Source organism: Rhizobium hidalgonense, from assembly GCF_005862185.2.
GTDB classification, from domain to species: domain Bacteria; phylum Pseudomonadota; class Alphaproteobacteria; order Rhizobiales; family Rhizobiaceae; genus Rhizobium; species Rhizobium hidalgonense.
This window is the reverse complement of sequence record NZ_CP054029.1, coordinates 400,864-457,389: the sequence shown is the minus strand read 5'-3', so window position 1 is coordinate 457,389 and position 56,526 is coordinate 400,864. Positions and strand designations below refer to the sequence as shown.

The 56,526-nt window shown below is 62.7% G+C and carries 55 protein-coding genes and 1 pseudogene (2 of these 56 cut by a window edge); 30 read left to right on the top strand and 26 right to left on the bottom strand.

Features of this window, described 5'->3' with window-relative positions; translation table 11 throughout:
* From FFM81_RS30950 to FFM81_RS30940, 3 genes are all read left to right on the top strand, one after another.
* Positions 1–1,884 carry the 3' portion of a tetratricopeptide repeat protein gene (locus FFM81_RS30950; RefSeq protein WP_138385796.1) on the top strand. 393 nt of this gene lie to the left of the window's left edge, so the window shows 1,884 of its 2,277 coding nt (coding positions 394–2,277); its start codon lies off the left edge, out of view; its stop codon occupies positions 1,882–1,884.
* 91 nt (positions 1,885–1,975) lie between these two features.
* On the top strand, positions 1,976–2,761 hold the full coding sequence (locus FFM81_RS30945) for a DUF481 domain-containing protein (protein WP_128397632.1): 786 nt from the start codon (positions 1,976–1,978) through the stop codon (positions 2,759–2,761).
* A 203-nt stretch (positions 2,762–2,964) separates the two neighbouring features.
* Positions 2,965–3,507, top strand: a complete 543-nt coding sequence (locus tag FFM81_RS30940) for a hypothetical protein (protein WP_025418997.1) — start codon at positions 2,965–2,967, stop codon at positions 3,505–3,507.
* Positions 3,508–3,520: 13 nt separating this feature from the next.
* Here FFM81_RS30940 and FFM81_RS30935 read toward each other — a convergent pair whose 3' ends face one another.
* The 5 genes from FFM81_RS30935 to FFM81_RS30915 form a co-directional block, all read right to left on the bottom strand.
* Positions 3,521–5,014 (bottom strand): HAL/PAL/TAL family ammonia-lyase, encoded by a 1,494-nt coding sequence (locus tag FFM81_RS30935; protein WP_138385797.1) that lies wholly within the window; start codon positions 5,012–5,014, stop codon positions 3,521–3,523.
* Entirely contained in the window at positions 5,011–5,787 is a 777-nt protein-coding gene (locus tag FFM81_RS30930; RefSeq protein WP_003563377.1) for an ABC transporter ATP-binding protein, read from the bottom strand. Before FFM81_RS30930 ends, FFM81_RS30935 begins: the two co-directional genes overlap by 4 nt.
* Positions 5,788–5,814: 27 nt before the next feature.
* Positions 5,815–6,519, bottom strand: a complete 705-nt coding sequence (locus FFM81_RS30925) for an ABC transporter permease (RefSeq protein ID WP_003563379.1) — start codon at positions 6,517–6,519, stop codon at positions 5,815–5,817.
* Positions 6,520–6,529: 10 nt separating this feature from the next.
* A complete protein-coding gene (locus FFM81_RS30920) occupies positions 6,530–7,255 on the bottom strand; it encodes an ABC transporter permease (protein ID WP_003563381.1) in 726 nt (241 codons plus the stop codon).
* A 105-nt stretch (positions 7,256–7,360) separates the two neighbouring features.
* Complete coding sequence (locus FFM81_RS30915; protein ID WP_003563384.1) at positions 7,361–8,203, bottom strand: transporter substrate-binding domain-containing protein; 843 nt, start codon at positions 8,201–8,203, stop codon at positions 7,361–7,363.
* A gap of 194 nt (positions 8,204–8,397) precedes the next feature.
* Between FFM81_RS30915 and hutC (FFM81_RS30910) the strand changes: the two genes are divergently transcribed.
* Positions 8,398–9,153: a histidine utilization transcriptional repressor HutC gene (hutC, locus tag FFM81_RS30910; RefSeq protein ID WP_025419001.1), complete on the top strand. Its 756-nt coding sequence runs from the start codon at positions 8,398–8,400 to the stop codon at positions 9,151–9,153.
* Between the two features lie 34 nt (positions 9,154–9,187).
* Here hutC (FFM81_RS30910) and hutC (FFM81_RS30905) read toward each other — a convergent pair whose 3' ends face one another.
* On the bottom strand, positions 9,188–9,910 hold the full coding sequence (hutC, locus tag FFM81_RS30905) for a histidine utilization transcriptional repressor HutC (protein ID WP_003563389.1): 723 nt from the start codon (positions 9,908–9,910) through the stop codon (positions 9,188–9,190).
* A 61-nt stretch (positions 9,911–9,971) separates the two neighbouring features.
* The gene (locus FFM81_RS30900) at positions 9,972–11,318 is read right to left on the bottom strand and encodes a formimidoylglutamate deiminase (RefSeq protein WP_128397629.1); all 1,347 of its coding nucleotides are present in this window, start codon (positions 11,316–11,318) and stop codon (positions 9,972–9,974) included.
* Positions 11,319–11,439: 121 nt separating this feature from the next.
* Here FFM81_RS30900 and hutI point away from each other — a divergent pair, with 121 nt between their 5' ends.
* The 6 genes from hutI to FFM81_RS30870 all read left to right on the top strand — a co-directional run bounded on the left by hutI (position 11,440) and on the right by FFM81_RS30870 (position 18,176).
* Positions 11,440–12,702: an imidazolonepropionase gene (hutI, locus tag FFM81_RS30895; protein WP_138385798.1), complete on the top strand. Its 1,263-nt coding sequence runs from the start codon at positions 11,440–11,442 to the stop codon at positions 12,700–12,702.
* Positions 12,699–14,234: a histidine ammonia-lyase gene (gene hutH / locus FFM81_RS30890; protein WP_138385799.1), complete on the top strand. Its 1,536-nt coding sequence runs from the start codon at positions 12,699–12,701 to the stop codon at positions 14,232–14,234. The genes hutI and hutH overlap by 4 nt, the downstream gene beginning before the upstream one ends.
* Before the next feature lie 49 nt (positions 14,235–14,283).
* Complete coding sequence (gene hutG / locus FFM81_RS30885) at positions 14,284–15,087, top strand: N-formylglutamate deformylase (RefSeq protein WP_138385800.1); 804 nt, start codon at positions 14,284–14,286, stop codon at positions 15,085–15,087.
* A 30-nt stretch (positions 15,088–15,117) separates the two neighbouring features.
* Entirely contained in the window at positions 15,118–16,791 is a 1,674-nt protein-coding gene (gene hutU / locus FFM81_RS30880) for a urocanate hydratase (RefSeq protein WP_003563399.1), read from the top strand.
* A 5-nt stretch (positions 16,792–16,796) separates the two neighbouring features.
* Positions 16,797–17,372: a HutD/Ves family protein gene (locus FFM81_RS30875; RefSeq protein WP_003563400.1), complete on the top strand. Its 576-nt coding sequence runs from the start codon at positions 16,797–16,799 to the stop codon at positions 17,370–17,372.
* Positions 17,373–17,546: 174 nt separating this feature from the next.
* A complete protein-coding gene (locus tag FFM81_RS30870; protein ID WP_003563403.1) occupies positions 17,547–18,176 on the top strand; it encodes a J domain-containing protein in 630 nt (209 codons plus the stop codon).
* A gap of 16 nt (positions 18,177–18,192) precedes the next feature.
* Here the strand turns inward: FFM81_RS30870 and FFM81_RS30865 are convergent, their stop codons facing one another.
* Both FFM81_RS30865 and FFM81_RS30860 read right to left on the bottom strand, forming a co-directional pair.
* The gene (locus tag FFM81_RS30865) at positions 18,193–18,894 is read right to left on the bottom strand and encodes a DUF899 family protein (RefSeq protein ID WP_138385801.1); all 702 of its coding nucleotides are present in this window, start codon (positions 18,892–18,894) and stop codon (positions 18,193–18,195) included.
* A 520-nt stretch (positions 18,895–19,414) separates the two neighbouring features.
* Positions 19,415–19,597: a hypothetical protein gene (locus FFM81_RS30860; RefSeq protein WP_025419008.1), complete on the bottom strand. Its 183-nt coding sequence runs from the start codon at positions 19,595–19,597 to the stop codon at positions 19,415–19,417.
* A gap of 69 nt (positions 19,598–19,666) precedes the next feature.
* Here FFM81_RS30860 and FFM81_RS30855 point away from each other — a divergent pair, with 69 nt between their 5' ends.
* Positions 19,667–20,305, top strand: a complete 639-nt coding sequence (locus FFM81_RS30855) for an alpha/beta hydrolase family protein (protein ID WP_138385802.1) — start codon at positions 19,667–19,669, stop codon at positions 20,303–20,305.
* Positions 20,306–20,325: 20 nt separating this feature from the next.
* Here FFM81_RS30855 and FFM81_RS30850 read toward each other — a convergent pair whose 3' ends face one another.
* From FFM81_RS30850 to pcaQ, 3 genes are all read right to left on the bottom strand, one after another.
* A complete protein-coding gene (locus FFM81_RS30850) occupies positions 20,326–20,997 on the bottom strand; it encodes an RES family NAD+ phosphorylase (protein ID WP_138385803.1) in 672 nt (223 codons plus the stop codon).
* The gene (locus FFM81_RS30845; RefSeq protein WP_097534428.1) at positions 20,994–21,515 is read right to left on the bottom strand and encodes an MbcA/ParS/Xre antitoxin family protein; all 522 of its coding nucleotides are present in this window, start codon (positions 21,513–21,515) and stop codon (positions 20,994–20,996) included. Before FFM81_RS30845 ends, FFM81_RS30850 begins: the two co-directional genes overlap by 4 nt.
* Before the next feature lie 72 nt (positions 21,516–21,587).
* Positions 21,588–22,505: a pca operon transcription factor PcaQ gene (gene pcaQ, locus FFM81_RS30840; RefSeq protein ID WP_097534426.1), complete on the bottom strand. Its 918-nt coding sequence runs from the start codon at positions 22,503–22,505 to the stop codon at positions 21,588–21,590.
* 322 nt (positions 22,506–22,827) lie between these two features.
* On the opposite strand from pcaQ, the gene pcaD reads away from it, so the two are divergent.
* From pcaD to FFM81_RS30815, 5 genes are all read left to right on the top strand, one after another.
* Complete coding sequence (gene pcaD / locus FFM81_RS30835) at positions 22,828–23,649, top strand: 3-oxoadipate enol-lactonase (protein ID WP_138385804.1); 822 nt, start codon at positions 22,828–22,830, stop codon at positions 23,647–23,649.
* The gene (pcaC, locus tag FFM81_RS30830) at positions 23,646–24,050 is read left to right on the top strand and encodes a 4-carboxymuconolactone decarboxylase (protein ID WP_003563419.1); all 405 of its coding nucleotides are present in this window, start codon (positions 23,646–23,648) and stop codon (positions 24,048–24,050) included. Before pcaD ends, pcaC begins: the two co-directional genes overlap by 4 nt.
* 9 nt (positions 24,051–24,059) lie before the next feature.
* On the top strand, positions 24,060–24,809 hold the full coding sequence (gene pcaH, locus FFM81_RS30825; protein ID WP_138385805.1) for a protocatechuate 3,4-dioxygenase subunit beta: 750 nt from the start codon (positions 24,060–24,062) through the stop codon (positions 24,807–24,809).
* A gap of 2 nt (positions 24,810–24,811) precedes the next feature.
* Entirely contained in the window at positions 24,812–25,423 is a 612-nt protein-coding gene (gene pcaG / locus FFM81_RS30820; protein WP_025419014.1) for a protocatechuate 3,4-dioxygenase subunit alpha, read from the top strand.
* Positions 25,424–25,652: 229 nt separating this feature from the next.
* Positions 25,653–26,699, top strand: a complete 1,047-nt coding sequence (locus FFM81_RS30815; RefSeq protein ID WP_025419015.1) for a 3-carboxy-cis,cis-muconate cycloisomerase — start codon at positions 25,653–25,655, stop codon at positions 26,697–26,699.
* 22 nt (positions 26,700–26,721) lie between these two features.
* Here the strand turns inward: FFM81_RS30815 and FFM81_RS30810 are convergent, their stop codons facing one another.
* The 7 genes from FFM81_RS30810 to FFM81_RS30780 form a co-directional block, all read right to left on the bottom strand.
* On the bottom strand, positions 26,722–27,552 hold the full coding sequence (locus FFM81_RS30810) for a shikimate dehydrogenase family protein (RefSeq protein ID WP_003563427.1): 831 nt from the start codon (positions 27,550–27,552) through the stop codon (positions 26,722–26,724).
* 4 nt (positions 27,553–27,556) lie between these two features.
* Complete coding sequence (locus FFM81_RS30805) at positions 27,557–28,624, bottom strand: Gfo/Idh/MocA family protein (protein WP_003563429.1); 1,068 nt, start codon at positions 28,622–28,624, stop codon at positions 27,557–27,559.
* Between the two features lie 37 nt (positions 28,625–28,661).
* Positions 28,662–29,426 (bottom strand): amino acid ABC transporter ATP-binding protein, encoded by a 765-nt coding sequence (locus tag FFM81_RS30800; protein WP_003563431.1) that lies wholly within the window; start codon positions 29,424–29,426, stop codon positions 28,662–28,664.
* A gap of 55 nt (positions 29,427–29,481) precedes the next feature.
* Complete coding sequence (locus tag FFM81_RS30795; RefSeq protein ID WP_003563433.1) at positions 29,482–30,123, bottom strand: amino acid ABC transporter permease; 642 nt, start codon at positions 30,121–30,123, stop codon at positions 29,482–29,484.
* 10 nt (positions 30,124–30,133) lie between these two features.
* The gene (locus FFM81_RS30790) at positions 30,134–30,802 is read right to left on the bottom strand and encodes an amino acid ABC transporter permease (RefSeq protein ID WP_003563435.1); all 669 of its coding nucleotides are present in this window, start codon (positions 30,800–30,802) and stop codon (positions 30,134–30,136) included.
* Entirely contained in the window at positions 30,799–31,248 is a 450-nt protein-coding gene (locus tag FFM81_RS30785) for a type II 3-dehydroquinate dehydratase (RefSeq protein WP_037091244.1), read from the bottom strand. Before FFM81_RS30785 ends, FFM81_RS30790 begins: the two co-directional genes overlap by 4 nt.
* A 262-nt stretch (positions 31,249–31,510) precedes the next feature.
* Positions 31,511–32,341: a transporter substrate-binding domain-containing protein gene (locus tag FFM81_RS30780; protein WP_037091246.1), complete on the bottom strand. Its 831-nt coding sequence runs from the start codon at positions 32,339–32,341 to the stop codon at positions 31,511–31,513.
* A gap of 218 nt (positions 32,342–32,559) precedes the next feature.
* On the opposite strand from FFM81_RS30780, the gene FFM81_RS30775 reads away from it, so the two are divergent.
* Entirely contained in the window at positions 32,560–34,452 is a 1,893-nt protein-coding gene (locus tag FFM81_RS30775) for a bifunctional sugar phosphate isomerase/epimerase/4-hydroxyphenylpyruvate dioxygenase family protein (protein ID WP_003563440.1), read from the top strand.
* A 90-nt stretch (positions 34,453–34,542) separates the two neighbouring features.
* Here FFM81_RS30775 and FFM81_RS30770 read toward each other — a convergent pair whose 3' ends face one another.
* The gene (locus tag FFM81_RS30770) at positions 34,543–35,217 is read right to left on the bottom strand and encodes a GntR family transcriptional regulator (protein WP_138385806.1); all 675 of its coding nucleotides are present in this window, start codon (positions 35,215–35,217) and stop codon (positions 34,543–34,545) included.
* A gap of 38 nt (positions 35,218–35,255) precedes the next feature.
* Positions 35,256–35,924, bottom strand: coding sequence for a GntR family transcriptional regulator (locus FFM81_RS30765; RefSeq protein WP_097534414.1), 669 nt, complete (start codon positions 35,922–35,924; stop codon positions 35,256–35,258).
* A gap of 494 nt (positions 35,925–36,418) precedes the next feature.
* Between FFM81_RS30765 and FFM81_RS30760 the strand changes: the two genes are divergently transcribed.
* From FFM81_RS30760 to FFM81_RS30750, 3 genes are all read left to right on the top strand, one after another.
* Positions 36,419–37,249: an MBL fold metallo-hydrolase gene (locus FFM81_RS30760; RefSeq protein WP_003563445.1), complete on the top strand. Its 831-nt coding sequence runs from the start codon at positions 36,419–36,421 to the stop codon at positions 37,247–37,249.
* 115 nt (positions 37,250–37,364) lie between these two features.
* The gene (locus FFM81_RS30755; RefSeq protein WP_138385807.1) at positions 37,365–37,739 is read left to right on the top strand and encodes a GFA family protein; all 375 of its coding nucleotides are present in this window, start codon (positions 37,365–37,367) and stop codon (positions 37,737–37,739) included.
* A 17-nt stretch (positions 37,740–37,756) separates the two neighbouring features.
* Positions 37,757–38,626, top strand: a complete 870-nt coding sequence (locus FFM81_RS30750) for an alpha/beta fold hydrolase (RefSeq protein ID WP_173883897.1) — start codon at positions 37,757–37,759, stop codon at positions 38,624–38,626.
* Positions 38,627–38,637: 11 nt separating this feature from the next.
* Here the strand turns inward: FFM81_RS30750 and FFM81_RS30745 are convergent, their stop codons facing one another.
* Entirely contained in the window at positions 38,638–39,387 is a 750-nt protein-coding gene (locus tag FFM81_RS30745; protein WP_138385809.1) for a polysaccharide deacetylase family protein, read from the bottom strand.
* On the bottom strand, positions 39,384–40,478 hold the full coding sequence (locus tag FFM81_RS30740; RefSeq protein ID WP_138385810.1) for a glycosyltransferase family 4 protein: 1,095 nt from the start codon (positions 40,476–40,478) through the stop codon (positions 39,384–39,386). The genes FFM81_RS30745 and FFM81_RS30740 overlap by 4 nt, the downstream gene beginning before the upstream one ends.
* A gap of 180 nt (positions 40,479–40,658) precedes the next feature.
* Here FFM81_RS30740 and FFM81_RS30735 point away from each other — a divergent pair, with 180 nt between their 5' ends.
* Both FFM81_RS30735 and FFM81_RS30730 read left to right on the top strand, forming a co-directional pair.
* Positions 40,659–42,377: an adenylate/guanylate cyclase domain-containing protein gene (locus FFM81_RS30735; RefSeq protein ID WP_138385811.1), complete on the top strand. Its 1,719-nt coding sequence runs from the start codon at positions 40,659–40,661 to the stop codon at positions 42,375–42,377.
* Positions 42,377–43,255, top strand: coding sequence for an FkbM family methyltransferase (locus FFM81_RS30730; protein ID WP_138385812.1), 879 nt, complete (start codon positions 42,377–42,379; stop codon positions 43,253–43,255). Before FFM81_RS30735 ends, FFM81_RS30730 begins: the two co-directional genes overlap by 1 nt.
* A gap of 339 nt (positions 43,256–43,594) precedes the next feature.
* Here FFM81_RS30730 and FFM81_RS33395 read toward each other — a convergent pair.
* Together FFM81_RS33395 and FFM81_RS30725 are read right to left on the bottom strand one after the other, a co-directional pair.
* Positions 43,595–43,729: pseudogene (locus FFM81_RS33395) on the bottom strand (RDD family protein); the annotation flags it as partial.
* A gap of 92 nt (positions 43,730–43,821) precedes the next feature.
* The gene (locus tag FFM81_RS30725) at positions 43,822–44,301 is read right to left on the bottom strand and encodes a class I SAM-dependent methyltransferase (protein ID WP_138385813.1); all 480 of its coding nucleotides are present in this window, start codon (positions 44,299–44,301) and stop codon (positions 43,822–43,824) included.
* A 124-nt stretch (positions 44,302–44,425) separates the two neighbouring features.
* Between FFM81_RS30725 and FFM81_RS30720 the strand changes: the two genes are divergently transcribed.
* A complete protein-coding gene (locus tag FFM81_RS30720; protein WP_138385814.1) occupies positions 44,426–45,601 on the top strand; it encodes a DUF3095 domain-containing protein in 1,176 nt (391 codons plus the stop codon).
* Here the strand turns inward: FFM81_RS30720 and FFM81_RS30715 are convergent.
* Positions 45,591–46,928 carry a nucleotide sugar dehydrogenase gene (locus FFM81_RS30715; protein ID WP_003563472.1) on the bottom strand — a complete coding sequence of 446 codons (1,338 nt, stop codon included), beginning with the start codon at positions 46,926–46,928 and terminating at the stop codon, positions 45,591–45,593. The genes FFM81_RS30720 and FFM81_RS30715 overlap by 11 nt on opposite strands.
* A gap of 786 nt (positions 46,929–47,714) precedes the next feature.
* On the opposite strand from FFM81_RS30715, the gene FFM81_RS30710 reads away from it, so the two are divergent.
* The 7 genes from FFM81_RS30710 to FFM81_RS30680 form a co-directional block, all read left to right on the top strand.
* Positions 47,715–49,058 carry an adenylate/guanylate cyclase domain-containing protein gene (locus FFM81_RS30710; RefSeq protein ID WP_025419029.1) on the top strand — a complete coding sequence of 448 codons (1,344 nt, stop codon included), beginning with the start codon at positions 47,715–47,717 and terminating at the stop codon, positions 49,056–49,058.
* 154 nt (positions 49,059–49,212) lie between these two features.
* On the top strand, positions 49,213–51,102 hold the full coding sequence (locus tag FFM81_RS30705) for an ABC transporter ATP-binding protein (RefSeq protein WP_003563476.1): 1,890 nt from the start codon (positions 49,213–49,215) through the stop codon (positions 51,100–51,102).
* Positions 51,102–53,009, top strand: a complete 1,908-nt coding sequence (locus FFM81_RS30700) for an ABC transporter substrate-binding protein (RefSeq protein WP_025419030.1) — start codon at positions 51,102–51,104, stop codon at positions 53,007–53,009. Before FFM81_RS30705 ends, FFM81_RS30700 begins: the two co-directional genes overlap by 1 nt.
* Before the next feature lie 3 nt (positions 53,010–53,012).
* Entirely contained in the window at positions 53,013–54,011 is a 999-nt protein-coding gene (locus FFM81_RS30695; protein ID WP_003563480.1) for an ABC transporter permease, read from the top strand.
* Entirely contained in the window at positions 54,011–55,183 is a 1,173-nt protein-coding gene (locus FFM81_RS30690; RefSeq protein WP_003563482.1) for an ABC transporter permease, read from the top strand. Before FFM81_RS30695 ends, FFM81_RS30690 begins: the two co-directional genes overlap by 1 nt.
* 97 nt (positions 55,184–55,280) lie before the next feature.
* Positions 55,281–56,486, top strand: a complete 1,206-nt coding sequence (locus FFM81_RS30685; RefSeq protein ID WP_003563484.1) for a glycosyltransferase family protein — start codon at positions 55,281–55,283, stop codon at positions 56,484–56,486.
* A gap of 9 nt (positions 56,487–56,495) precedes the next feature.
* A protein-coding gene (locus FFM81_RS30680) for a glycosyltransferase family 4 protein (protein ID WP_138385815.1) crosses the window boundary here: on the top strand, positions 56,496–56,526 show its start. It continues 1,217 nt past the right edge of the window; the window shows 31 of its 1,248 coding nt (coding positions 1–31); its start codon is at positions 56,496–56,498; the stop codon falls past the right edge of the window.

The window sequence follows — 56,526 nt, the reverse complement described above, 5'->3', positions numbered from 1 at the left end:
TTGCAGCAGTATCTCGTCGACAGCGGAGGCGGACGGCTGCAGGCTCTCGACATCGCCTGGGATACGGCCAGACGACAGTGGTTCTGGCTCGGCGACAGCACCCCGGCAAAACCGGGTTCGACCTATCATTGGACAGGTCCCTTCTATCGCTGGAACCGCACCTGCATCGATTGTCATTCGACCGATCCCCAGGCGAATTTTCAACCGCAGACCAACGAATACAAGTCGACCTACGTCGCCACCGGCATCGGTTGTCAGTCCTGTCATGGCCCGGGCGCCAAGCACGTTGCTTCCGCGCAATCCGCCAACGCATCATCCTCGGTCAAGCCGGATACAGCTCTGCCGAAAGTCGATGCAGGCATTTGTTTTGCCTGCCATGCCAGGCGCACCAGGCTGCTGGACGGCTATCAGCCGGGAAAGCCGTTTCTCGACTATTTCTCCCCCGCCCTGCTCCGACAGGATCTTTATTTCCCGGACGGGCAGATACTCGACGAGGTCTTCGAATATGGTTCGTTTCAGCAAAGCAAGATGGCAAGGGCGGGCGTGACCTGTCTCGACTGTCATCGGCCGCACGATGCTGGCCTGAAGGCCGAGGGCAATGCACTATGCACGCAATGCCACACCGCAACGAAGCCGGAACGTTTCGTCAACCAGGACCCGAGCGGCCTGTTCGACACTCCCGCGCACACCCGCCATCAGGCTGGCTCGACCGGAGCGCAATGCGCCAACTGCCACATGCCGGAACGCGCCTACATGAAGGTCGATCCGCGCCGAGATCACTCCTTCGTCATCCCCCGGCCCGACCTGTCGGCAACCCTTGGAACGCCGAATGCGTGCACGACCTGCCATCTCGACAGAACGAATGATTGGGCAGCCGAGACGATGGACGGATGGTACGGAACGCAATGGCGCAAACGCCCGTCGATCGCTCATGCCTTCGCCGGAGCTGCGAATGGCGATCAGACCGCAGTTGAGGCTCTGCGTGCGATTGTCAGTGACCGTGGCCAGGCGGGAATTGTCAGGGGAAGCGCCATCGTCGCACTGAGTGGGACTGGCGGCACGGACGTCACCGCCGCCATCCGAACGGCCGCAGCCGATGTAGATCCGCTCGTCAGGCTCGGTGCTGCGGAAGCGGCAGGGAACATTGCGCCGGAGCAGAGGCTGGAGGCGATCGGCAATCTGGTGGGCGATGCAACGCGTGCGGTGCGGGTTGCGGCCGCCAATGCACTCGCCGGCACCCCTCCTGACCTCTTCGGCAATCGGCGAGCCCATTTCGAAGCCGCTGTCGCGGACCTTCGCGCCTATGTCGAAACGAATGGCGACGTCGCGGAGACACAAAGCAATTATGGCTTCTTCCTGTTCGCCCGACAGCATACGGCCGAGGCCGAAGCCACCTTCCGACGGGCGATTTCTCTCGACCCGACACTGGAGGCAATGCGCATCAATCTCGCCGAGTTCTACCGCGCCACCGGCCGAAACGACAGGTCAGAGCAGACTTATGCCGAAGCGATCGGTATGGCGCCCGAACGCGCGGATCTGCGTTACGGACATGCGCTGTCCCTGGTACGCAAGCAGGCATTGACCGAGGCGATCACGGAATTGGAAGAAGCGGTGCGGCTTGATCCGCAAAGCTCCCGCTACAAGACGACCTTTGCCGTCGCTCTCGATTCCGCTGGCCGGACGGAAGAGGCACTAGGCAGGCTCGATGTTTGGGCGGCGGGCGGGGACGCCGACATCGTGGGCCTGGCACTCCAATTCAGTCTCAAGCTTCGACGTTTGCCGGAGGCGTTGAAACACGCGGAAGATCTGGCGCGACTGAGGCCCCGGGATCAGCAGATTTCGGACCTCATTGGGCAGTTGAAGCAGGCGATCAACGGAAAATAGGTATTCAAGCTTGTCCTTATCTACTTCTCGCTGCACAGTGCCGACTCGGAACAGCAGTTGCCGAGGCGACAAACGAGATCGGGGGATTCTCATGAAAGCCATCTTGCGTGCCATTCTGTTGTTGGCGGGGATCTGCGCTGCGTCGGCCGGCAACGCCGCCGATATCACGCCGTTTACGCCGGAAGCAAAAACAGTCGAGAGCCAGAGCGGCTGGGAATTCACCTTCGCTCCCTATTTCTGGGCTGCCGGCATATCCGGCGATGTTGGGCAGTTTGGGCTTCCGGAAGTTCATATCGACCCGGATTTCGGCGATATCCTCAAAAACCTCGACTTCGCTTTCATGGCGGCAGGGGAAGCAAGATACGATCGCTTCAGCATCGTTGGTGACGTGATCTACACCAAGCTCGGTGCCGACGCCGACACACCGGCCGGCATTCTTGCCGACAACGTCGATGTGACATCGAAGACCTTCGCGGGATTTCTTGGCGTCGGTTACGCCGTGCTCGAAGACCAAAATGGCCATCTGGACGTGGTCGGCGGCATGAAGGTCTGGTCGGTCGAAACCGAGATCTCCTTCAATGGCGGCATCCTGGCCGGAGTGGATGTCGAAGACAGCGCGACATGGGTCGATGCCGTCGCTGGCGTCAGAGGAAACTACTTCTTCACGCCTGAAATCTATCTTACGGGATGGGGTCTGGTGGGTGCCGGCGGCGCCGATCTCGACTGGGACGTAGCGTTGGGCCTCGGCTACAAGTTCAACAACAGCATCTCGGCGGTCGCCGGGTATCGTGCACTGGGCGTCAATTACGACAATGACGGCTTCGTCTTCGACGTTGTCCAGCAAGGGCCGATCTTCGGAGTCGCCATCCGGTTCTGACGCCGGACTGACGAACTTCGTACTGCTAGCGATTATCCTTCAGTGTGCTTCTGGCGTTCTTCGGGAGCGGGAATGACGACGCCCAGGACGCACCAGTTGCGACTGCGTTGTTGTACGCGAAAAGTCGCGCGACGCTTTGGTAGCAAAAGCTCAACCTTCTTTTGCTATCGCTGGAGCCGATTGTCCTGGAGAAGATTTCCGCGATGAAAATTCTGACCGCGATGGTTCTGATGGCATCCGTCCTGCAGCCGGTCGCAGCCTTCGGCGAGACCGAATGGATGGGCGGTGCGCGGCAATGGTCGGTCGGCTTTGCGAACGAGAGCCCTGCCTATTGCCGGCTGCTGTGGGACAGCGAACTCGGCAAGACAATGGAATTCCGTCAGAGCGCCACCGAGACCTTCTGGCTGGTGACCAAGACCAGCTGGGACATTCCGGCCGGCACCACGACAGAGGTGACGCTGACCGATCGCAACGTGACGAAAGTGGTTGCCGCCGAATTCTTCGACAAGACGACGCTTCGCCTCTGGCCACCGGCGAGCAAAGGAAACGGCGGACTGAAGAAGATCATCAAGAATTCCTTTTCAGGAACCCCTGACGTGCAACTGACCTTTGCCGGCGACGAAGGCGACTGGACGCTGCCGCTCTCGCGGGTGGACCAGCTCTATCCAACCTATCGCCAGTGCCTCAAGCGGCTGGAAGCCGGCGGAAAGCCGAAGCAGGATTCCGACACCAGCAAGCCATTCTGACGGTCTGCACAATTCAATCCATCGGCGGCGGCGCTATCTCGCGGATGAGGCTGCGCACGGCCTCGATATCACCGTTGAGCGGCCGCTCGTCGCCATAATGGGAGATACGCTCCCGCACAGCCCGATAGACGAGATCCGTACCTGGCGCCCGCGGCGCCGTCGCCGCCAGGAAATCATGCGCCTGGGCGGCGGCCATCAGCTCGATCGCCAGGATATATTCGGCATTGTCGACGACCGCGAGCAGCTTGCCGACGGCAGCTGTCGGATGGGCGAGGAAATCCTCCTGCAGGCCCGAGGTCAGGCCGCCATCCATGGCCGCGGGTGCGGCAAGGCGGCGGTTTTCGTTGCTGAGCGCTGCTGCGGTATATTGGGCGATCATCAAGCCGGAATGTCTGCCGGCGTCGCTTGCCAGAAACGGCGGCAGGCCGCTCACCAGCGGATTGACCAGCCGGTCCATACGCCGTTCGCTGATCGCGCCGATTTGCGCCAGCGCAATCGCCAGGCCATCGGCCGCCTGCCCGAGCGCCGGGGCGACGGCATGTGCCTCCGAGGAGACGATCGGCCGCTCCGGCGTGCCTGAGACCGCAGGATTGTCCGTCACCGAGGCCAGTTCCTGATCGGCGATGCGGGCGGAATTGTCGAAGACGTCGCGGGCGGCGCCATGGGCATGCGGCACCGAACGGAGGCTGAGCGCATCCTGGGTGCGCCGGCTGAAGGCGGCGGCGACAAGGCCGCTGCCGCCAAGGCGGGCGCGCAGTGTCGCCCCGACCTTTTCGATCCCGGCGGACGGGCGCAGCTTCAGCACCGCCGCGTCGAAGGCGGCGATCTGGCAGCCCGCCGCTTCCAGCGTCAGCGCCGCGATCGCATCGGCCCAATCGAGCAGCCGTTCGGTGCGCAAAAGTGCGACGGCAGTTAAACCGGTGGCACAGGCCGTGCCGTTGACAAGGCTAAGCCCTTCCTTGGCGCCGAGCACCAGCGGTTCGAGGCCGATCGCCGCAAGTGCCGCGCGACCGCTCATGCGTTGGCCGCCGAGCGTGGCGCTGCCTTCGCCGATCAGAACGAGCGCAATATGGGCGTTGTGGATGAGATAACCGGCCGAGCCCTTGGACGGCACGTCGGGAATGCAATCATGCTCCAGCAGGGCCGCAAGATGCTTGACGATCTCGCGCCGCACGCCGGAATGTCCGTGGGCGAAATTGGCGATCTGAGCGGCGATGATGGCCCGCACCGCGCGGGCATCGAGCAATGGGCCGACGCCGCAGGCATGGCTCAGCACGATGCTGCGCGACAACAGGCTCTGCGAGGCCCGGTCGACCACCGTATCGGCGAGCGCCCCGACACCGGTATTGACGCCATAGGCGCGCACGCCTGATTCAACGATGCTGGCGACGATGCGGCTTGCCTGCTCGACGCGCGCCCAGGCGGCCGGCGACAGCGCAAGCGCTTCCCCTGCCCCGACGCGCGCGACGTCGCGCCAGGTCAACACTTGATCGATCGTGATGGTCATTGGCCGCTTCCGAAATGGCCGATGAACTGGCGGAAGGCGGGCGTGGCGCCGCCGGTGAACATCTCATCGGGCTTGCCGCTGCTTTCGATCAGTCCCTGACGCATGAAGACGACGCGGTTCGAGACGTTGCGGGCAAAGCTCATCTCATGGGTGACGACGAGCATGGTCATGCCCTCCTCGGCAAGCGCGCGCATGACGCGCAGCACTTCGCCGACAAGTTCCGGATCGAGCGCCGAGGTCGGCTCGTCGAAGAGCATGACCTTCGGCTTCATCGCCAAAGCGCGGGCGATTGCGGCGCGTTGCTGCTGGCCACCGGAGAGATGGGCGGGATAGGCATGACGCTTATCTGCGATGCCGACCTTTTCGAGCAGTGCCTCAGCCTCGGCGATGCAGTCGGCGCGCGGCCGCTTCAGCACATGAACGGGACCTTCGATGACGTTCTGCAGGATGGTCATATGGGACCAGAGATTGAAGGACTGGAACACCATGCCGAGTTCGGAGCGGATATGATCCACCTGCTTCTGGCTGGCCGGCTTCGACTTGCCGTTCTTGTGAACCATTTCAATATGCTCGCCGTCGACCCAGATCTCGCCGTCGCTGGCTGTTTCGAGCATGTTGATGCAGCGCAGGAACGTCGATTTTCCGGAGCCGGAAGCGCCGAGCAGCGAAATTACGTCGCCGTCCTCGGCATCGAGGGAAATGCCGCGCAAGACCTCGTGCGTGCCGAAGCTCTTGCGGATATTGCGGACCGAAAGTCTGGTAACGCCTGGCATGATTGCTCCAATCAGGTCAAAAACTGCCTATGCCTTCAGCGGCTGCGGGGCCGCGCGGCGGTGTCGGGACAGCGAATATTCGAGCAGGGCCATGCCCTGCAGGATGATGAAGTTCAGCACGAGATAGATGATCGCCGCACAGAGGAAGACTTCCATCGTGCGGTAGGTCTGCGAGATCAGCCGCTGGGCGACACCGGTGACCTCCCAGACGGTGACGAGGCTTGCGAGCGCCGTCGATTTCATCATCAGCACGATCTCGGTGGAATAGGCCGGCAGCGCATGGCGGAAGGCGATCGGCGCCAGGATGCGGCGCACCAGCAGGAAACCGGACATGCCGATCGAGCGCGCCGCCTCGATCTCCTTCGGCGAGACGGCGCGGATGCCGCCGCGAAAGATCTCCGCCGTGTAGCCGGCGGTGCAGAGCGCCAGCGACAGCACGGCGCAGACCATCGGCTCGCGCAGGAACGGCCAGAGGAAGGAATAGCGGATGACGCCGAACTGGCCGAGGCCGTAGAACACCAGGAACATCTGGATCAGCAGCGGCGAGCCGCGGAAGACGAAGATGTAGCCCTTGGCGAACCCTGAAAGCACGGGGTTGCCGCTGACCCGCATCGAGACGATGACGAGGGCGAGCACGCCGCCGAAGAAGATCGATAGCGAAAACAGGATCAGCGTCGTCGGCACCGCCTTGAGCAGGGTTACCATGGTCGAAGCAAGAAAGGTGAAATCCATCGTCGCCTCCTTACGCCTGGCCCATGGCCGATGCCGGCATGCTGCGATTGGCCCGGCGTTCGGCGCGGTTGAAGATGCGGTCGGAAAGGCTGGTCAGGATCAGGTAGAGGCAGCCGCCGGCAATGAAGAACAGGAAATATTGCCGGGTCGAGCCCGCCGCCACCTGGCTGGTGCGCATCAGTTCGGCAAGGCCGGTCACGGAGATCAGCGCCGAATCCTTGAGGCTGAGCTGCCAGACATTGCCGAGGCCCGGAATGGCCAGCCGCAGCACCTGCGGCATGATGATGCGGCGAAAGCGCAGGCCGCGATGCATGCCGATCGCCGAGGCCGCTTCCAGCTCGCCCTTGGAAATGGCGAGGAAGGCGCCGCGGAACACCTCCGCCTGATAGGAGCCGGAAATGATGCCGACGGCAAGCGCCCCGGCGGCAAAGGAAGGCAGGCCGAGGAATCCTTCGTAGCCCATCGCCTTGCCGATCGAGGTGATGGCCGAGGAGCCGCCGAAATAGATGAGATAGATGATCAGCAGTTCCGGCACGCCGCGAAACACGGTCGTATAGACATTGCCGAATGCCACGAAGACAGGGTTGCCCGAGAGTTTTGCCGCCGCGACGATCGCGCCGAGCACCGCGCCGATCGCAAGCGCCGTCGCCGTGACGGCCAGCGTCATCAAGGTGGCGAGAATAAGCAGCGCGCCCCATCCGGTCGAGCCGAAGCCAAGCAGTTCCAAACTTGCCATGTCGTCCGTTCCCCGTCCGCGGCAGCGTTTTGTGGATTGACAATAACATGCTGTCTCCGGCGATAAAGCCGGAGACAGGTGTTTGCGGCCGGAAGGCCGAAACGCTTATTGCTGCGGGCTGACGTCGACCTTGAACCACTTCATCGAGAGGTTCTTGACGGTGCCGTCGGCAAGCGTCGACTTGATCGCCTCATTGAACTTGTCGCGCAAATCCGTATCGGCCTGGCGGATGCCGAGACCTTCGCCCTCGCCCCAGATCGAGCCGACGATCTCCGGACCGGTGAAATCAAGCGTGTCGTTGGCGGACTTGAACGCATTGGCGAAATACACGGCATCGTCGAAGCCGAGGTCGATGCGGCCGTTCTGCAGGTCGAGGTCGCGGTCGGCGCCGGTCTTGTATTCGCGGATCTCGGCAATGTCGCCGAAATTGTCATAGACGAACTTGGCGTAGACGGTCGCTGCCTGGATGCCGATCGTCTTGCCCTTGAAGGCGGCCTTCAGCGCATCGATTTCCTTCACGCCGGTCTGGCCGGGCGTCATCTTGATCGTGGCGCCGGTGCCGGCGGCCTTAGCGAGCGGGCTGTCCTTGGCGGTGGCGAAGGCAGCAGGGGTGGCGGCATAAGGAATGGTGAAGCCGATAACCTGCTTACGCTCTTCGGTGATCGACAGTGCATCCATGATGACGTCGAACTTGCCGGCGTTGAGCGCCGGGATCATGCCGTCCCAGTCGGAAGCGACCAGCGTGCATTCGATCTTGGCGCGTTCGCAGAGCACCTTGGCAAGCTCCGGCTCGAAGCCGCCGAGCGTGCCGTCGGCATTGGTGAGGTTCCACGGCGCATAGGCGCCTTCGAGCGTAATGGTCGCCTTCGTCCAGTCCTTGGCAAAGGCGGGCGCTGCGAAAGCGGAAAGAGCGGCGACGCCGCAAAACAGGATTGTGCTGAATTTCATTGATGAATTCTCCTCTGGAGTTGAAACAGACCTTGCGGCACCACGCCGATCTTCGCCGGCTTGCCCTTTCCGTCCTATTTCTGTGTCCAGGACCGATTGGGAGGTTGTATATGGTACCATATGAGATATTTTGTGATATGCAAGAGGAAAGTCGGTTTATGCGGCGAATTGCATTCGTGCAAAAGGAATAGGCAATGAAGCGTCCCGGGGAAATGAAGCGTGAGCTGGCGGAAAATGATAGCACGCCGCTTTATGCCGGCGTCAAGCAGGTGATCCTCGACCGCATCCATAGCGGCGAATGGCCGCCGAAATACCGCGTACCGTCGGAAAACGAGCTGGTCGTCGAGCTCGGCGTCAGCAAGATGACCGCAAACCGGGCGCTGCGCGAACTCGCCAATGAAGGCGAACTTGTCCGCATCCAGGGCGTCGGCTCGTTCGTGGCGGAGCGCAAGGGCTATTCGGCGCTGTTCGAAGTGCGCAACATCGCCGAGGAAATCGCCGAACGTGGCCACGTCCATGAGGCTTCCGTCGTCGTTCTGGCCCAGGAAACCGCCTCCCCCGAGATCGCCGACGCGCTCGAACTTGAAATCGGCGCGGCGGTCTTCCACTCGCTGATCGTGCACAGCGAAAATGGCGTTCCGGTGCAGATCGAGGACCGTTTCGTCCATCCGGAGGCCGCGCCCGAATATCTCCACCAGGATTTCACCACCCTGACGCCGAATGCCTATCTGACGGCGGCCGCCCCGCTCAGCGGCTCCGAACACGTCGTCGAGGCGGCAATGCCGCAGGCTTGGGAATGCAAGCTGCTGACCATCCTGAAGACCGAGCCGTGCCTGACGATCCGCCGGCGTACATGGTCGGCAAAACAGGTGGTGTCGACCGCCCGCCTCGTCTATCCCGGCTATCGCTACCGGCTTGAAGCCCGCAGCGGTAAGATGTTCGAGGAATGAAAACAGTCGCCATGTTGTATATGGAACATGGCGACTATTGCGAAGCCGGCGTGAAACGCGCCACCAGTGCGTGGCGGTCGCCGGGATAGGTGAAGCGTACATGGGTCACCGGGCCAGCGCCGCTCCAGGTGCGGCGTTCGACCACCAAGCAGGCCGTATTGCGCGCGATATCGAGGGCCGCGGCCAGTTCGGCATTGGCAGAAACGGCGTGGATCCGGTGTTCAGCCGTGCTCCATGGCACCTGATTGAGCAGCCACGGTCCCGGCGCCACCGTTAGAAAATCGGCATCGGCGGCCTCAGGTACGGTCTCAAGGCTGATCAGCCGCTCCTCCAGGCAGAAGGGCCGCGCCCCGGCATTGTGGATGCAGACGACCTCGACGACCGAGGACGCCGCCGGCAATTCCAGCCGGCTTCTGTCTTCCGCCTTGGCCTTGCGGCTCGCCTTCTTGGAAACGGCATAGGAATAGGGCAGGTTCAGCGACTGCACCTCGGCCTTGATGTCGTGGATTTCGAGAACCGCCGATTGCGCCTGCGGCTGGGTGACGAAGCTGCCGGATTTCTTGCGCCGTTCGATGAGCCCGGCCTTGGCGAGTTGGGTCAGCACCTTGTTCACTGTCATGCGCGAGCAGTCATACTGCGTGGCGAGATCGACCTCGAAGGGAATACGATGCCCCGGCGGCCAATCGCCCGAGACGATACGGCCCTCGATCTCGCCGAGGATGCGCTGATGCAAGGTCAGATCCCTGCTTTGGTTCATCGCCACGTTCCGATTGGTCTCCCCGCTCTAGATCGAATGCCCTGAAAGGAAAAGTGCTTTATCAGGCCGCCAGCAATTCGCCCATCGCAGCGAGGAACCGCCGGTCGATGGCGTCGCGCCCGATATGGCGGCCGCCTTCCACCTGCTTGCGGCCGCGTGCCCAGACGCAATCGACGGAAATGCCGCCGGCAAACAGCCAGTGATCGAGGATCTGGTCGCCCGAGAGATAGGGAATGGCTGACGTATCGAGCGAAACGAGATCGGCATGAAGGCCTTCTACGAGACCGGCCGGCGCTTTCAGCGCGGCACCGCCGCCGGCAAGGGCGTGGGTGAAGAGCGAAAGCGCCGTCGAGCCGCCGGGTGCGGCCACGACATTGCGGGCGCGAAGCGCCAGGCGCTGCGAATATTCGAGCTGGCGCAATTCCTCCGGTACCGAGATCAGCACGTTGGAATCCGAACCGATGCCGTAACGCCCGCCCTCTTCGAGGAAGAGCGGCGCGGCAAAGGCGCCATCGCCGAGATTGGCTTCGGTGATAGGGCAAAGGCCGGCAATCGCGCCGCTCTTCGCCATCCGCCGCGTCTCGTCCTCGGTCATGTGCGTCGCATGGATCAGGCACCAGCGCTCATCGACCGGCATTTGCTCGAGCAGCCATTCCACCGGCCGGGCGCCCGACCAGGCGATGCAGTCTTCGACTTCCTTCACCTGTTCGGCGACGTGGATATGGATCGGGCCGTCGCCCGCCATCGGCACCAGCCTTGCCAGTTCCTCAGGCGTTGCGGCGCGCAGGCTGTGTGGCGCCAGCCCGAGTTCGGCGCCGTCGAGCCGGCCGGTCAGCGCCCGGCATCCCTCCATCAGCCTTTCGAAGCTGTCGAGCGAATTGATGAAGCGTCGCTGGCCGTCGATCGGCGCGGCGCCGCCGAAGCCGGAATGGGCATAAAAGACCGGCAGCAGCGTCAAGCCGATGCCGGACTCTTGGCTCGCCGCCCCGATGCGTTCGGCAAGCTCGGCGATATTGGCATAAGCGCCGCCATCCCGGTCATGATGGAGATAGTGGAATTCGCCGACGCGGGAAAACCCCGCCTCCAGCATTTCCGCGTAGAGCTTGGCAGCGACCGCCTCGACATGATCGGGCGTCATCGCCAGGGCAAACTTGTACATGACGGTGCGCCAGCTCCAGAAGCTGTCATTTGCAGGCCCGCGCACTTCGGCAAGACCGGCCATGGCTCGCTGGAAGGCATGGCTGTGCAGGTTGCCCATGGCGGGAACGATCAGGGCATGGCGCTCATCACCGGGTGCTGCGGAAACGCCTGATACGACCCGGGCGATGCGCCCGGCCTCAACCGTCAGCCGCACATTCTTCTGCCAGCCTTGCGGGGTGAGCGCTGTCTCTGCGTGAAGTGTGGTCATGGCCGTCTTCTCCTCCTGCCGCGCCGCCGATCTTTCTTTTCCAGAAAAGCGCGCAAAATTTCTCTTGTCACCTGTTGATTATGTATATACATGTTTTGGCATAAGGAAAGGCGCAAAGCTGATGACCGGGAACAATTTTTCAGAAGGAAGCCCATCCGCCAACATCCGGCCGGCGCTGTGGCGCAATGCGCGGCTGGCCACGCTTGCTCCTGACAAAGCGGGGCTCGGCATCGTCGAAAAGGGCGCAGTGCTGGTCGAAAACGGCCGCATCGCCTTTGCCGGCGCTGAAAGCGACCTGCCGGCGGCCGCCATCGAACGGTCCGAGATCGTCGATCTCGAAGGCCGCTGGGTCACCCCCGGTCTCGTCGACTGCCACACCCATATCGTTCACGGCGGCAATCGCGCCCGCGAATTCGAGATGCGCCTTGCCGGCGCGACCTATGAAGAAATTGCGCGAGCCGGGGGCGGCATCGTTTCCTCGGTGAAGGCGACCAATGCGCTGTCGGTCGAAGATCTGGTCGCCGAGGCGCTGCCGCGGCTCGACACGTTGCTTGCCGAAGGTGTCACGACGATCGAAGTGAAGTCCGGCTATGGGCTGAACCGGGCCGGCGAAATAAAGATGCTGCAGAGTGCGCGCCTGCTCGGCCATATCAGGCCGGTGCGCGTCGCCACCAGCTATCTCGGCGCGCATGCGACCCCGGTGGAATACAAGGGCCGCAACGGCGACTATCTCGATGATGTCGTTCTGCCCGGCCTCGACGATGTGCATAATCTCGGCCTTGCCGATGCCGTCGACGGCTTCTGCGAAGGTATCGCCTTTTCGACGGCCGAGATCGGCCGTGTCTTCGACAAGGCCAAGGCGCTCGGCCTGCCGGTCAAGCTGCATGCCGAGCAGCTCTCCAATCTCGGCGGCGCCAAACTCGCCGCATCCTACGGCGCGCATTCGGCCGATCACCTGGAATATCTCGACGAAGACGGCGTTGCCGCGATGGCCGCAGCCGGCACTGTCGCCGTGCTCCTGCCCGGCGCCTTCTACGCCATCCACGAGAAACAGAAGCCGCCGGTGGAAGCACTGCGCCAGGCGGGCGTGCCGATCGCGATCGCCACCGACTGCAATCCCGGCACCTCGCCGCTGACCTCGATGCTGCTGACCATGAACATGTCGGCGACGCTGTTCGGCCTCACCGTCGAGGAATGCATCGCCGGCGCCACCCGTGAGGGCGCCCGGGCACTCGGTCTGCTCGACAAGACCGGAACGCTCGAACCCGGCAAGTCCGCCGACCTCGCCGTCTGGAATGTCGAAAGCCTCGCCGAGCTCGTCTATCGCATCGGCTTCAACCCACTTCACACACGTCTCTTCAAGGGCGAAAGGAACGGCCGATGACCATCACCCTCCACCCGGGCTCCGTCTCGCTCAAGGATCTGGAAATCATCTATTGGACGGGTGCGCCGGCAAGACTCGATCCCGCCTTCGATGCCGGCATAAACAAGGCTGCCGCCCGCATCGCCGAGATCGCCGCCGGCAATGCTCCGGTCTATGGCATCAATACCGGTTTCGGCAAACTCGCCTCGATCAAGATCGACAGCGCCGATGTCGCCACCCTGCAGCGCAATCTCATCCTGTCGCATTGCTGCGGCGTCGGCGCACCCTTACCCGACAATATCGTGCGGCTGATCATGGCGTTGAAGCTGGTCTCGCTCGGGCGCGGCGCCTCCGGCGTGCGGCTGGAGCTGGTGCGGCTGATCGAAGGCATGCTTGATAAAGGCGTCATCCCGCTGATCCCGGAAAAAGGCTCGGTCGGCGCCTCCGGCGATCTTGCGCCGCTCGCCCATATGGCGGCGGTAATGATGGGCGAGGCCGAAGCCTTCTTCGCCGGCGAACGTCTTTCCGGTGCTGAAGCTCTGGAAAGAGCGGGGCTGAAACCGGTCGTGCTCGCCGCGAAGGAAGGCCTGGCGCTGATCAACGGCACCCAGACCTCGACAGCCCTGGCGCTTGCCGGCCTCTTCCGTGCCCATCGCGCCGCCCAGGCCGCCCTGATCACCGGCGCCATGTCCACCGATGCCGCCATGGGCTCTTCGGCGCCCTTCCATCCTGACATTCATACGCTGCGCGGCCATAAGGGCCAGATCGACACGGCAGCAGCCCTTCGCGCCCTGCTCGAACAATCGGTCATCCGCCAGAGCCATATCGAGGGCGACGAGCGGGTGCAGGATCCCTATTGCATCCGCTGCCAGCCGCAGGTCGACGGCGCCTGCCTCGATCTCTTGCGTTCGGTCGCCCGCACGCTGGAGATCGAAGCCAATGCGGTTACCGATAATCCGCTGGTGCTCTCGGACAACTCCGTCGTCTCAGGCGGCAATTTCCACGCCGAGCCCGTCGCCTTCGCCGCCGACCAGATCGCGCTCGCCATCTGCGAAATCGGGGCGATTTCACAGCGCCGCATCGCGCTGCTGGTCGATCCAACCCTCTCCTACGGCCTGCCGGCCTTCCTCGCCAAGAAGCCGGGTCTGAACTCCGGCCTGATGATCGCCGAGGTTACCTCGGCGGCGCTGATGTCGGAGAACAAGCAGATGTCGCACCCGGCCTCGGTCGACTCGACGCCGACCTCGGCCAATCAGGAAGACCATGTCTCCATGGCCTGCCACGGCGCCCGCCGCCTGCTCGGCATGACCGAAAACTTGTTCGCCATCATCGGCATCGAGGCGCTGACCGCCGCCCAGGGCGTCGAACTGCGCGCGCCGCTGTCGACGAGCCCGGAGCTTTTGAAGGCGATCACCACGATCCGCGCTAGAGTTCCTGCCCTTGAGACCGACCGCTACATGGCAAATGACCTCGCCGCCGCCGCCGAACTGGTGGCGACGGGCGCGCTGAACGCCTCGGTTTCGACGGGCATCTTGCCGGTTCTGGAGGGTTGATCGTGATGGTTCTGCACTTGGCACCCCGCAACGCCGGAGCGTTTCACCCGTGACCACACCATACGAAACCCGCCAGGGCACCTCGCCCATCATCCTCGGCTTCCCGCACACCGGCACCGATGTGCCGACTGATATCGCCGAGCGGCTCAACGACAATGGCCGGATCCTCGCCGATACCGACTGGCACATCCACCGGCTCTATGACGGCCTGCTCGATGACGTCACGACGGTGCGCGCCACCTTCCACCGCTATGTGATCGACGCCAACCGCGATCCCGAGGGCGGGAGCCTCTATCCCGGCCAGAATACCACCGGCCTCGTCCCGGAAACGGACTTCGACGGCAAGCCGATCTGGAAGGATGGGCAAGCGCCTGATCAGTCCGATATCGCGGCGCGGCTGCGGGACTTTCATGCGCCCTATCATGCGGCCCTTGCTGCCGAGATCGAGCGCGTCAGGGCCATCCATGGCGTGGCGATCCTTTACGATTGCCACTCGATCCGCTCACATATTCCCTTCCTGTTCGAAGGCAAGCTGCCGGAGTTCAATATCGGCACCGATATGGGCAAGACCTGCGACAGCGCCATCGAGCAGGCGACGCTGACCGTCACGCAAGCGGCGCAAGGTTACGACAGCGTGCTCAACGGCCGTTTTAAGGGCGGCTGGACGACACGCCACTACGGCCGGCCGGAGACCGGTGTGCATGCGATCCAGATGGAGCTCGCGCAATCGACCCATCTGCAGACCGAGGCACCGCCCTTCGCCTATGACGCCGCCAAGGCCGACAGGCTTCGCATCCATCTCAAAGACATTCTGGTGCGCATCGAACAGATCGCAACGGGCCTGAAACGCTGAAGATTGAAACCTGAGAACAGGGGAACCGCCATGAACAATCCACGCCACAATATCCGCGAAATCCGCGCGCCCCGCGGCAACGAACTCAATGCCAAGAGCTGGATGACCGAAGCGCCGTTGCGCATGCTGATGAACAATCTCGATCCCGACGTCGCCGAAAATCCGAACGAGCTCGTCGTTTACGGCGGCATCGGCCGGGCGACGCGCACCTGGGAAGATTTCGACCGCATCGTCGCCACGCTGAAGACGCTGACGGAAGAGGAAACCCTGCTCGTGCAATCCGGCAAGCCGGTCGGTGTCTTCCGCACCCACAAGGATGCGCCGCGCGTGCTCATCGCCAATTCCAACCTCGTGCCGCATTGGGCGACCTGGGACCATTTCAACGAGCTGGATAAGAAGGGCCTTGCCATGTACGGCCAGATGACGGCCGGTTCGTGGATTTATATCGGCACGCAGGGCATCGTCCAGGGAACCTACGAGACCTTCGTCGAGGCCGGCCGCCAGCACTATGGCGGCAATCTCAAGGGCAAATGGATCCTGACCGGCGGCCTCGGCGGGATGGGCGGCGCCCAGCCGCTCGCCGCCGTCATGGCCGGCGCCTGCTGCCTCGCCGTCGAATGCAATCCCGACTCGATCGATTTCCGCCTGCGCACCCGCTATCTCGACGCCAAGGCCGAAACGCTCGACGAAGCGCTCGAGATGATCGACCGCTGGACCAAATCAGGCGAAGCCAAATCCGTCGGCCTGCTCGGCAATGCCGCCGAAATCCTGCCCGAGATGGTTCGTCGCGGCATCCGCCCCGATATGGTCACCGACCAGACCTCGGCGCACGACCCGATCAACGGCTACCTGCCGAAGGGCTGGACGATGGCCGAGTGGAAGGCCAAGCGCGAAAGCGATCCGAAGGCGGTGGAAAAGGCTGCCCGTGCCTCGATGCGCGAACATGTCGAGGCGATGATCGCTTTCTGGAACGCCGGGATTCCGACGCTCGACTACGGCAACAACATTCGCCAAGTCGCCAAGGAGGAGGGCCTCGAAAACGCCTTCGCCTTCCCCGGCTTCGTGCCGGCCTATATAAGACCGCTGTTCTGCCGCGGCATCGGCCCCTTCCGCTGGGCCGCCCTGTCCGGTGACCCGGAGGATATCTACAAGACCGATGCCAAGGTGCGGGAACTGACCCCCGGCAATACCCACCTGCACAATTGGCTCGACATGGCCAGGGAGCGCATCGCCTTCCAGGGCCTGCCGGCGCGCATCTGCTGGGTCGGCCTCGGCGACCGTCACCGCCTGGCTCTGGCCTTCAATGAAATGGTCAGGACTGGCGAGCTTTCCGCGCCTGTTGTCATCGGCCGCGACCACCTCGACTCCGGCTCCGTCGCCTCGCCGAACCGCGAAACCGAAGCGATGAAGGACGGCTCGGACGCCGTCTCCGACTGGCCGTTGCTGAACGCCCTGCTCAACACCGCCTCGGGCGCCACCTGGGTATCGCTGCACCATGGCGGCGGCGTCGGCATGGGCTTCTCCCAGCACTCCGGCGTCGTCATCTGCGCCGATGGCACCGACGATGCGGCAAAGCGTCTCGAGCGTGTGCTCTGGAACGATCCGGCGACCGGCGTCATGCGCCACGCCGATGCCGGCTACGACATCGCCCTCGACTGCGCCCGGGACAAGGGCTTGCGCCTGCCCGGCATTCTCGGGAACTGAGCCTCGTGAGGATCCTGCGCGCCGGCGATTACAAGCGGATGCCTTGGAAAAACGGCGGCGGCGAAACGGTGGAGATCGCCGTTTCGCCCGATGATGCCGGCCTCGCCGGCTTCGACTGGCGCGTCAGCATGGCGACCGTCGCAACGGACGGCCCGTTTTCGATCTTCCCCGGCATCGACCGGACGCTTGTGATTCTCGACGGTAACGGCATGGTGCTCGACATCGAAGGCAGCGCACCGGCGCTGCTGACGACCGCGAGCGACCCCCTGCCCTTCCCGGCGGATATCCCGGTCGCGGCGACACTTCAGGACGGCGCGATCACCGATCTCAACGTCATGACCCGCCGCGACGGTCTCGCCCACACGCTGATTCGCATCGACATCCACGGCGGCAAGTCCGTGCCGCTGACCTCGTCGACATGCCTGCTGCTCTGCCATCGCGGCGCGCTGTCATTCCGGCACGGCTATGAGACCGGCGCGCTTGGGGCCGGCGATGCGCTGCTGATTGCGGATGCTGCTGGAACCGCACTGGAACTCGACGGCGAAGCCAGATGTTATCTTGTCTCGATCAGCACGCCCTGATCTTCGCACAACGGCTTGAAAAAATGGGACAATCGAAAAGTGGCTTAGGCTTTCGCGGCGACGATTGCGATTTCCGGCCATGGACGTCATTCCTGCTTTTGGTCTAAACTTCGCCTTGCTGATGCAGAAGAAGACCTAGACTGTCCGGGCGTGCCGGGTAGCAATGGAGCAGGCGTGACGGATCCCTACGATATTCTCGGCGTTGAACGCGATGCGGACGAGGCCCAGCTGAAGGCCGCCTATCGGCGCCTGGCGAAAGTTGCCCACCCGGATTCGGGGGGCGATTCGCAGGCCTTTGACAATCTGCAGAAAGCCTATGCGCTGCTTCTCGATCCGGTCCGGCGCAAGGTGTTCGATGATACCGGCTATGATGTCGAATTGGCCGATGCCGCCGAGCTGCAGGCGCTTGTGATCATCGAGAAGCTCGTCACCGACGCGGTGCTCGACGAGCGCGCGCCGGGAAGTTTCGATCCCGTCGCCGTCATGCAGGAAAGCCTTTCGGAGGAACTGCGCAAGGCGCGCTTCAGCAAGAGCGAGCTGGAGCGCCACGCCTCGCGCGTCGGCCTGCATCTGGAACGGCTCGAAAAACAGTCCGGCCGCGATGTGCTCGCCCACATGTTCCGCGCCCGCATCGAAGCGATCGCCAAGGCGGTTGCGGAAACCGAGGCGAAGATCAAGGCGACCGAACGCGCCGCCGACATGTTGAGCGGCTATGTATACGACATCGATCCATCGCTGCTGCCGGAGGCCTCGGTCGCCAACCTCGAATGGATCGAGACCTCCAGAAACCGCTCCACCGGCTGACGCGGCCGGCCTAATCTTAATAGGACAGCTTCGGATACCAGTCCGGCGCCCGGCCTTCGGGTGTGCAATCGAGCACGGTCCAGAGCGGCATCAGATCGGGCGCGCCGCGCGGATCCTCGCCCGGATCGGCCGTCACCTGGCCCATCTCCCCGCTCCAGAAATGCCGGATGGTGCCGTCGCGCCGCGTGAAGACGTTGAAAGCCGCGTCATCGCCGCCACCCCTGCCGATAGCGTGATAGTCGCGGCTGTAATCGCCCGTCGGATCGGCATAGAGCGGCAGATAGTGCCAGCCGCGCTCCTTCTTGAAGGCGAGCAGCCTGCCGATCGGCGAAAGCGCGACGACGGCAAGGGCGACGCGCTGCTGCATGTCAGGCACCTCGCCGTCCCAGGCCGATAGCAGCGAGGTGCACATCGGGCACGGACGCTCGCGCTCCGGGCCGAACATATAGCTGTAGACGACCAGCGTGTCCTTGTCGGCGAAGAGCTCGCTGAAGCTAATCGGCCCGTCAACGCCTTCGAAGCGGTAGTCCTTCTTCACCTCGCCGCCCGGCGGCAGCGCCCGCCGCTGTACCGCCACTCGCTCGATATGGCGGCGCAATTCGATCTCTTCGGCGAGCAGCGCGTCGCGGGCGATGCGGTATTCCTCGCTCTCATTGGGAAAACGGACACCATTCTTGGCCGCGAGCACGGCGGCGGGTACCAGCTGCTGATGATCCATCACATATCCTCCTTCTGTTGTCGCGCGTCTCGGGCGCTCAAAGGATGTGCCGCGACCGCAACGGATTTCCAGCACATCATTAGAATGACGATCCGCAGATACGAAAATCGACAGGACCGCGGGAAAAACCGGCTGACGGCACAGCAAAATTCTCACTTCGGAATCCCGAAGGACTACCGCTTCGGGATTCCGAAATACGCCGGTGTTTTTGAGGAGTCACCCGCGAAAAACATGCAATGATTTCAACGCCGCAACCAATTTCGGGATTCCGAAGTGCTATATAGATTATGGTGGGAGATACTCGCTATCGCCACCAGCACGAACCCAAGACCGTCATTCCAGCCGACGTCCGAAAAGCAAAAAGGGCGCTCGACCCTTGCGGGGAGCGCCCTTATCCTGTCGGACAGCGAACAGTTCGACGACGTCGATACCGTGCGCATCCATTTTTCAGGCAGGACCGCTATATGGACCCTCTCCGCCGCGGTTTCAAGGGCCGATCCGCATCATAGTTTTGCGACGCCTAAATGGCGACGCCGGTGACTGGGTTGACCACGGGCCGTTCGCTTTTGTCGCCTGCTCCGGCCGGCTGTACCGTCGGCGGCGCCATCGATTCTGCGTCGGCCGGCTCCGGTTTTTCGGGAACGGTTCCGACATCTTTGGGGCGGCGCTGCTCGGGCTTTACGTTTGCATCATTCGTCGACATTGTCCGTCTCCTTTCGAAGAAAAGTCACCGGAGCCGACATGGTTCCGATGACCGAATGGAGGATTGCCGATGTCTGAGAGGTTTCTGCTTCAGGGGCCACAGGATGCCCGTTTCACGATCCTGCTTGCGCATGGCGCCGGCGCGCCGATGGATTCGGGGTCGATGACAGCAGCGGCAGAAGCGCTTGCCGGCGTCGGCTTCAGGGTTGCCCGCTTCGAATTCGCCTATATGGCCGCCCGCCGCACCGGAGGCCGCAAGCCGCCACCGCGGGCCGAAACGCTCAATCCCGAATATGAGGCGGCGATTGCCGCGCTCGGCGCCGATGGCCCGGTGATCATCGGCGGCAAGTCGATGGGTGGACGCGTCGCCAGCATGGTCGCCGACGATCTCCATGGCAGGGGGAAGATCGCCGGCCTGCTCTGCCTCGGCTATCCCTTCCATCCGCCCGGCCAGCCGACGAAACTGCGCACCGGTCATCTCAAGGGGCTGACAACACCCGCGCTGATCTGCCAGGGAACACGCGACGAATTCGGGACGCGGGACGAGGTGCCGGGCTATGATCTCTCCGACCGGATCGAGATCCTCTGGCTCGAGGACGGCGACCACGACCTCAAGCCGCGCAAGACAATCTCAGGCTTTTCCGCTGCCGACCACCTCGCCACGATGGCAAAGGCGGCCAAGGCCTGGGCCGAGCGGTTGCCGGTTTAAGCCGCCTGCGACTGCCGTCGTCAGGGGGCAAGCTTCCTGACATCGATGCGGCGGTCAGTGGCGAAAACGGTGATTTCGAAGTGATCGGCCTGCGCCACGTCGCGGATATTCCTCGGCCGATGCGCGGCGATGTTGACCCCGCCCCTCAGCCGGACACTGTCATAGAGGATGCCGGCGCCGCCGCTCGAACGCACCTCTTCGCCCAGCACCTGCGACGCCGCATAGCTGGTACCGTCATAGACGTCGCGCCGCAGCGCCTGTTCGCCGCGAATGTCGAGATAGTCGCCGATCAGGATGGCCGAATAGCTTCGATAGGTCCGCACCATCGTCGCCACACCGCGCGCGACGGTTTCGCGCCTGAGGTGATGGCCGACCTCGGCGGCGGCTGTCTTGAAGTGGTCGGCGGCATACCAGGCGCCGAGATCGGCGCCGTTGAAGCGCATGCCACCGGGGGCGACATGCAGGAAAGCCGCCATGACGATACTGGCGTTCGGCACGCCGTAAACCCATTCATCCTCGGGAAGCCGCTGGATGCGGTCGGCAACGAGACGGTCGTTGGTCCATCCCACAAGCTCCATCACCGCTTCGAGATCGGCCGCCCTCGCCACCGTCTCGAAAAGCCCGATCGGCGGAAATTGCGACGGGATCAGCCGGTAGGATGTACGCGGTGCCTCGGCAAAACGGTCGCTCACCGGAAGACGATGTCCGCATCTTCATAGGGCGTGAAAGCGTCGTCGAGCCTGTTCGGCTGCATATAGACACCACCGCGGGCGCCATCGAGGAAGCGGCGCACGGTTATCAAGCCGTCCTGGGTTCCGTTCGTCACCACGTCGAGCGGCGGATGCCCGCCAAAAACCGACGCCTGATGCGGTGTGCGCAGCCAGGCGACGCCGCCGCGTTCATCGGCAAACAGCACACCGAGCGCCTGATGAATGCCGAGCAGGGCGGATATCCGGGTCAGCGTATCGACATCGAGGGTGAAAGCCCCATGCTCGCGCGCCTGCTTGGCCCAGCTGTGGTAGGTCGAGCGGGAGGGATAGCCGAGCACCAGCAGCCGCTGCTCTTCGCTCAGGCCCCAGAGATCGGCGATTGCCAGGAAGGTTCGCAAGGCCGGTGCGCTGAGCTTCCGACGGTTTGCCGGCGCAAAGCGCTTCATGTCCAGCCGCTGTGGCGCCTGGCTTTCCCGCTGCGTACGTCGCGCGTGCTGCATGAAAGTCTCCTGTCTTGAATTAGACATAGTCCAAATCTGGGCGATCTTCAAGCGAATTTAAAGAGCCTGGCTTCAGGAAAGCTGCCCGGCCGCTTCGCGGATCGTCTGCATCAGGATCGATTGCGGCACGGACGGCACGGCATCGGCACGCATCGTCAGCCCCACCGGCCCCTTGGTCTCGCCGGTATCGACCGGCAGCAGCGCCAGCCGGCCGTCGGCCACATCGTCGGCCACCACGCCGTTGGAAATGATCCAGATTGCGTCGCCTCCCCTGAGGAACGCGCGGCCGAAGGAATCCGACACCGTCTCGATCTGGTTCGGCAGGCTGGAGACGCCGTTGGCGATGAGGAAATTTTCGACCACCGGCCGGATGATCGAACCCCGCGTCGGCATCAGCACCGTATAGTCGCCGAAACCAGCAAAGGGCGATTGCCGGCCGTCGAGCAGCGGATGGCCGGGGCGAACGGCAAAGACCACCTGCTCGGAATAGAGATGCTCGAAGGAAAAACCCGCCATCTTCTCCGCCCCGGCCAGGCGGCCGACGACGACGTCGAGATCGCCGACGCGAAGCTGCTCCAGCAATACGGCATTCTCGCCGGTGACGATCTTCACCCGGCTCCAGGTCCGCTCCTTGAGGAAGAGTTCCATCGCCCGCGGCATGATGCGCGACGACACCGTCGGCAGCGCGCCGATGCGGATCGGCGGCGCATCGGCGAACTGCTCCTGCGAGACGGAATCGAGACCCTGGCGTAGCGCCGTCAGCGCCGCCCCGGCATGACGCAGGAAGACCTCGCCGTAACGGGTGATCTTGATGCCGCGGCCGTCACGCTCGAAGACGGCGACACCCAGCGCCTGCTCCAGCTCGCGGATCGTCTTCGTCACCGCCGGCTGGCTGACATGCAGCAATTCGGCCGCCTTCATGACGCTCTTCTGCCGCGCCACCTCGACAAAGGTCTGCAGATGACGAAACTTGACGCGGCTGTCGATCATCTCCCATAACTCCTGGGTTATCGAAATGCCTGAAAATATCATTTTACTTAACCGGATCAACCATTCAGTTTTGCTATCCGGAGGCGGTGACAAGTTTGGCGGGAAGCCAACCCCACTCTCCGTCATCCTCGGGCTTGACCCGAGGATCCATGCCACAGCTACCGGTGGGTGCCGTGGGATGCTCTGCTCAAGGCCGAGCATGAGAGAGGATGGAGGGACGGACGGAGCCATTCGCAGCGCAGGCGCCCTTGTCCGGACCTCGCTAGCGGAACCAAACCAATGCCAGCCTCTCGGTTGGACTGACTGGATGGAGGAGAGCGACGTGCAATTTGCCCGCATAAACGACGTGACGATCCATTATCAGGTCATCGGTGCGCCTGCCGACCGGCCGGTGATCGTCTTTACCAATTCGCTCGGGACGGATTTCCGCATCTGGCGCGACGTCGTGGTGCGGCTTGCCGGGGACTACGCCATCGTGCTTTACGACAAGCGCGGCCACGGCCTTTCCGATGTCGGTCAGCTCCCTTCGTCGATCGAGGATCATGCCACCGATCTCGCCGGCCTGCTCGATCTGCTGTCGGTGAAAAATGCCGTCATCTCAGGGCTCTCGGTCGGCGGCCTGATCGCCCAGTCGCTCTATCAGCGGCGGCCGGATCTGGTTGGCGCGCTGGTCCTTTGCGACACCGCCCACAAGATCGGCACGGCCGAGAGCTGGAACGCCCGCATCGCCGCGGTCGCGAAAAGCGGCATCGCCAGCATCGTCGACGCCATCATGGAGCGCTGGTTCACGCCGGCCTTCCGCCGACCCGAGAACACCGCTTATTCAGGCTATTGCAACATGCTGACGCGCCAGCCGGTCGAGGGTTATATCGCCGCCTGCGAGGCGATCCGCGATGCCGATTTCACCGAAGCGGCCAAGAGGATCGCCGTGCCGACGATCTGCATCGTCGGTGACCAGGACGGCTCGACGCCGCCCGATCTCGTGCTCTCCACAGCGCGGCTGATCCCGGACGCCCGCTACGAGGTCATCGCCGACTGCGCCCACATTCCCTGCGTCGAGCAGCCGGAAGCGCTGACGGCGATCATCCGCGCCTTCCTGACATCGCTTCCAACTGGGCTTCCGACTGGAGAAACCAACCGATGAACGAGACCGCCTCCTCCTCCGAGCGTTACCGGCAGGGCATGGCGACCCGCCGCGCCGTGCTCGGCGACGCCCATGTCGACCGCGCCGCGGCCGCTACGACCGAATTCGACCGCCCCTTCCAGGAATTGATCACCGAAGCCGCCTGGGGCCATGTCTGGTCGCGCCCGGCGCTCAGCAAACGCGAGCGCTCGATCGTCACTATCGCGCTGCTCGCCGCTCTCGGCCAGGATGACGAGGTCGCCATGCATGTGCGCGCCACCGCCCAAACGGGTGCGACCCGCGAGGATATTTGCGAGGCGCTCTTACATGTGGCGATCTATGCCGGCGTTCCCGCTGCCAACCACGCGATCAAGATTGCCAAGCAGGCCTTTGCACAGATGGACGCCGAGAAGGCGGCCTGAGGGAGAGATATGTCCGAACGACCCAACCAAAAGCCCGAGACCGGCGCCTTCTTTGCCCGCGACCGAGCCTGGCATGCGCCGGCGCTAACCCCCGGCTACAAGACCTCGGTGCTGCGGGCGCCGCAACGCGCGCTGCTGTCGCTCGACGGCACGATCTCCGAAAACACGGGCCCGGTCTTCGGCCATTCGATGATCGGCGACCTCGACAACGACCTGATCCTGAATTACGCGCGGCCCGGCGAAAGCGCCATCGGCGAACGCATCATCGTCCAGGGGCGGGTGCTCGACGAGCGCGCAAAACCGGTTGCCGGCGCGCTGGTCGAGTTCTGGCAGGCCAATGCCGGCGGTCGCTACCGCCACAAGAAGGAAAGCTATCTGGCGGCGATCGACCCGAATTTCGGTGGCTGCGGCCGCGCCATCACCGATGAGGAGGGGCGCTACCATTTCCGCACAGTGCGGCCCGGCGCCTATCCCTGGCCGAACGGCGTCAACGACTGGCGCCCCGCCCATATCCATTTCTCGATTTTCGGCCACGGCTTTGCCCAGCGGCTGATCACCCAGATGTATTTCGAGGGCGATCCGATGATTTGGAAATGTCCGATCGTCGGCACCATCCCCGACAAGGCGGCGATCGAGCAGCTGATCGCGCCGCTCGACTGGGGCAACACGATCCCGATGGATTCACGAGCCTATAAATTCGATATCGTCCTGCGCGGCCGCCGCTCGACGATGTTCGAAAACAGGCTGGAGGGCAATTGACCATGCAGCAGCTCGGCTATCTCAAGGAAACCCCGTCGCAGACGGCAGGGCCTTATGTCCATATCGGCCTGACGCCGAATTTCTGCGACATAACGGGCGTCTACGACAGCGATCTCGGCACGCAGATGGTCAACGACAAGACGCTCGGCGAGCGCATCACCGTCACCGGCCGTATCTTCGACGGCGCCGGCGCGCTGGTGCGCGATGCCGTCGTCGAGATCTGGCAGGCCGACAGCGCCGGCCTCTATAACAGCCCCTCGGAAATGCGCGGCGCCGCCGATCCGAATTTCACCGGTTGGGGCCGCTGCCCGACCCGCAGTGAAGACGGCGTCTACAGCTTCGAGACCATCAAGCCCGGCCGCGTCCCCTTCAAGGATGGCCGCAAACAGGCCCCGCACATCACCGTCTGGATCGTCGCCCGCGGCATCAATATCGGTCTGCAGACGCGCATGTACTTCCCGGAGGAGACAGAGGCCAACGCTAGCGACCCGCTGCTTCTGCGCATCGAACACCGCGAGCGCGTCGCAACCATGATTGCCAGTCGTGACGGCGCGACTTGCCATTTCGACATTCGTCTGCAGGGTGCTGACGAAACGGTGTTTCTGGATATTTGAGAGTATGCGGGCGGCTTGTTCGAGAGCTCCGCGCAAGTGGCCCCCTCACCCTGCCCTCTCCTCGACGGGGAGAGGGGAACAGTGCCATACGAGATCGCCTGCTCATAGGCACCGACATTGCCCAAGTCCTTTCGCCCCTCGGGGGCCCGAAGGACGGGTCGAGACCAGTGGCTCGACCCCGGGGGTGGCGGCGCCGGATGAGGGGGCCACCATCACGAACGAGAAGACCATGACCGCATCGCCCTTCGACCACCCCTTCCTCTCCGGCCTGCTCGGCGACGACGAAATCGCGCCCTACTTCTCCGCCGAGGCCGATATCCGCGCCATGCTCTCCTTCGAAGCGGCGCTGGCCAAGGCCGAAGCCGGCCATGGTTTCATCCCTGCCGAAGCCGCAAGGCGGATCGCCGAAATCTGCGCCGGCTTCTCTCCCGATCTCGCCAGCCTGCAATCGGCAACGGCACGGGACGGGGTCGTCGTCCCCGATCTCGTCAAACAGCTGCGCGCCGCGGTCGGCGAGGAAGCGGCCAACAGCCTGCATCTCGGCGCCACCAGCCAGGATGTGATCGACACCAGCCTGATGATCCGCCTGAAGGCGATCACCTTTCTGTTTGCCGGCCGGCTTTCTACTATTGCCGCAGGGCTCGATGGGCTCGATCGCCAGTTCGGCGGCAACCGGCTGATGGGCCATACCCGCATGCAGGCGGCGATCCCGATCACGGTCTCCGACCGGCTCGATGCCTGGCGCGCACCGCTGATCACCTATCGCGACCGCCTGACCGAGCAAAATTTTCCCGTCCAGTTCGGTGGCGCCGCCGGCACGCTGGACAAGCTCGGGGCGCAAGGCCCGGCAATCCGCGCCTCGCTCGCCCAGGAACTCGGCCTGACCGATATAACGCAATGGCAGAGCGGGCGGCTTCCGATCGCCGATATTGCCGGCCTGTTCTCGTCGATTTCGGGCAGCCTCGGCAAGATCGGCCAGGATATCGCCCTGCTTGCTCAGATGGGCCACGAGATCGAAATCGCAGGCGGCGGCACCTCGTCGGCGATGGCCCACAAGCAGAACCCGGTTGCCGCCGAAGTCCTGGTCTCGCTCGCCCGCTTCACCGCCACTGTTCTTTCAGGCATCCACCAGTCCCTTGTTCATGAACAGGAACGCTCCGGTGCCGCCTGGACGCTCGAATGGCTGCTGCTGCCGCAGATGACGATGGCAACCGCCGCCTCGCTACGGTTGGCGGGGGAATTGGTGGGGAATATCAGACGGCTTGGAACGGCTTAAAGCGCGTCTACCCGCTCAGCCATCACCCAAGCTTCGCTATTGCCCGCAGATTATCGGCCGTCGTTGTCGGGAATTCGAAGAATTCGAGATAGGCCGGGATCTGTTCGAACAGCATATCCGTCCCGACTTGAAAGGCGCAGCCTCGAGCTCGGGCCGCCTCGAGAAAAGGGGTGATCTCCCGGCTCATCACGACTTCGCCGACGAAGGTCGAGGGCGAGATGCGGTCGACATCGATCGGCAGAGGATCGCCCCCTCGCATTCCAAGCGGGGTCGCATTGACGACGATGTCGAATCCGGCCGGATCGAGAGAGCCGATCGTGACCTGCAGCTGCGGATAATATGTCTTCAGCCGATCGAGCAACGCGGTCGCGGTCGTTGCATTGGCATCGAAGATTGCCAGATGGGCGACGCCTGCCTGCGCCAGCGACGCGGCGATCGCCGAGCCGACGCCGCCGGCGCCGACGACGAGCGCATGAGCGCCCTCGAGTTTTTTGCCCTTGCGCAGAACGCCGCGGACGAAGCCCTCGCCATCGAACATGTCGCCGATCAGCCTGCCGTCGGAGCTGAGACGCACGGCGTTGCACGAGCCGGCGACTTTAGCGCTGGTAGACGTTTCGTCGAGCAGCGCCATCGTCGCAATCTTGTGCGGCATGGTGATGAGTGCGCCGTGGATATTGGAGAGCCGGAAAACCAACTTCAAGAAGGCCGGATAATCCTCCGGCCTGCAGCCCATCGGCACGACGACCGCGTCGATCCCGGTCTCTTCGAAATAGGGATTGTAGATTAGAGGCGCCTTGAAGGACTCGGTGGGATAACCGAGATGGGCGATGAGTTTGGTCGTCCCGGTGATCATGTGGCTAAACTTTCTGGGGATCGGAAGAGGCGCCGTCATCAGAGAGGTGGATCATCTGCCCCGAGCCTGCCGACCTCTTGATCGCTTCGATGACCCTGAGGGTCGCGAGCCCCTCTCGGCCGCTGATGAGGGGCGCGGCGTCGCCACGAATGACATCGCAAAAATGCCTGAGCTGAACGCAGAGTGGATCAACTGCCGGGAAAGGCACGCGCTCCTCGGCAAGCGGCTTTAGCCAATCGGGCTTCGACGGGCTTGTCCAAATCGTCAGGTCGGGAATTCCGAGCGACCCTTTCGTGCCGCCGACCTGGTAGCAGAATTGATCGTAACGGGGATAAGCCGGATTTTCACCGGTGGTCGCCTCCCAGCTCCAGGGCGCGGCGACGGCATCGCTGCCGTTGAGCGTGGCGAGAACACCGTTTGCGAACCGTAACAAGACGACAGCGCTATCCTCGACAGCGTGGCCCCGCACGGCGTGCGATTCCATTGCCTGGACGGCATCGACGTCACCGAAGAGAAAGCGGAAGAGGTCGACATCGTGGATCAGATTGACGAAGACTGGTCCGGCGCCCGCTTCACGCCGCCAGCCGATGTCGAAATAATCCTCGGGCTTGGCGACCCAGAACGTGCCGTGGACGGTGACGATCCGGCCAAGCCTGCCGCCGTCGACGATCTGTTTGGCCGCCTGGATCATCGGATTGTGGCGCCGGTGATGGCCGATGAGGAGCGGCACCCCCGCCGTCTCGCCGGCGGCAACGAGTCTTGCTGCAGCATCGACATCGTCGGCGATCGGCTTCTCCAAGAGAACAGGAATGCCGGCAGCGATAACCTCCATTCCGTTTTCGACGTGAAGCTGGTTCGGCGTTGCCACAATGACGCCGTCAGGCCTGTCCTCGGCACCGATGTCCTGGAAGTTGGCGTACCAGCGGATTCCGGCATTTCGGGCAAAGTCACGACCGGCAGCGGAAGGATCGATCACCGCGGAAAGTACGGTTCCGGGTTCGGACATCACGCGCTCGGCATGGCGTCTGCCGATCAGGCCGGCTCCCATCACTGCAATCTCTAACGGCTTCATGATCGGCTCCTGAATTTCGACGACGTATCGGCTTGCCCTACTTGTGCAGGATTTCTCCGAGAAATTTTCGGGTCCGCTCGTGCTGTGGGTTGGTGAAGAACTCGGCGGGCGGAGCCTCTTCGACGATTGCGCCGCTCGCCATGAAGATCACCCGATCGGCGACCTGGCGGGCAAAGCCCATTTCGTGGGTGACGCAGATCATCGTCATGCCCTCGTCGGCGAGTGCGATCATCGTATCCAGCACCTCCTTGACCATCTCCGGGTCGAGCGCCGACGTCGGTTCGTCGAACAACATCACTTTCGGCCGCATGCAGAGTGCGCGGGCAATGGCGACGCGCTGCTGCTGGCCGCCCGAAAGCTGGACCGGGTATTTGTCGGCCTGCTCCAGGATCTTGACCCGCTCGAGCAGCCCGCGGGCGCGTTCCTCGGCTTCCGCCCTGCCGACGCCGATCGCCTTCATCGGCGCCAGCATGCAGTTCTGCAGCACCGTCAGATGCGGAAACAGATTGAACTGCTGGAAGACCATGCCGACCTCGCGGCGGATCGCATCGATGGTTTTGGCCTGGTCGCTGAGCACGATGCCGCCGACCCGGATTTCACCTTTCTGGTAGGTCTCGAGATGGTTGATGCAGCGAATGAGCGTCGACTTTCCGCTGCCGGAAGGGCCGCACAGCACAATCCTCTCGCCGCTGCGAACGGTCATGTTGATATCGTGAAGGGCTTGAAACGAGCCGTACCACTTTTCCACCTGCGCCATGGTGATCATGGTTTCTGCGCGTTGGGGGGGAACGGGTCTGGTCATCGGTAGAACTCCAGGATTGGCGGCCAAGACCGCATCGAAGAAAAGAGGATGCGGGTCAGCGCGCAGAAGCGGCAAACTTTCGCTCGAGGCGCGCGCCGAGAATGGTCAGCGGGCAGCACATCAGGAAGTACAGGATGCCGACGACGCCGAAGACCGTCAGCGGCTGGAAGATCTGATTGGAGATGATGTTGCCGGCCCGCGTCAGCTCGGTGAAGCCGACGATCGAGGCCAGCGAGGTGCCTTTGATCAGCTGCACGAGAAAGCCGATCGTGGCCGGCAGCGAAATGCGTAGCGCCTGCGGCAGGATGACGTCCCTCATGCGGGAGATGTATCTGAGGCTGAGCGCCTTTGCCGCTTCCGTCTGGCCGCGCGGCACCGCTTCGATCGATCCACGCCAGATCTCACCGAGATAGGCGCTGGCATGCAGCGTCAGACCGATGGCGACGGCCACCCAGGCATCGAGCATCAGCCCGAGCAGAGCCAGGCCGTAATAGACGACGAAAAGCTGCATCAGCAGCGGCGTTCCCTGGAAGACGGCGATATAGCCTGATGTCACGCGTTCCAGGAGCGGGTTGCCCGAGGCGCGGGCGAGAGCAACGCCAAGACCGGCAATGCCGCCGCAGACGAAGCCGACGGCCGACAGGACCACCGTCCATTTCAGGCCGATCAGGAGGAAGACGAACTCGTCGTGACCCATGGAATTCCTCCTACTTGACCGGATATTTGAAGTAGCGGGCCGAAAACTGCGCAAACAGGCGCATCATCACCCAGGAGATCACGAAATAGAAAAGCGTGACCGTGAAGTAGACCTCGAAGCTGCGGAAGCTCTCCGATTCAATGCGCTGGGAAACGGAGGTCAGCTCATAGGCCGAGATCGCCGATGCAATGCTGGTTGTCAGCGTCAACAGCACGAACTGGCTGGTCAGAGACGGATAGATCGCCCGCAATGCCGGCTTGAGAATGATCAGCCGGAAAACTTGCGCCTTATGCAGGCCAAGCGCCAGTCCGGCTTCCATCTGCCCCTTGGGTATCGACTGGACGCCGCCGCGAATGATCTCGATGGCATAGGCGCCGCCGTTGATGCCGAGCGCGATGATCGCCGTCGGCGTCGGATCGAGCCGGATGCCGGTGAGCGGCAGCGCGAAATAGATAAAGAAGATCTGCACCAGGAACGGCGTGTTGCGGATCAGTTCGACAAAGGCGATGACCAGCCAGCGCGCCGGTTTGAAAGCCGCGTCGCGCAAGGCAACGCCGCCAATTCCGATGATGATCGCCAGCAGCATTCCGCAAATGGCAAGCAGGAATGTACCGAGGCAGCCGAGCAGCAGGCTCGGCAGACCATCGATGACGGGCGTGAAATCCAACGTGTAATTCATGCCTTCGCTGCTCCCGCCATGCCGGCCATGGCCTCTATGGCGAGCTCATAACCGCGGGCGCCGAAGCCGATCATGATGGCGGTGGCGACGCGCGAGATCAGGGATTTGTGATAGATCTCCTCGCGGGCATGCACGTTGGAAATATGCAGCTCGATCTTCGGCGGATCGAACATCTTCAGCGCATCGAGAAGCGCGATCGACGTGAAGGTGTAGCCGGCCGGGTTGATGATGATGCCGCAGGCCTGTTTGCGGGCCTGATGCACGCTTTCCACCAACTCGCCTTCGAAATTGGTCTGGCGGAAGTCGACGACAAAGCCGAGGCTTTCGGCCTTTGCCAGGCAGTTGTCCCTGATGTCGGCCAGCGTCGTCGAGCCGTAAATGGCCGGCTCGCGCTCACCGAGCAGGTTCAGGTTCGGTCCGTTGAGCACAAAGATGGTTCTGGTCATGTCGCGCACCTCAGGGCCTTGGGCATGGCGGTTGCGTTTGACGGGCATGGCCTGCTCGCCTTCATTGGTAAGGGTGGAGGTCGCCTGCCCCTCATCCGGCTGCCGCCACCTTCTCCCCGCGCGCGGGGAGAAGGGACCAAGCCGCACCTTCTATGTTCCCCACCAACCTCTCGCAGGGCACGTCCCCTCTCCCCGTACTTACGGGGAGAGGGCTAGGGTGAGGGGCAGCCTGCGTTGCCAATCGGTCCGCAGCGGGACGAGTTCACTTCGCCGCGAACGGGATGCCCTCCAGGGTTTCCGGGAATTCCGGAACCGGCACCTTCATCCACTTGTCGTAGACGGCCTTGAGATCGCCGTTTGCCTTGATCTTGTCGATGAAGGTGTTGAGCGCCGCATTGATTTCCTTCTCGCCGAGACGCGTGCAGGCACCGTTGTAAAGCTTCTGGAATTCAAGCTTGTTTTCGAATTCGCCCGGGCGCGCCTTGTTCACGCGGTCCATGTAGAAGATGTTGCCGCCCAGCGTCTCGACCTGGCCGGACACCAGGGCCTGAACGCTGGCGGCGTCGCCGTCATAGCGGCGGATCGTCGTGCCCTCAGGCGCGTTCTTGGTCACCTGTGTGTCCTGCGCAGCACCCTTGGCGACGCCGATCGTGAACTTCGCCATATCGGCATTCGTCTTGATTTCCGCCGATTTGGGCCCGATCAAAACGATGGCATTGGCAACATAGGGCTTGCTGAACTGCACGGCCTTGGCGCGATCCGGCAGCATCGCCATCGTCGCAAACAGAACGTCGACGCGGCCGGCGGTCAATGCCGGAATGCGGTTGTTGACTTCAAGCGGCACGAACTCGACGGAAACGCCCAGTTCCTTGGCAAACAGCGTCGCGATATCGGCGTCAAGGCCGTCCTGCTTGCCGCCGCTGGTCACAAAACCCCAAGGCGGGTTGTCGCCCTGAATGCCGACGATGATTTTGCCGCGAGCCTTGATTTCCTCGGGCGTGATAGCGGCGGCCGGTTGCGCCAAGGTAACGGCAGCCACCAGGGCCGCGGCACCGAGCATCGCGTTTCGACGCGTCAGCATAGATTTGAACATCATGTTTCCTCCTCTTTGGCGGCCTTTCGACCGGACAGCCACCTCACCTTTTGACTGTGGAGGAATGATTGCCAGAGACGGACCGCTAAATCAACAGAGTTTTTCAAAATCGTATGAGAATTTATGATACATCAAGCTATTTGAATTACTCAAGAGATTTGCAATAATAGGTGAGAGCGATTTTTCGCCGCTCGTGGTGGATGCCGAAAGGGTTTGATATGAAGACCTCGATTGCGACTGTGACGATCAGCGGCGAACTGCCGGAAAAGCTCGAGGCGATCGCCCGAGCAGGCTTCGACGGCGTCGAGATCTTCGAAAATGATTTCCTGGCCTTCGACGGAAGCCCCGCCGACGTCGGAAAACTCGTCCGCGACCATGGTCTTGTTATCACCCTGTTTCAGCCGTTCCGGGATTTCGAAGGCATGCCAGAGCCGCTGCGAAGCCGCACCTTCGATCGCGCCGAACGAAAGTTCGACGTGATGCAGCAGCTTGGAACGGACCTGGTGCTGGTCTGCTCGAACGTCTCGCCGGCAGCCTTGGGCGGCATCGATCGGGCGGCTGAGGATTTCCGCGAACTCGGTGAACGTGCTGCCCGGCGCGGACTGCGCGTGGGCTACGAGGCGCTCGCCTGGGGTCGCCATATCAGTGACCACCGCGACGCCTGGGAGATCGTGCGGCGCGCCGATCATCCGAATGTCGGCCTCATCCTCGACAGCTTCCATACGCTGTCGCGCAAGATCGACGTCAATTCCATCCGCTCGATTCCCAAGGAGAAGATCTTCATCGTCCAGCTTGCCGACGCGCCTGATATCGACATGGACCTGCTCTATTGGAGCCGCCACTTCCGCAATATGCCTGGCGAAGGCGACCTTCCCGTTACGGCCTTCACCGAAGCCGTCGCTGCTACAGGTTATGACGGCTATTTCTCGCTCGAGATTTTCAATGATCAGTTTCGAGGCGGCCTGTCGCGTGCGATTGCCGCCGATGGCCACCGCTCGCTGATCTATCTCGGCGATCAGGTCCGACGCCATCTCGGCACCGGCAGCATGGCCGGTGCGGCGATGCCGCAAAGGGCCGCTGTTGAAGGTGTCGGCTTCGTCGAATTTGCCACCGACGAACAGGATGAAGTCGAGCTGGTGGCCTTGCTGCGCACCCTCGGATTCAAACAGACCGCCGTCCACCGCACGAAGAAAGTATCCCTGTTCGAACAGGGCGGGATCCGGATCCTCGTCAACGTCGATCAGGCAGGATTTGCCAATGCCGCCTACGTCGTTCATGGTACCTTTGCCTATGCCATGGCACTGGTCGTCGACGATGCGGCAAAGGCCTATGAACGTGCGCTTGCGCTCGATGCCGAACCCTTCATCCAGCCCGTCGCCGACGGCGAGCTCGAGCTGCCGGCCATTCGGGGCGTCGGCGGTGGCATCGTCTATCTCATCGACGACAAGAGCGCCTTGGGCCGCTTTTCCGAAATCGACTTCCGGCCGGTCACCGACGAGACCGACACGGCGTCGGCCGGCCTTTTGCGCGTCGATCACGTCGCTCAGACGGTCGGCTATGATGAAATGCTTACCTGGCTGCTGTTCTATACCTCGATCTTCGAGACCCATAAGACCCCGATGGTCGACATCATCGATCCGGCCGGCGTGGTGCGCAGCCAGGTCGTCGAAAACCAGTCGGGTGCGCTGCGCATCACCATGAACGGCGCCGAAAACCGCCGCACCCTGGCAGGACATTTCATTGCCGAGAAGTTCGGATCCGGCATCCAGCACCTGGCGTTTTCGACGGACGACATCTTTGCAACCGCCGAAAAACTTCGCGCATGCGGTTTCAGATCCCTGCATATTTCGCCGAACTATTACGACGACGTCGAAGCCCGCTTCGGGCTCGATCCTGTCATGACCGAGCGGCTGAAAGCGGAAAACATTCTCTATGACCGCGACGAGCATGGCGAATATTTCCAGCTCTACAGCGGCACCTATGGAGAGGGTTTCTTTTTCGAGATCGTCGAGCGTCGCGGCTATCGAGGTTATGGTGCGCCGAACGCCATTTTCCGGATCGCCGCGCTGAAAAGACAGATGCGCCCGGAAGGCGTTCCGAAAGACTATTGAACTCTGCCCAAGCATGATGCCGAAAAGTCGGCAGTTGCGCAAAACAATAGTTGAGAGCGGTTCTGCGTTTCCGTGAAAAGCTGAGCCGCTTTAAAGAATTCGGCTGCTCTTCAGCACATGCTCGACGCCGCTTTGAACGTGCCGTCTGACCACCTCGGTGGCGCCGGCGACGTCACGTCGAATGGACAGTTCGAATAACAGCCTGTGGTCGTCGACGACAGGCCTGCCGCGAAAGCTTTCGGCCAGCATGTGGTAGCGAAGAAAGCGGTCGAAGACGGACGAGAGTGTCGCCATCAGCGTCGCTGAATTGCAGGCCGAGACGATCGCTTGATGAAACTCCCAATCGTAGCGGACCCAATCGACGGTGCGCGAGACGTCGCCCGCCAGCAGCTTGCGCTCAGCGGCAGCCAGACGGTGATGGGCAGCGACGATGCGCCCTTCCCATTCGAGATTTCCGGCAGCGAAGGCAAGGCCGATTGCATGCGTTTCAAGAACGATCCGCAGGGCGGCAAGCTCCAGCAATTCCCGCCGCGACGCGGGGCTGACTTCGAAACCACGCTGCCCTTCGGCGACGACGAGGTTCTCCGTGGTCAGGCGGCTCAGAATTTCGCGCAGCGACGAAATGCCGATGGAATATCGCTCCTTCGCCTGCTCCAGCTTGATCTTCGCCCCCGGCGGCAATACCCCAGATATGATATCCTCGCGGATCTGCCGGAAAACGATATCGCTGACCGTTTCGGCCGGGTCGTGGACTTGTTTGAGCATGGCTTTTCCTGGTGTGATGGCCCGACGAGCGTCCGCTGTCATTTCAACGTTCCCCGCGCCAAGGCATGTTCGACCCCGCCTTGAATATGGAAGGCAAGCACCCGCTTGGCGGTCTCCGCATCCCGCCGCAAGGCCGCATCCAAAAGCTGTTGATGTTCGTCGGCGGCGACGTCGCCGCGGTAGGACAGGGCAACCATCTGATATCGCAGATATTTGTCGAAGATGACCGAGTGGGTCTGCATCAGCAGTTTCGACCCGCAGGCGGAAATCAGCGCCTGGTGAAACTCCCAGTCGTAACGCTTCCAGTCCTCGGCCCGGCTGGTATCGCCGGATGCCATGACCTTTTCCATCCGCGCCAGTTTGTAGTGGGCCGCGACCAGCGGCGCCTCCCATTCCACGTCTCCACGCGCAAGTGATTGCTCCAAGGCATGGCTCTCGAGCAGCAGCCTCATGGCCGCCGTCTCCTCGAGGTCGGAAACCGACACAGGCGAGACTTCGAACCCCTTCTGTCCTTCGGCAACGACAAGCCCTTCGGAGGAGAGCCGGTTCAGCACCTCGCGCAGCGTACTGATGCTGGTCTCGTAGGACTCCTTCAGGCTTTCCAGCTTGAGTTTTTGAGCGGGCGCCAGCCGCCCGAAAATGATGTCGGCGCGAATGCGCCGGTAACTGCTCTCGGCGATGGTCTCGTTCACGACAGGCTGCAGCATCACCGAGTCTCTTATATTTCTCATATCATCCGATATATCGCTTTTCGCCGACGCCGATCAAGGAAACATTCGTGCCAGAACGAACACAATTTTCTCATATGATACCGGGGTCTCCGGTTGAGGCCGGGATGAAAAATCCGTCCACGCCCCGCGAACGGAGCCAGTGGCTGCAGGGCGTTCTCGAGACCTTGACGCGCGCAGTGACAGTGGATTCGGGCCTAGAACGGCGGCAATTGTTTTTTCAATCGCGCGCAACCATCTAATAGGCATGAGTTACGGGAAATGTCCCCGCCCCAGCAGCCCGTTTACCGAAAACCAACCATACTGGGTTGCTTTCCGACGCGAAAGCCGATTGCTTAGGAAAATCTACTCCTTCTTCCGCTAGCGGTTAGGAGAATGAAAGGGGACACAGGCAAACCCGTGAAATTCTGCTGCTTCGCATCGGGATAAACTATGATTACGATGGCGATGCGGGAAGGCCGGTTTGAAGAAAGATGACGATAGAACTGTTTCAGGTAAAATTTTGGGGCGTCCGCGGCAGTATTCCCGTTTCGGGCCCCGAGTTCGACCGCTACGGCGGTAACACGTCCTGCATCGAAATTCGCTGCGGAAAACACAGGATGATCTTCGACGCGGGCTCCGGCCTGCGCGAGGCGGGCCTGTCGTTGCTCGCCGACGGCGTCAGCGATGTCGACCTGTTCTTCAGTCACTGTCACTACGACCACATCATCGGTCTGCCCTTCTTCAAGGCGATCTATTATCCCTCGATCAACGTCAACATCTGGTCCGGCCATCTCGACGGCAAGATGAGCACGCGCGAAATGGTCGAGCAGTTCATCAGCCCGCCCTGGTTTCCGGTCAAGACCGACATCTGCCAGGCGACGATGAACTTCCGCGACTTCCATCCCGGCCAGGCGCTGACGCCCCACGAGGGCATCGAGATCAAGACCTTCATGCTGAACCACCCGGGCGGCGCCATCGGCTACCGCATCGAATGGCAGGGCCGTTCGGTCGCGCTGATCTACGACATCGAGCATATTCCGGGCGCTTACGACCCGGTCTCGCTGGAGATGATGCAGGGCGCCGACCTCGTCGTCTACGATTGCACCTACAACGAAGACGAGATGCAGCGTTTCAAGGGTTTCGGCCACTCGACCTGGCAGCACGGCACCGAACTGGCAAAGATCGCCGGCGCCAAACGCTTCGCCCTGTTCCACCACGCCCCCTCGCGCACCGACGAGCAACTGGCGGAGATGGAAGCCCAGGCCCAGGCCGCCTTCCCCGAATCCTTCGCCGCCCGCGACAATCAGACCGTTGTGATCTGATCGCTGCAGGCCGCTTTTGCCGGCTGCTGTGGCCCGCGCAGGGGCTTCTTGCGGAACCGATCCCGGGCCAGACCGTTTTCCCGGCATCGCAAGAATGTCGAAACGGGTATCAGCCATGAGCGTAATTTCCGGACAATGCCTTTGCGGGCAGGTGCACATCTCTGTTCGCGGCGAGCCCTTACGCGTCGGTATCTGTCATTGCATGGACTGCAGGAAGGAAAGCGGTTCGGCCTTCACCTTCTATGGAATCTGGCCCGCCGGCCAATTTGAGCACACGGGGGAAACCCGCGAGTTCAAAGGCCGGCATTTCTGCACCGGCTGTGGTTCACGGCTGTTTTCCGTCGATGACGAGGAGGCGGAAATCAAGCTCGGCATCCTATCCGAGGCGCCAACGCCGCTTGTTCCGGGCTATGAACTGTGGATCAAACGCCGCGAACCGTGGCTGCGGCCGGTCGAGGGCGCCGCGCAGCATGAGGAAGACCGAAGATGAGCGGCGGCGGGCCTGCGATGGCCGCCCTCGTTCGGCATCGCCGCATCACAGTCGCGGGCGTCGAGACCTTTTATCGCGAAGCCGGGCGGCACGATGCTCCGGTCTTGCTGCTGCCGCACGGATATCCCTGCTCCTCCTATGAATTCCGCAATCTCATGCCGCGGCTTGCGGACCGCTGGCGGCTGATTGCGCCGGACTTCCCGGGTGCTGGCTATAGCGGCACGCCTGACGATTTCGACTACAGCTTCGATGGCTACGCCGCCTGGCTGGAGGCCTTTGCCGGCGCGCTGGAGATCGACCGCTTCGCCCTCTACCTCCACGATTTCGGTTCGCCGATCGGTGCCCGGCTGGCCATCAAGGATCCGAAGCGCATCGTGGCGCTGATCATCCAGAACGGCGATATTCCTTATGAGGATGCCCTCGGGCCGAAATATGCGGATATCGAGGCGACGTGGGCGCTTCCGCGAGCGGAGATGAGGAAGTTGCTGGCCGAGACGATCAGCGAGGAGGTCTTCCAAGAGGAATTTCTCAACGACCTGCCGCCGCACCTTGCCGACGCCATCCCCCCCGATCTCTGGAAGCTGCATTGGTCGCTGATGACACCGCGGCGCAAGGAAATCGCCATCGATCTGATCGCCGGGCTGAAGGAGAACCGGGCCTGGTTTCCGCAACACCGGAAATACCTCAGCGAAAACAAGCCTCCGACCTTGATCGTCTGGGGGCCTCACGACCACTACATGCCGGAAAAATCGGCGCGAGCCTATCTCCGCGATCTGCCGGATGCCGAACTGCATCTGCTCGGCGGCGGCCACTGGCTGCTCGAGACGCATCTGGGTGATGTCGCAGCGTTGATGCGAGACTTCCTCGGGCGTGTTCATGCCGGCTGATTGCTGCTGCTCTAACGCTCGAGAAGTGCCGACGCCGGCAACCAGCGGACGGCGGGATGGCTCGTCACCGCAAACAAGGCCGACAGGAAATCCCAGGCCGCGGCATCATGCACCAGATGGTGGGCGAGCACGCCGATTGGCTCGTCGCTGCCGGCAAACCGGTCGCTGAGCTCCACCACCAGCTCTGCCACCAGCTCCTCTTCGGCTCGGCCGCCGCGCGTGCCGTGCCAATCGATGATGTCGACATGGGTGTTGAGAAGCGGTATCGGCCCGCCCTGCTTTGCCCGCCCATAGACCGAGAGCCCTGCAAAGCCAAGATCCGGCAGTGCCGGGATGAGGGCGGCGTCGATCCTGTTCCACGGCGGCACCAGCACCGGCAGGAAGCGGGCCGGATAGAGCCCCTGCAGCAGCCGGAACCCGTCGCCCAGCTCGCCGAGCACGATTTCCGCCGGCCGCTCGGCCCCCAGTTCCTGTTTTTTCCGCTCCGGCCCGGCATGGTTCCTATGCGACCAGCCGTGCACCGCGACGCTGACACCTGCTTCCTCCGCCAGCCGCGACGCCAATGCTTCTCCGGTCAGGCCGGGAATGACGGCGAGCGTCAGCGGGACCGCGTTGTCACCGGTCGATGCCAGCAGTGTCTCCAGATCAGGCGTCGGTTCGATCGCATCGTCGTCCCGCAGCCAGAAGCGGGCTACGCGGCCGGCGGCCTGCCAGCGATCGAGTTCGCGGCGCAGCGGCTCCCAGCTCTTGCTGTCGGTCATCTCATCGCTCCTGTTGCTGCATAATCCCACAAAATTCCGTCCAGCCGCTCGGCCGCCGTCGCCAGCGAGCGCTCCTCGAGCACGAAGCGCCGCGCCGCCTGCCCCATGGCGTCGCGCCTTTCCCGGTCGTCCAGCAGGGCAGCCACGGCCGCGGCATAGGCGGCGACATCACCATCCCTTGTCAGCAAGCCGGTCACCCCAGCCTCGACCACGGCGGGCACCCCCGCCGTTTCCTGCGCGACGACAGGCAGACCGGCGGCCTGGGCCTCCAGATAGGCAAGGCCGTAGGCCTCACCGCAGCCCGGCCAGACATAAAGGCCGCCGCGCCCAAGCAGGCCGGCGATTTCAGCCGCATTCCGCTCGCCCAGCCACTCGATGCGGCCCGCGGGGAAACCGGCAAACAGCGCCTGCACCTCGTGCCGCATCGGACCATCGCCGATGACGGCAACCGTCCAGGGCCGGTCTTCGATCAGCCGCAGCGCTTTTGCCAACATCGCATAACTGTCCATCTTGTCGCCGGCACGCATCATCGCTACCGTCATCAGTTGCAGCGGATCGGGGGCCGGCGACACGCTCGCGAACAGCGCCGTGTCGATGAAGGGGTTCAGGCGGGCAAGCCGCGCCTGCGGAAAGGCGGCCGAAAGGCCCGCCTGGTCGCGCTCGGTGAAGCTGATATTGACCGCCGCCTTCAGGATCGCGTCGCCGACGCGCTTCTGTTGGGCGGCCCAGCCGGTTCGGTCGCGTTTTGCCGCGTAGGAGGCTTCGGCCGTCACATAGGGAATGGCGAATTCGGCCGAAATCACCGGCCCGAAAGAATCGGGCGATTTGTAATAGAGGTGGTAGCTAAACCAGAGCTCGGGCAGCGGCCCGGAAGACCATTTTTCCCGCAGCCGCTGCAGCTCGGCGCGGATCGCCGGTTCGAGGGCGGCTGCCGCCTCCGGTGTCGCGGCATAGCTGCGGAATTCGGAGATCACCTCGACCTCGTGGCCGGCAATCTCCAGCGCCCGGATCAACAGCCGCGCCATCAGCCGGTCGCCCGACGGCACCGGATGGTTCGGCGATTTCATCGGCGCGTAAAAAGCCACCCGCATTCACGACCCTCACGTAAAGACACAGTGTTTCCACCCGGCATGCCCGCTGGCGCAACTCCGCTATTGTCCAATTCCCGAAAACTTGCGCATAAGCATATGGAATGTGATCGCGCTGGAAGCAATTCCGCCTCCTTCTCAATTTCTATGGGCCTGCGGTTGCATCGACAAGAACGGGAATGAATGACGACGGCCTCAGTCACAGGGATTTTTTCGGAGCGCTTGATCAGAAGGGCAAGGCTTGGTTCCGGCCTCGTCATTTTCGTCTTCGTCCTCATGCATTTGTCGAACCATGCGATCGGCCTGATTTCAGTCTCCGCCGCCGATAAGGTCGCCCGCCTGTTCATGGCGATCTGGCGCAATCCTCTCGGCACGGCGATCTTCTATTCGTCGGTTCTGGTCCACATCGCACTGGTGCTGCGCGCCATCTATGTCAGACGCAGCCTCGTCATGCCAAAGGGCGAAATGGCGCAGATCGTGCTTGGTCTGATGATCCCGCTGCTTCTCATGGATCATGTCATCGGCACACGCATCGCCCACGAGCTCTACGGCTATGTCGACGACTACGAGACGGTCGTCAGTACGCTGTGGATCAGGAACCCGGCAAACGGCCTGCGGCAGGGGCTCGGTGTTATCGCCGTCTGGATCCACGGCTGCATCGGCCTGCATTTCTGGCTGCGCTATCGCCCCTGGTACCCGGACTTCGCGCCGCTGCTGCTGGCGCTGGCGATCCTCGTGCCGGTTCTGTCGCTGCTCGGCTTCGTCGAAATGGGCCGCACGCTCGCCGACCCATCCTACCAGCAGGCCGTCGCCAACAGTCCTTACAAGGCGACCGTCAACAGCCACTTCGCCTCCAACCCCGAGGTTCGCCGCGAAGTTGCCGAGATCCGTGCCTTGCTCTACGGCGCATTCTCGCTGTCGCTGCTGACGGTCGTCGTCGCCCGCGCCCGGCGCAAGCTGAAGGAGCGGCTCGACCAGGTGGCCGTGCATTATCCGGGCGGCGAGGTAATCCGTGTGCCGCGCGGCTTTTCGGTGCTGGAAGCAAGCCGGCTCGGCGGCCTGCCGCATTATTCCGTTTGCGGCGGCAAGGGCCAGTGCTCCACCTGCCGCGTGCAGATCCTCGGCGATTACGAAGGCCTGCCCACCCCCGACAAAATGGAACAGACGACGCTCCGACGCATCAATGCCGGCGCGGATGTCCGGCTTGCCTGCCAGCTTCGCCCCGACCGCGACCTCGCGGTCGCGCCGTTGCTCGTGCCGGCGGTCGAAGCCGCCCTTCCCGCCAACAGCCAGGAGACCAGCCCTGGCCGCGAGCGCGAGATCGCCGTGCTCTTCGTCGATATCCGCCATTTCACCACGCTGACCGAAACCCGCCTGCCCTTCGACGTCGTCTTCCTGCTGAACCGCTATTTCGCCATCATCGGCAAGGCGGTGGAACAGGCGGGCGGCCGGCTCGACAAATTCATCGGCGACGGCGCCATGGCGCTCTTCGGCCTCAATACCGCGCCGGAACAGGCCTGCCGCCAGGCGCTCACCGCCGCCGCGGCAATCGTCGCCGAGATCGAGAAACTCGCCGCCGAACTCGCCGAGGAACTGGCGCTTCCGCTGCGCATCGCGATTGGCATTCACACCGGCCCCGCCGTCGTCGGCACGATGGGCTACGGGCGGGTGCGCAGCATGACGGCGATCGGCGATACCGTGAATGTCGCGAGCCGGTTGGAAAGTGCGGCCAAGGAATTCGAAGCGGCGATCGTCATCTCCGAGCCGGTGGCAAACCTTTCCGGCGCCGATCTTTCCGGCATCGAGAGTCGCGAAATCAATGTGCGCGGCCGGGCCCTGCCTTTGAAAGTCTATGTCATCCCGCGAGAGAAAGCGGCAGCACCGCTCGAAGGAAAAGACTGATGCCCGGCAAACCGTGGCTCACCACCAAATACTGGAGCCGCCGGCTGCGCAAGGCGCGCAACAGAGCCGCCTCGCGTTTCTTCGACACCCGCTTCGGCCGCCGGCTGCTGATCGAGAATATCGGCCCGCGCGTCGTCTCGATGACGGTCGATGCCGGCGATCATCTGATGACCTTCTCGCCCGCCGACTATATCGGCCGCAAGGTCTTCCGGAAGGGCCATTTCGAGCGCGCCGCCGTCGACCGGCTGATCGTCATCCTGCGCGAGCGCGGACTGCTCAGAAAGGATGCGACGCTGCTCGAAATCGGCGGCAATATCGGCACCCAGACCGTCTATTTCGCGCTCAGCAACACCTACGCCCATGTTGTCAGCGTCGAGCCCGACCCACGCAACTTCCCGCTGCTTGAACGCAACATCCGCCAGAACCGGCTGGAGCAAAAGGTCCGGCTCCTCAATTGCGCCGCCGGCGAGCACGAAGGCGAGATCGATTTCTTCCTCAACCTCAACAATCACGGCAAAAGCAGCGCCATCCGCCAGAGCCCGACCGACAGGAAGATCAGCGTGCCGGTAAAACCGGTCTCCGAGATCCTCGCCGACCTTTCGATCGATCCCGCTTCGATCGGCCTGGTCTGGATGGATATCGAAGGCTACGAGCCGGTCGCCTGCCGCTCGATGCAGCCGCTGCTTGCCCGCCGCGTGCCGCTGCATATGGAATTCACGCCGCTGTTTTATGGGCCAGAGGGCACGAAGGCCTTCATATCGATGCTGTCAGGATTCTACGAGGATTGCCTCGTGTTGTTCGAGGATCGCGAAGTGGAGATGAAGGTACGGGATCTGCCGGGGGAGTTTGAGCAGTATAATGTGCTGTTTTTGCCGTAGGCTTACATCCTGAAAACGGATCGTTGACGTCGCTTTCTCGACGGCAAGGCTAGATCGATCAGCGAGCGCGACATCGAACATAAATCTTTCGATCCGCGGCAACGCCCCTAGTATCAATCCGCCGGTAGTTTGCGTTATTCGGCAATCTCGACGTAAGTGGATCGCTCCTCAATGCTGCAGACATAGACACTGTGATGGCCCTAGTCTCCGATCCAAAATTGGTCAACATACCGATCAGTCGCAAGCCAGGCTGAAAACCAGACGATATGCTCCAAGAGGCAGCATAGCCATCTGAGATTAATTTCCAATATCCGGTCTCGCCCTCATATTCGCTCCACCTCAAACAAGTTTCTTCGCCTCTGCTCGCGCGTGCTCGTGATACTTATTCTCCCGCAGCATCCCAAACAGCCTCAAGCTCTCCAGGTGCTCGCGCTGGGCGCGGTCGAAGCCGTTGAGGAAAAGAATCACACGCCCAACACCGGGTCGAGATGAGAGCGCATTTCTTGCCGGGCGCCCCACGGAAGATGCGGGAGCGAAAAGAACAAAGAATGGCTGCGCCTAATCGCTTATGTCCTGCGATACAAAAAATAACGCCCTTCCTTGATCCCCTCCGGCAGCGGCAGCGCCACCAGTTGCGCATGCTCCAGCGGCAGGCCGCTGACGGCGATGCCGTTTGGGGCAAGCACGCCGGCCATCAGTTGCGGCAGCCAGGTCAGCGTCACCGCGTCGATCTCATCATGGCCGGTGCCGATATCGGCATGGGCAAGGGCGGCACCAATGCCGAGGAAGGCCTGGCCGGACTCGCGGATATTGCCGGTCACCATGTCCTCTGCATCCGGTGTCGAGGCCGAATAGGAGCGGACCTCCCAGTCGAAGGCGACGATGCGGCGGCCGGGAAAATTTTCGCGCAGGTGATCATAGGTGCGGCCGTTGCCGAGGCCGAATTCCAGCACCGGCCCCTCGATTTCGCCGACCAGATCGATGATCGCGTTCAGAATGTCGCGTTGGGCCGTCAACCGGCGAATGAAGCTGTCGAGGCGGCTCATCTAATCCGTATCCGTGATGAAAAATCGTCCGCGGGTGCTAACACATGAAACCTTGCCAAGTCGATTGCCGTAAATGGGAAATGGCGTTGCAGTGGCAACATGGGTCTGTGCTAAGGTCGATGACATGAAAACCGTGACCGACGAAGAATTCTTTGCCGCCGTGCCGCTGTTCAGCGCCTTCGAGGGCGTGACCGATGCCGCCAACTATCGGCCGCTGCCCGAGGGATGGGTGCTGGCGCTTGCTGACATCGTCGGCTCGACGCAGGCAATCGCCGGCGGCCGCTACAAGGACGTCAACATGGCGGGCGCCAGCGTCATATCGGCGGTGTTGAATGCCGTCGGCAAGGGCGACTATCCCTTCGTCTTCGGCGGCGACGGCGCCCTGATCGCGCTTCCGGGCTCGCTGGAGCAGGCGGCGCGCGATGCTCTCGCCGCCGTGCAGGTCTGGGTGGAGGAGGATCTCGGCCTGATGCTGCGCATCGCCATCGTACCGGTCACTGACACCCGCGCCGAAGGGCTCGACGTGCGGGTCGCGCGATATTCCGCCAGCCCGCATGTCACCTATGCGATGTTCTGGGGCGGCGGCACCAGCTGGGCGGAAAGACAGATGAAGCTCGGCCGTTACGCCGTCGAGCGCGCGGCGGCCGGAACCCGCCCGGATCTGACCGGCCTCTCCTGCCGCTGGAGCCCGATCGAAGCCGAGAACGGCGAAATCGTCTCGATCATCGCCGTGCCCGGCGAAGGCCGGCCGGGTGAAGAATTCCGCGCCCTCGTCAACGGCATCGTCGCCATCACCGCCGAGCAGAACCGCGGCAGCCATCCGGTGCCGGCCAACGGCCCGAAATTCGCCTTCTCGCTGAAGGGCATCAATCGCGAGGCCAAGGCTACCGCGCCGGCCGAAAGGCGGCTGCGGCAGAAGCTCATCATCGTCCTGCAGCTTGCCATCACCGTGGCATGCTACAAGCTCGGCATCCCGCTCGGCCGCTTCGATGCGCGCCGCTACAAGAGCGACGTCGCCGGCAATTCCGATTTCCGCAAATTCGACGACGGGCTGAAGATGACCGTCGACGTCGATGCCGAGCACCTGAAACGGATCGAGACGCTGCTGGAAGCGGCGCAGGCCAAGGGCATTGCCCGCTACGGCCTGCATCGCCAGGCCTCGGCGCTGATGACCTGCTTCGTGCCGACGCCGATTTCGCGCGACCACATGCATTTCATCGACGGCGCATCAGGCGGCTATGCCGTCGCCGCCAGCCGGATGACCGGCAAATCGCTTTCGGCTGTTTCCGTCACGCCTTGATGACTTGGTCGGCCGAAAGTCCAAGCCGGTTGAAGACGTTGCGCGTATCGACGATCAGCGCAGCGCTTTCTGCGAGCGCAGCATAATCGACGCTGTCATGGTCTGTCGCGACCAGCACCGCATCGTAGCCGGCAATGGCCTCCGGCGTCAGCGACACCGATTTGCGGCCCTTCAGCGCCTGGTATTCCCGCGTCGGCGGAATTTCGGCAACGAAGGGATCATGGTAATCGGCGCGTCCGCCGCGTTCCTCGATGATCTCGATCAGCCGCAGCGACGGGCTCTCTCTTATATCGGCAACGTTCTTCTTGTAGGCGAGCCCCAGCACCAGCACCCGGCTGCGGCTCAGCGCCTTGCCTGCGCGGATGTCGAGCGCTTCGGCAAGCTTGCCGACGATATAACGCGGCATCGCCGAATTGATCTCGCCGGCGAGCTCGATGAAGCGGGTCGGCAGCTCGTATTCGCGCGATTTCCAGGTGAGGTAGAAAGGATCGATCGGGATGCAATGGCCGCCGAGGCCGGGGCCGGGATAGAAGGGCATGTAGCCGAAGGGCTTGGTCTTGGCCGCGTCGATCACCTCCCAGACATCGATGCCCATCGCCGCATAGACGGTCTTCAGCTCGTTGACGAGGGCGATGTTGACAGAACGGAAGATGTTTTCGGTAAGCTTCACGGCCTCGGCCGTCGCATTGGACGAGACCGGAACGACGGTCGAGACCGCCGCACCGTAAAAGGCCTTCATCAGCGACAGCGCGTCGGCGCCATCGCCGGCGACGACCTTTGGAATGGTGGCGGTATGATAATGCTGGTTGCCGGGATCCTCGCGCTCCGGCGAGAAGCCGACGAAGAAATCGGCGCCGGATTTCAGCCCAGTTCCTTCGAGGATCACCTTGACGATATCGTCGGTGGTGCCGGGATAGGTGGTCGATTCCAGCACGACGAGCTGACCGGGGCGCAGATGCTGGGCGATCGAGCGCGACGTCGCCTCGACGAAGGAAAGGTCGGGATCGCGATGTTTGGTCAGCGGCGTCGGCACGCAGATGATGATGACGTCGCAGGCCGCAAGGCCGGCGAAATCGGTCGTCGCCTGGAAGCGCCCTGCCTCGATCTCGGCGGCAAGTGCTGCATCGCTGACCGCGTCGATATAAGAGCGGCGGGCATCGAGCGCCACCATCTTGCCGGGATCGATATCGAAGCCCGTGACCGCAAAACCGCTGCGCGCCACCGCCATTGCCAGCGGCAGGCCGACATAACCGAGCCCGATGACGCCGGCACGCGCCGCGCGGGTTTCGATCTTCTGCAAAAGCGTGTCGAAGGTGGAGATGGCCAAGGCGGGATCTTTCAAACGGAAAAGAGGAAGCTGATCTAGTGCATGATCCGAGCAAATTAAACCCGGCTCCTCTTTTCCCCAGCGGTGCTACCCCTGTTTACGCCAATGGCTACTCACCGGCTACGGTCACCTCGACCTGGGTCGGTGCCCGTAGAGCTGATGAAGGTGCCGGCAAAGTTCACGTAAAAGTCGCAGCCGCACCCGGTATTTTCGCTGCCTTGCTCCAAAAGCCACCCCACACTCCGTCGTCCTCGGGCTTGATTCGAGGACCCACGCCGGCTCCACACCGGCAGAAAGCATGGATCCCAGGCTCAAGGCCTGGGATGACGGAGTATGGGGTCTGTTTCTGCCAAACTTCGACGTCGGCGCCCGCCTCCATTCGTCGGCCCAGGCGGGCCACGTTTCTCCACCCCAGCCCGCAGCCTTAGAGCGGGCGAGGGTTGGTCTCGCCGATAACCCACATCGAAAACCCCTTAGCCGGGTGTGGCCAAAATGCCCCGCCGCCACCCTTTGCTGCAACTTGAGCGCACAAAAAAATCCACGTCCCATTGTTTCGCATTTGCAGCATCCCTATTTTGACTTTGATAATGAACACCGTGAAAGGACTACCCGTCCGATCTCCGCCCGGGGAGCAGAGGGGTGCTGCTGTCGGGCTCTCGGCAGATCGTTGACAAATAATACCGCTCGTACATGCTGATTTCCTTTTGACCTGCGCATGACAATGTGCCGGCCGGGGGATTTTTGGCTCTTGGGGATGGGCGTGCCTTAATGAGGATCATACCGAGAATGAGCACGATCGAATCCAGCGTGTCGTCCATCCTGTTGGATCGGGTTGCTGAATGGCTGACCAATTCTTCGCTGGCTGGAGACGAGCTTGAAAATATCGTGCGCGGCTTCTGCGAAAGGCTGGCGGCCGCCGGCCTGCCGATCGCGCGCGTGCATCTGACCTTTTCGATGCTGCATCCGCTTTATGACGCGCTGAGTTTTACCTGGCGGCGCGCCAGCGGCGTCACCATCGAGGGCTTCCGCATGCCGGCAGGGCAGAAGCCGGACCGTTTTCTGCAGAGCCCCTATTATTACCTCCTCGACAACAATCTGCAGCACATCCGCCGCCGGCTGATGCAGGAAGGTCCGGCCGAATTCCCGATCTTCGAAGACCTGCGCAAGGACGCCATCACCGATTACCTCGCCTTCGTGCAGCCCTTCGGCGACGGTTCGGTGCAGGGCATGATGGGCTCGTGGTCAACCGACCATCACACCGGCTTTACCGACGACATGATCGACGCGCTGCTCAGGATGCAGAACCATCTGGCGGTCGCCGCCAAGATGGCGGTGCTCGGCAAACTCGCCAACAACATGCTGACCACCTATCTCGGCGGCGACGCCGGCAAGCGGGTGCTGAACGGCCAGATCCGCCGCGGCGACGGCGAGACGATCCGCGCGGCCCTCGTCATGGGCGACATGCGCGAATCCACCATGTATGCCGAAAAGGAAGGCCGCCAGGCCTATATCGACACGCTGAACCAGTTCTTCGACGCGATCGCCGCGCCGTTCAACCGCAATGGCGGCGAGATTCTGAGCTTCCTCGGCGACGGCTTCCTCGCCGTCTATCCCTGCGGGCGTCACAAGGACCCGTCGAAAATCGCCTGCGAGGCAGCGCTGTCCGCCGTCCATCAGGCGCAGGCGCGGGTCGCCGAACTCAACAGGGATCGCGAGGCGAAAGGCCTCAGCAAGGTCGGCTATGGCATCGGCCTGCATGTCGGCAACGTCATGTTCGGCAATGTCGGCCTGAAAGACCGGCTGACCTTCTCCGCCTTCGGTTCGGCGGTCAACGAGGTGCAGCGGCTGCAGATCCTGACCAAGAAATACGGCCGCGAGGTCGTCGCCAGCCAGGCCTTCGCCGGTTATTGCGGCGGCGAATGGACGACGCTCGGCGAAGAGAAGCTGCGCGGCATCCGCCAGAAGGTGACGGTGCTGCAGCCGCGGGCGCCGGCCCCCGAGATCAACGTCGACCAGGGCTTCCGCGAGGCGGTGCAGAACGGGCTTTCCGAAGCCGAGCAGGTCATTCTCCTGCACCGGGACGCGAAGAAAAACGTCGAGCGCACAACCACGGAGAAGTTCATCCAGTAAATCCTCGAACGCCTGCTCTGAATCTGCGCGTCTCGTCTGGGGAACTTCGGCGAGATGTGGCGGTTTTCCTTTGATTGTCATCTGCTAGACACCCCGTTTGCGGTACGATAGTGTGCCTTAAAGGGAACACAGAAGACTGGGGAATTTCATTGGTATGGCGTCTGCAGCCGATTTGTTGCGTATTGAAAATCTCGACGTCTCCTTCTCGGTTTTCGGCGACCGGCTACGCGTCGTAAAGGAAGCCAATCTTCGCATCCTTCCGGGCAAGGTAACCGCGCTCGTCGGCGAATCCGGCTCCGGCAAATCGGTGATCAGCCAGTCGGTGATGGGCATCCTGCCCAACCCGGCCAGAGCCTCCGGCCGCATCCTGTTTACCGATCCGCTCGACGGCAGCACCACCGATATCCTGTCGCTGCCGCGCGACAGCGAAGAGATGCGCGATCTGCGCGGTAAGCGCATGGCGACGATCTTCCAGGAGCCGATGACCTCGCTGTCGCCGCTGCATACCGTCGGCAACCAGATCAGCGAAGCGCTTTTGATCCATACCGAGATCGACAAGCAGGAAGCGCGTGAAAAGACCGAGGAAATGCTCGGCCTCGTCGGCTTTACCAATCCGCACCGCACCTACGACATGTATCCGTTCGAACTGTCCGGTGGCATGCGCCAGCGCGCCATGATCGCCATGGCGCTGATCTGCAAGCCGGCGCTATTGATCGCCGACGAGCCGACGACGGCGCTCGACGTAACGATCCAGGCGCAGATCCTCGAATTGCTGCGCGACCTGCAGGCCAAGCTCGGCATGGCGATGCTGCTCATCACCCACGATCTCGGCATCGTCGCCAACATGGCCGACGAGGTGGTCGTCATCTATCACGGCGAGATCATGGAAGCCGGCCCGGTCGAGGCGATCTTCCGCAATCCGCAGCACCCCTATCTCAAGGCGCTGATGGCCGCCGTTCCGCATTTCGACATGAAACCCGGCGAGCGGCTGAAGGCGCTGCGCGACGTGCCGGTCAATCTCGAGACGCTGGTCGGCAAGAAGAAGCCGCTGCAGGCCGAAGCGCCGGGCACGCTGCTTTCGGTCGCCAACCTCTCGAAGACCTACAAGACGCGCAAGCGCAGTCTGCTCGGCAAGCAGGAAGCCGCCATCGTGCACGCCGTCGACGATGTCAGCTTCGACATCCGCCGCGGCGAGTGTCTCGGCCTTGTCGGCGAATCCGGCTGCGGCAAGACGACGCTCAGCAAGATCCTGATGCGCGCCGTCACACCCGACAGCGGCGCGGTGGTATTCAACGACGGCAAGGACGTGATCGACGTGCTGTCCGTGCGCGGCGAAGCCCTGCAGGATATGCGCACCAAGATCCAGATGGTGTTTCAGGATCCGGTCTCCTCGCTCTCGCCGCGTATGACGGTGCGCAATATCCTCAGCGAACCGCTGGAGATCCACGACCGCGGCGACAGCGACGAGCGCAAGCGCAAGGTCGAAGGGCTGATGGCGGCGATCGGCCTCGACAAGCGTTATCTCAGCCGTTACCCGCACAGTTTTTCCGGCGGCCAGCGCCAGCGCATCGGCATCGCCCGGGCGCTTGCACTCGGCCCGAAACTCGTCATCCTCGACGAGCCGGTCTCGGCGCTCGACGTCTCCGTCCAGGCGCAGATCCTCAACCTGTTGAAGGACCTGCAGAAGGAGCTGGGGCTGACCTATCTGTTTATCTCGCACAATCTCGCCGTCGTCGATTATATGGCTGACCGCATTGCCGTGATGTGCAAGGGCCGGATCGTCGAGATCGCGCCGCGCGAGATCATCCTGCGCGATCCGGTGCATCCCTATACGAAATCGCTGCTTGCCGCCGTCCCCTTCCCCGATCTCGACCGGCCGCTCGATTTCAAGGCGCTGCGCGAAAACGGCGCCGCCGACAAACAGAACTGGGGCGCGACCTTCACCGCCGAGCATGACGACGCCTCCGAGCTTGCCTATGCCGATCTCGGCGATGGCCATCTGGTGCGCGCCCGCAAAGGCGCCGATGCCAGGGAGTTGCGCTGATGGTGACGCGTCGCATTTTTCTGGGCGGTCTCGTCGGTGCGGCGATCGCACCGGCCGTGCTTCGGGCCGAACAGGCCGGCGAGCCGGAGTTTCTCAAGGAGCGGCTGACCTCGGGCAGCCTGCCGCCGATGGCCGAGCGGATTCCCGCCCGCCCGCGCATCGTCAACCTGAAGGAGATGGGGCTTGCACCCGGCAGCTACGGCGGCACGGTGCGCACCATCATCGGCAGCCAGCGCGACATCCGCTTCATGACGATCTACGGTTATGCCCGTCTGATCGGCTACGACAAGCACCTGCAGTTCCAGCCTGATATTCTCGCCGATTTCCACTCCGAAGACGACACGGTCTTCACCTTCACGCTGCGCGAGGGCCATAAATGGTCGGACGGAGAGCCGTTCACGGCCGACGATTTCCGCTACTGGTGGGAAGACGTCATCCTGAACGACAAGCTGACGCCCGGCGGCGGCGCGCTGGAGTTGCGCCCGCACGGCAATCTGCCGCGCTTCGAGGTGCTCGATCCGCTGACGGTGCGCTATAGCTGGGACAAACCCAACCCGATGTTCCTGCCGACGCTCGCCGGCCCCATCCCGCTCGTCATCGTCGGGCCGGCACATTATCTCAAGCAGTTCCACAAGAAGTTCCAGCCCGACCAGGCGAAGATGGAACAGATGATGCAGGCCAGCCGCGTCAAGAAATGGCAGGACCTGCACATCAAGATGGCCCGCTCCTACCGGCCGGAGAATCCCAACCTGCCGACGCTCGATCCCTGGCGCAACACGACGCCGCTGCCGGCCGAGCAATTCGTCTTCGAACGCAACCCGTTCTTTCACCGCGTCGACGAGACCGGCAGGCAGCTGCCCTATCTCGACCGGTTCATCCTCAACGTCTCCTCCTCGTCGATCATCGCCGCCAAGGCGGGTGCCGGCGAGGCCGACCTGCAGGCGACCGGCATCGACTTCAACGACTACACCTTCCTCAAGGAGGCCGAGAAGCGCTTCCCGGTAAAGGTCAATCTCTGGAAGGTGGCGCGTGGCTCGCGCATCACGCTGCTGCCGAACCTCAACTGCGCCGACGAGGTATGGCGCCGCCTGTTCCGCGACGTGCGCTTGCGCCGCGCCTTGTCGCTGGCGATCGACCGGCACGAGATCAACATGGTCGCCTTCTATGGCTTGGGCACGCCGAGCGCCGATACCGTCCTGCCGGACAGCCCGCTGTTCAAGCAGGAATATGCCGACGCCTTCGTGAAGTTCGATGCCGACGAAGCCAACCGCCTGCTCGACGAGGTCGGCCTGACCAAGCGCGGCGACGACGGCATAAGGCTGCTGCCGGACGGGCGGCGCGCCGAGATTACCGTCGAAACCGCCGGCGAGAGCAATCTCGATACCGACGTGCTGGAGCTGGTGCACGATCACTGGGCCAATATCGGCCTTGCGCTCTATACCCGCACCTCGCAGCGCGACGTCTTCCGCAACCGCGCCATGAGCGGCTCGATCATGATGTCGATCTGGTACGGCCTCGACAATGGCGTTCCCACAGCCGACATGTCGCCCTCGGGACTGGCGCCGACCCTCGACGATCAGCTGCAATGGCCGCTCTGGGGCATGCATTACCTCTCGGCCGGCCAGGAGGGCACGGCCCCCGACCTGCCGGAAGCGGCCGAACTGGTCGACCTGCTCAAACAATGGGGCTCGACGGCGAAATTCGAGGAGCGCCAGGTGATCTGGCACAAAATGCTGTCGCTCTATACGCAGCAGGTGTTCTCGATCGGCCTGATCAACAGCACGCTGCAGCCGATCCTTCGCGCCGCCAAGCTGCAGAACCTGCCGGAGAAAGCGCTCTACGGCTTCGATCCCACCTCCTATCTCGGCATCTACATGCCGGATGCATTCTGGTACAAGGAGGCCTGAGGCGTGCTCAGATATATACTCTGGCGTATGGCCGCCATGGTGCCGACGCTCTTCGTCATTTCGGCGCTGGTTTTCACCATCATCGAGCTGCCGCCGGGCGACTTCTTCGAGAGCCAGATCGCCGAGCTGCGCGCCTCCGGCGAAACCGCCAATCTCCAGGAAATCGAGGAGATGCGCCAGCAATATGGCTTCGACAAACCGGAGATCGTGCGCTATTTCTACTGGGTCGGCGGCATGCTGCACGGCGATTTCGGCTATTCCTTCGAATACCAGATGCCGGTTTCCGACGTGGTCGGCGAGCGCCTGTGGCTGACGATCCTCGTCTCCTTCACAACGATCCTGCTCACCTGGCTGATCGCCTTTCCGATCGGCATCTACTCGGCCACGCACCAATATAGCTGGAGCGATTACGGGCTGACCTTCCTCGGCCTGCTCGGCATCGCCATTCCGAACTTCATGCTGGCGCTGATCCTGATGTATTTCGCCAATATCTGGTTCGGCATCTCGATCGGCCATCTAATGGACCAGCAATATATCTCGGCGCCGATGAGCTGGGAGAAGGCGCGCTCGATCCTCTCCCACCTGTGGATCCCGGTGATCATTGTCGGCACGGCCGGTACTGCCGGCATGATCCGGCGGCTGCGCGCCAACCTGCTCGACGAGATGCAGAAACAATATGTGACGACGGCGCGCGCCAAGGGCCTGCATCCGATGCGGGCGCTGCTCAAATATCCGCTGCGCATGGCGCTCAACTTCTTCGTCGCCGATATCGGCTCGATCCTTCCGTCGATCATATCAGGCGCCGAAATCGTCGCGATCGTGCTGTCACTGGAGACGACGGGGCCAATGCTGATCAAGGCGCTGCAGAGCCAGGACATGTATCTCGCCGGCTCCTTCCTGATGTTCCTGGCCTTCCTCAACGTCATCGGCGTTTTGATCTCCGACATCGCACTCGGCTTCCTCGATCCCCGCATCCGTCTGCAAGGCAGGAGCACCAAATAATGTCGCCCCTTCCCGCACCCGGCGCGCCGCTGCCGCACTACGTTTCGACCGCTCCCTTCGATCCGCACGCGACCGAGACCATGACGGCGGCGCAATCGCGCATCCATCTCGCTTCGCAGAAGCAGCTGATGTGGTGGAAGTTCAAGCAGCACAAGCTGGCCTTGATCTCCGGCATTTTTCTCGCCGCCGTCTACCTGATGATACTGATCGTCGAGTTCCTGGCGCCCTACGGCCTGCATACGCGCAATGTGGATTTCATCCATGCGCCGCCGCAGCGCGTCCATTTCTTCGACAAGGGCGAGTTCGTCGGACCCTTCGTCTACGGTCGCAGCATGACGCTCGATCTCGACACGCTGCACCGTGTCTATACCGACAGGCCGAACGACGTGCAGCCGATCCGTTTCTTCTGCCGCGGCGATGCCTATAAATTCTGGGGTGTCGTCGCCTCGAACTATCATCTGGTCTGCCCGTCGATCGGCGGCCAGATGTTCCTGCTCGGCACCGACCGGCTCGGCCGTGACGTGCTGTCGCGCATCCTCTACGGCGCGCGGATATCGCTGACGATCGGTCTGATCGGCATATCGATCAGCTTCGTGCTCGGCATCGTCATTGGCGGCCTTGCCGGCTATTGGGGCGGTATTTTCGATCTCGTCGTCCAGCGCCTGATCGAAGTGCTGCAATCGCTGCCGAGCCTGCCGCTGTGGATGGCGCTGGCCGCCATCATGCCGGTGACCTGGAGTCCGATCGTCATCTATTTCGGCATCACCGTCATTCTCGGCATCATCGACTGGACGGGGCTGGCGCGCGCCGTGCGCTCCAAGCTTCTGGCGCTGCGCGAGGAGGATTACGTCCAGGCGGCGCAACTGATGGGCGCCAGCACGCCGCGCATCATCGGCCGGCATCTGGTGCCGGGCTTCATGTCGCATCTGATTGCCTCGGCGACGATTTCGATCCCCGGCATGATCCTCGGCGAAACCGCGCTCTCCTTCCTTGGCCTCGGCCTTCGCCCGCCGATCACCAGTTGGGGCATTCTGCTGACCGAGGCAAAAAGCGTCAGTGTCATCGCCTTTTATCCCTGGCTGCTCTATCCAATCATTCCTGTTGTTCTTGTCATTTTGGCGTTCAACTTTCTGGGAGACGGCTTGCGTGATGCGGCAGATCCCTACAAATAGCAGAAAACCCGGCGGCGCCTTCTGGCACCGCCCCCGCCACGTGGCCTCCGGACGGTGGGGGTACTAACGCATGTTGTTCACCCCGGAGGGAACACCCATGGTGAGACGTCTCGAAGATGCGCGCATCCTCATGTACAGTCACGACACCTTCGGCCTCGGCCATCTCAGGCGCTGTCGCGCCATCGCCCATGCGCTGGTCGAGGATTATCGCGGCCTCAACATCCTGATCATTTCGGGCGCGACCATCGCCGGCGCCTTCGACTATCGCGCCCGCGTCGACTTCGTGAAGATCCCGAGCGTCATCAAGCTGCGCAACGGCGAATATACCTCGCTTGCCAGCCACATCGACCTGCACGAAACGCTGAAGATGCGCGAATCGAGCATCCGCCACACGGCCGAAACGTTCCAGCCGGATATTTTCATCGTCGACAAGGAGCCGATGGGGCTAAAGGGCGAGGTCGAGGATACGCTCGCCTATCTGAAGGCCCGCGGCACCGTACTGGTGCTCGGCCTGCGCGAAATCATGGACGCGCCGCATCTGCTCGAGGCCGAGTGGAAGAGGAACGGCATCATGCAGAAGATCGACCAATATTACGACAGCGTCTGGGTCTATGGCCCGCCTGATTTCTACGATCCGCTGATCGGTCTCGACGTGCCGGTGAGCCTGCGCCGGAAGATGGATTTCGTCGGCTTCCTGCAGCGCAGCGTCTCCAAGGGCAAGACCTCGATCAACGCCCGCAAGGATAATTACCTGCTGGTCACGACAGGCGGCGGCGGCGACGGCTCCGATCTCGTCCACGACGTGATGAACGCCTACGAGGCCGATCCGACGCTGACGCAGAAGGCGCTCGTCGTGCTCGGCCCCTATATGCCGGCCGCCGAGCGCGCCAAGCTGGTGCAGAAGGGCGAAGCCATTCCCTATATCGAAGTGATCGAGTTCGACAACCACATGGAAGAGTTGATCGACGGCGCCACCGGCGTCGTTGCCATGGGCGGCTACAACACCTATTGCGAGATCCTCTCCTTCGACAAGCCGGCCCTCATCGTGCCGCGCGTCAAGCCGCGCGAGGAACAGCTGCTGCGCGCCAAGCGCGCCAGCGAGCTCGGCCTCGTCGATATGCTGCAGCCGGAGCAATCAGCCGATCCCACCATCATGGCCGAGGCTCTGAAGCGCCTGCCCTTCCGCCTGCCGCCGTCGAAGAGCGGCAGCAATATGCATCTCGAAGGGCTGGACCACATCTCGCAGACAGTCGGGCGATGGATCGACGGCCGCGCCAGCCACCTTTCCCTCGTCGCGGAATAGGCCACAGCCTTGCCGCCACGCCGCAAGATTCTCGTCGTGC

Excerpts from the sequence above, each read along its gene's own strand:
- FFM81_RS30945 (WP_128397632.1), top strand. The coding sequence starts at position 1,976 with ATGAAAGCCATCTTGCGTGCCATTCTGTTGTTGGCGGGGATCTGCGCT.
- FFM81_RS30940 (WP_025418997.1), top strand. The coding sequence starts at position 2,965 with ATGAAAATTCTGACCGCGATGGTTCTGATGGCATCCGTCCTGCAGCCG.
- FFM81_RS30935 (WP_138385797.1), bottom strand. The coding sequence starts at position 5,014 with ATGACCATCACGATCGATCAAGTGTTGACCTGGCGCGACGTCGCGCGC.
- FFM81_RS30930 (WP_003563377.1), bottom strand. The coding sequence starts at position 5,787 with ATGCCAGGCGTTACCAGACTTTCGGTCCGCAATATCCGCAAGAGCTTC.
- FFM81_RS30925 (WP_003563379.1), bottom strand. The coding sequence starts at position 6,519 with ATGGATTTCACCTTTCTTGCTTCGACCATGGTAACCCTGCTCAAGGCG.
- FFM81_RS30920 (WP_003563381.1), bottom strand. The coding sequence starts at position 7,255 with ATGGCAAGTTTGGAACTGCTTGGCTTCGGCTCGACCGGATGGGGCGCG.
- FFM81_RS30915 (WP_003563384.1), bottom strand. The coding sequence starts at position 8,203 with ATGAAATTCAGCACAATCCTGTTTTGCGGCGTCGCCGCTCTTTCCGCT.
- hutC (WP_025419001.1), top strand. The coding sequence starts at position 8,398 with ATGAAGCGTCCCGGGGAAATGAAGCGTGAGCTGGCGGAAAATGATAGC.
- hutC (WP_003563389.1), bottom strand. The coding sequence starts at position 9,910 with ATGAACCAAAGCAGGGATCTGACCTTGCATCAGCGCATCCTCGGCGAG.
- FFM81_RS30900 (WP_128397629.1), bottom strand. The coding sequence starts at position 11,318 with ATGACCACACTTCACGCAGAGACAGCGCTCACCCCGCAAGGCTGGCAG.
- hutI (WP_138385798.1), top strand. The coding sequence starts at position 11,440 with ATGACCGGGAACAATTTTTCAGAAGGAAGCCCATCCGCCAACATCCGG.
- hutH (WP_138385799.1), top strand. The coding sequence starts at position 12,699 with ATGACCATCACCCTCCACCCGGGCTCCGTCTCGCTCAAGGATCTGGAA.
- hutU (WP_003563399.1), top strand. The coding sequence starts at position 15,118 with ATGAACAATCCACGCCACAATATCCGCGAAATCCGCGCGCCCCGCGGC.
- FFM81_RS30865 (WP_138385801.1), bottom strand. The coding sequence starts at position 18,894 with ATGGATCATCAGCAGCTGGTACCCGCCGCCGTGCTCGCGGCCAAGAAT.
- FFM81_RS30860 (WP_025419008.1), bottom strand. The coding sequence starts at position 19,597 with ATGTCGACGAATGATGCAAACGTAAAGCCCGAGCAGCGCCGCCCCAAA.
- FFM81_RS30855 (WP_138385802.1), top strand. The coding sequence starts at position 19,667 with ATGTCTGAGAGGTTTCTGCTTCAGGGGCCACAGGATGCCCGTTTCACG.
- FFM81_RS30845 (WP_097534428.1), bottom strand. The coding sequence starts at position 21,515 with ATGCAGCACGCGCGACGTACGCAGCGGGAAAGCCAGGCGCCACAGCGG.
- pcaQ (WP_097534426.1), bottom strand. The coding sequence starts at position 22,505 with ATGATCGACAGCCGCGTCAAGTTTCGTCATCTGCAGACCTTTGTCGAG.
- pcaC (WP_003563419.1), top strand. The coding sequence starts at position 23,646 with ATGAACGAGACCGCCTCCTCCTCCGAGCGTTACCGGCAGGGCATGGCG.
- pcaH (WP_138385805.1), top strand. The coding sequence starts at position 24,060 with ATGTCCGAACGACCCAACCAAAAGCCCGAGACCGGCGCCTTCTTTGCC.
- pcaG (WP_025419014.1), top strand. The coding sequence starts at position 24,812 with ATGCAGCAGCTCGGCTATCTCAAGGAAACCCCGTCGCAGACGGCAGGG.
- FFM81_RS30815 (WP_025419015.1), top strand. The coding sequence starts at position 25,653 with ATGACCGCATCGCCCTTCGACCACCCCTTCCTCTCCGGCCTGCTCGGC.
- FFM81_RS30810 (WP_003563427.1), bottom strand. The coding sequence starts at position 27,552 with ATGATCACCGGGACGACCAAACTCATCGCCCATCTCGGTTATCCCACC.
- FFM81_RS30805 (WP_003563429.1), bottom strand. The coding sequence starts at position 28,624 with ATGAAGCCGTTAGAGATTGCAGTGATGGGAGCCGGCCTGATCGGCAGA.
- FFM81_RS30800 (WP_003563431.1), bottom strand. The coding sequence starts at position 29,426 with ATGACCAGACCCGTTCCCCCCCAACGCGCAGAAACCATGATCACCATG.
- FFM81_RS30795 (WP_003563433.1), bottom strand. The coding sequence starts at position 30,123 with ATGGGTCACGACGAGTTCGTCTTCCTCCTGATCGGCCTGAAATGGACG.
- FFM81_RS30790 (WP_003563435.1), bottom strand. The coding sequence starts at position 30,802 with ATGAATTACACGTTGGATTTCACGCCCGTCATCGATGGTCTGCCGAGC.
- FFM81_RS30785 (WP_037091244.1), bottom strand. The coding sequence starts at position 31,248 with ATGACCAGAACCATCTTTGTGCTCAACGGACCGAACCTGAACCTGCTC.
- FFM81_RS30780 (WP_037091246.1), bottom strand. The coding sequence starts at position 32,341 with ATGTTCAAATCTATGCTGACGCGTCGAAACGCGATGCTCGGTGCCGCG.
- FFM81_RS30775 (WP_003563440.1), top strand. The coding sequence starts at position 32,560 with ATGAAGACCTCGATTGCGACTGTGACGATCAGCGGCGAACTGCCGGAA.
- FFM81_RS30770 (WP_138385806.1), bottom strand. The coding sequence starts at position 35,217 with ATGCTCAAACAAGTCCACGACCCGGCCGAAACGGTCAGCGATATCGTT.
- FFM81_RS30765 (WP_097534414.1), bottom strand. The coding sequence starts at position 35,924 with ATGCTGCAGCCTGTCGTGAACGAGACCATCGCCGAGAGCAGTTACCGG.
- FFM81_RS30760 (WP_003563445.1), top strand. The coding sequence starts at position 36,419 with ATGACGATAGAACTGTTTCAGGTAAAATTTTGGGGCGTCCGCGGCAGT.
- FFM81_RS30755 (WP_138385807.1), top strand. The coding sequence starts at position 37,365 with ATGAGCGTAATTTCCGGACAATGCCTTTGCGGGCAGGTGCACATCTCT.
- FFM81_RS30750 (WP_173883897.1), top strand. The coding sequence starts at position 37,757 with ATGGCCGCCCTCGTTCGGCATCGCCGCATCACAGTCGCGGGCGTCGAG.
- FFM81_RS30745 (WP_138385809.1), bottom strand. The coding sequence starts at position 39,387 with ATGACCGACAGCAAGAGCTGGGAGCCGCTGCGCCGCGAACTCGATCGC.
- FFM81_RS30740 (WP_138385810.1), bottom strand. The coding sequence starts at position 40,478 with ATGCGGGTGGCTTTTTACGCGCCGATGAAATCGCCGAACCATCCGGTG.
- FFM81_RS30735 (WP_138385811.1), top strand. The coding sequence starts at position 40,659 with ATGACGACGGCCTCAGTCACAGGGATTTTTTCGGAGCGCTTGATCAGA.
- FFM81_RS30730 (WP_138385812.1), top strand. The coding sequence starts at position 42,377 with ATGCCCGGCAAACCGTGGCTCACCACCAAATACTGGAGCCGCCGGCTG.
- FFM81_RS30725 (WP_138385813.1), bottom strand. The coding sequence starts at position 44,301 with ATGAGCCGCCTCGACAGCTTCATTCGCCGGTTGACGGCCCAACGCGAC.
- FFM81_RS30720 (WP_138385814.1), top strand. The coding sequence starts at position 44,426 with ATGAAAACCGTGACCGACGAAGAATTCTTTGCCGCCGTGCCGCTGTTC.
- FFM81_RS30710 (WP_025419029.1), top strand. The coding sequence starts at position 47,715 with ATGAGCACGATCGAATCCAGCGTGTCGTCCATCCTGTTGGATCGGGTT.
- FFM81_RS30705 (WP_003563476.1), top strand. The coding sequence starts at position 49,213 with ATGGCGTCTGCAGCCGATTTGTTGCGTATTGAAAATCTCGACGTCTCC.
- FFM81_RS30700 (WP_025419030.1), top strand. The coding sequence starts at position 51,102 with ATGGTGACGCGTCGCATTTTTCTGGGCGGTCTCGTCGGTGCGGCGATC.
- FFM81_RS30690 (WP_003563482.1), top strand. The coding sequence starts at position 54,011 with ATGTCGCCCCTTCCCGCACCCGGCGCGCCGCTGCCGCACTACGTTTCG.
- FFM81_RS30685 (WP_003563484.1), top strand. The coding sequence starts at position 55,281 with ATGGTGAGACGTCTCGAAGATGCGCGCATCCTCATGTACAGTCACGAC.